Source organism: Actinomyces oris (assembly GCF_001553935.1).
GTDB classification, from domain to species: Bacteria; Actinomycetota; Actinomycetes; order Actinomycetales; family Actinomycetaceae; genus Actinomyces; species Actinomyces oris_A.
Window position 1 is genome coordinate 2,819,620 of sequence record NZ_CP014232.1, and the last position, 57,671, is coordinate 2,877,290.

Consider the following 57,671-nt stretch of genomic DNA (forward strand, 5'->3'; position numbering starts at 1 on the left):
AGCGACCAGCCCCAGTCGCCAGCTCGTCAATGGTCTGGCAGTGAGCGTGAGCAGCCACAGCCCGCAGGTGATGAGGACCAGGGTCGTCGCCGTGGTCACCTGGGCGCGCGGGGCGTGGGTGAGCGTCAACCAGAGGTAGGTGGACAGCGTAACGGTGCCCGCCATGAGCCCGGCCGGTACGCACAGGCTGAGCACCCGCCCGAGAAAGCCCTCCCGGTAGCGCTGGTTGCTGGGGGCCAGGGCCAGGACGAAGGCGGGGATCCCGATCGTCAGTGAGGAGACGACCGTGAACTGGCGGGGCAGGAACGGGTAAGCGACCGCCATGGCCGACACGACGACGGCGATGAGCGAGGCGTAGATGGTCTTGGCCAGGAACAGCGAGGCGATGCGCTCGGTGTTGGCCATGACGCGGCGCCCCTGAGCCACGACCCCGGGAAGGGCCGAGAACTCTCCCTTGAGCAGCACCAGGCGCGCCACCGCCTTGGTCGCCGGCGCTCCGTTGCCCATGGCGATGCCGAGGTCGGCGTCCTTGAGCGCCAGGGCGTCGTTGACGCCGTCCCCGGTCATCGCGACGACGTGCCCTCGGGACTTCATCGCCCGCACCAGTGCCCGTTTCTGTTCGGGCGTGACGCGTCCTAGGACACTGGCGCGCTCAACCGCGTCGGCCAGGCGCTCCAGGTCCTCCTCCGTCTCCTGCCCGCTACCCGCTCCGGCAGGCAGGGTACGTGCGTCCAGGACGACGAGCTCGCCGCCGTCGGGTGCGGTGACTCCGGCCTGACGGGCGACCGCGGTCACCGTCTCGGGGCTGTCCCCGGAGATGACCTTGGCGTCGACCCCCTGCTGGCGGAAGTAGGCCAGGGTCTCCGCGGCGTCGGGGCGGATCTCCTCGGTGAGGATCACGACCCCTGCGGCCTCAAGATCATCGGGAAGCCGCGGGTCCTCCTCCCCCGGAGCCAAGGTCCAGGGCGAGCGCGAGCGGGCCAGGGCCACGACGCGCATCCCCTGCGCGGCGATCTGACGGGCACGATCCAGCACTGACGCGTTGTATCCGGCCAGGACGATCTCGGGGGCGCCGAGCACCCAGGTTGTGCCGAAGCTGTCGCGAACCGCGGACCACTTGCGGCGCGAGGAGAAGGGCACTGACTCCACACCGGCCCTGCTGCCGGCGCCGGCTGACGACAGCGCCTCTTGAAGTCCTTGTGCACCGAGCCACTCGGAATCAGCGAGCCCGTCCCTGATGGCGTCGGCGGTGGCATTGGCCTCCCCCACCGTACTGAGAAGTGCGAGCGCCGAGAGCACCTCGGGAGGAGCCTCACCGCCGTCGGGCCCCTGGATCTCACCGAGGCGGATGCGGCCAGTGGTGATGGTGCCGGTCTTGTCCAGGCACAGGGTGTCGACCCGGGCCAGGACCTCGACGGCGGGCAGCTCCTGAACCAGGACGTTACGCCTGGCAAGGGCCAGGGAGGCGGTGGCGAAGTTGACCGAGGTCAGGAGCACCAGACCCTGGGGCACCATGCTGACCACGCCCGCGATGCCGGCGACGACCGCGTGGCGCCAGGCGCCGCTGCTCCAGGCCTCGCCGACGCTTCCGCTCAACCGCAGCTGGGACCACACCAGGACCAGAGCCACGGGCACGATGACCCAGCTGATCCAGTGCAGCACCCGGTTGGTCCCGGCCTGCAGCTCGCTGACGACGAGTGAGTACTTGCGGGCCTCCCGGGCCAGCCGGTGGGCGTAGGCGTTCCCGCCGACTGCGGTGGTGCGGAACAGCCCAGTCCCGGCCGTCACCGTGGTCCCGGACATGACCTTCGCTCCACTCACGGGGCGCACCGGCCGGGACTCGCCGGTGAGGATCGACTCATCGATCTCCAGGCCGTCGCTGGCCATAACCTCCCCGTCGGCCGGCACCTGCTGGCCGGCTGCGAGCCGTACGACGTCATCGAGAACGACCTGGCCGACGGCCACCTCGGTCTCGGCCCCATCCCTGACGACGATGGCGCGGGGAGTCTCCAGCACGGACAGACGGTCCAGGGCACGCTTGGCGCGGATCTCCGCCAGGGTTCCGGTGGCGGTGTTGAGCACAAGGACGAAACCGAACAGCGCATCCGCCCAGTGCCCCAGCGCCAGGACAAGCACCAGTGCGGCGCCGAGGATGCCGTTGAAGATCGTGAAGACATTGGCTCGCAGAATCTGCGCGGCGCTGCGGGAGGTCCGCTCGCGGTACTCGTTGGTCCGTCCGGTGCTGACGCGCTCGGCGACCTGGGCGGCGCTGAGCCCGCTGACCGAGGACTCAGGGGGATGCGTGGTGCTCACACGTCACACAGTAGTGAATCGGTCAAAGAGTGCCCCTCCTCCTGGGGGCCGAGACCTCAGGATGCCGCCTCCACGCGCCGGGCATCTGCCCGCGACTTGAGGACCGAGGCGATGACCGTGACCAGGACGGTGCTGATGATGACGCTCAGGGACACTCCGATCGACGCCTCGGGGATGGCGTGCCACTCCTGGCCCCCGTTGATGAAGGGGACCTCATTGGTGTGCAGGGCGTGAACGATGAGCTTGAAGCCGATGAAGCCAAGAATGACCGCCAGGCCGTAGTGGAGGTAGACGAGTCGGTCGAGCAGCCCGTCAATGAGGAAGTAGAGCTGGCGCAGGCCCAGCAGGGAGAAGGCGTTCGCGGAGAAGACCAGGAAGGGCTCGCTGGTCAGGGAGTAGATCGCGGGGATGGAGTCGACGGCGAACATGACATCGGCGGTACCGATGGCAATGATGCACAGCATCATGGGAGTAATCATGGTGCGCCCGGCGTGGCGGTGAATGACCTTGCCGCCCACGAAGCCGTCGGTCATGGGGATGACGCGGGCGACGAGCTTGACGAAGCCGCTGGGCCTGTACTCCTCGTCATCGTCGTCGGGCTCCTGGACGCCCTCCCGGGCCTGGGAGAAAGCGGTCCACAGGAGCCAGGCCCCGAAGAAGTAGAACACCCAGGAGAAGTTCTCGATGAGCGCGGCGCCAGCGAGGATGAAGATGAGCCGGAGAACAAGGGCGATGACGATGCCGGCGAGGAGCACCTCCTGCTGGTACTTCCGGGGCACCTTGAAGGAGGACATCATGATGACGAAGACGAAGAGGTTGTCGATGCTCAGCGCCTTCTCGGTGATGTAGCCGGCCAGGTACTCCTGGGCGAAGCCCCCGCCCCACACGAACCAGACGATGCCGCCGAAGACCAGGGCCATGCCGATATAGGCCACTGACCAGACGGCGGCCTCCTTCATGGTGGGCTCGTGGGGGGTGCGCACGTGACCGACGATGTCGATCACGATGAGGGTCAGGATGATGGCCGCCAGGCCGATCCACCCCAGGATGTGGACGTCCACGTGTTCTCCTCCGGTACGGAACTGGTACCGGAGGTCTCCTCCCGCCACGTGCACAGGCGCTCAAGGCATGTACCGCTCTGGCCGCGACGCCGGGAACGCAGGACTGATGGGTGCCCGCACCGCCGTGATGACGACGTCGCCGTTGGTTGGGAGTACTCCCCTCCGTGTATAACGCCTGAGAGTCTAACGGGATGCTTCCTCTCGACGTAGCCACGCCGAGTCACTCATGGCTGTGAGATCAGTCGGCGGCCCGCATGGCGCGCAGCTCCTTCTTGAGGTCCTGGATCTCGTCGCGCAGCCGGGCGGCGAGCTCGAAGTGGAGGTCCTCGGCGGCGGCGTGCATCTGCTGGGTGAGCTCGTTGATGAGCTCGGCGAGGTCGCCCTGTGCCGCGCCGGCGAGCTTCTCGCGCACCGTGGCCTCGGCGGCGTGCTTGCGCCGGGCCCGCACCGATGAGTCCTCGTGGCCCCGGTAGCCGCCGGCCAGAAGGTCGGCGGTGTCGACGTCCTCGCGGGCGAGCATGTCGGTGACGTCGGCGATCTTCTTGCGCAGCGGCTGGGGATCGATGCCGTGCTCGGCGTTGTAGGCCAACTGCTTGGTGCGGCGGCGCTCAGTCTCCTCGATGGCCTCAGCCATGGCCGGGGTGATGGTGTCGGCGTACATGTGGACCTCGCCGGAGACGTTGCGGGCGGCACGTCCGATGGTCTGCACCAGGGAGCGGGTCGAGCGCAGGAAGCCCTCCTTGTCCGCGTCCAGGATGGACACGAGCGAGACCTCCGGCAGGTCCAGGCCCTCACGCAGCAGGTTGATGCCCACGAGCACGTCGAAGCGCCCCAACCTCAGCTCGCGCAGGAGCTCGACGCGCCGCAGCGTGTCGACGTCGGAGTGGAGGTACTCCACGCGCACACCCCTCTCGGCGAGGTAGGTGGTCAGGTCCTCGGCCATGCGCTTGGTCAGGGTGGTCACCAGGATCCGCTCCTGGCGCTCGACGCGGGTGCGCACCTCCTCGAGCAGGTCGTCGATCTGTCCCTGCGTGGGCTTGACGACGACCTTGGGGTCCACCAGTCCCGTGGGGCGGATGATCTGCTCGACGACACCGTCGGAGCGCTGGGTCTCGTAGTCGCCCGGGGTGGCCGACAGGTAGACGGTCTGACCGACGCGGTCCTCGAACTCGGCGAAGGTCAGGGGGCGGTTGTCCAGTGCGGAGGGCAGACGGAATCCATGCTCGACCAGGGTGCGCTTGCGGGAGGCGTCCCCCTCGTGCATGGCGCCGATCTGGGGGACGGTCACGTGGGACTCGTCGATGACGAGGAGGAAATCCTCGGGGAAGTAGTCCAGGAGCGTGTTGGGCGGGGTACCGGTCTCGCGCCCGTCGATGTGCAGCGAGTAGTTCTCGATCCCCGAGCACATGCCGATCTGCTGAAGCATCTCCAGGTCGTAGGTGGTGCGCATGCGCAGGCGCTGGGCCTCCAGGAGACGGCCGTCGTGCTCGAGCTGGGCCAGACGCTCGGCGAGCTCGGCCTCAATGCCCTCGATGGCCTTCTGCATGCGTTCGGGGCCGGCCACGTAATGGGAGGCGGGGAAGACGAAGACCTGCTCGACAGTGTCGATGACGTCCCCGGTCACGGGGTGCAGCGTGGCCAGGGCCTCGATCTCGTCCCCGAAGAACTCGATGCGGATGGCGAGCTCCTCGTACATCGGGATGATCTCCACCGTGTCGCCACGCACGCGGAAGGTGCCCCGGGTGAAGTCGATGTCGTTGCGGGTGTACTGCATCGTCACGAAGCGCCGCAGGAGATCGTCCCGGTCGATCTGCTGGCCCACCTCCAGGGGCGTCATCCGGTCCACGTACTCCTGGGGGGTGCCCAGGCCGTAGATGCAGGAGACCGAGGAGACCACGACGACGTCCCGGCGGGTGAGCAGGGAGTTGGTGGCGCTGTGGCGCAGGCGCTCGACCTCGTCATTGATGGAGGAGTCCTTCTCGATGAAGGTGTCCGTCTGCGGGACGTAGGCCTCGGGCTGGTAGTAGTCGTAGTAGGAGACGAAGTACTCCACCGCGTTGTTCGGCAGCAGCTCACGGAACTCGGCGGCCATCTGGGCGGCCAGGGTCTTGTTCGGCTCCAGGATGAGGGTGGGGCGCTGGACCTGCTCGACGAGCCAGGCGGTCGTCGCGGACTTGCCGGTTCCCGTGGCGCCAAGCAGGACGATGTCCTTCTCCCCCGCCCGCAGACGCTCGGTCAGCTCGGCGATCGCCGTGGGCTGGTCCCCGCTGGGCGAGTAAGGGCTGATGACCTCGAAGGGCTTGGCTGCGCGCTGGAGCTCGGTAACGGGACGCATGTCTTCAGGCTACGCGGTCCGAACGACACCATGGACACCTCTGACCGCGCAGTCACCTCCTTCATCAGCCTGCGATCCGGCCGTCACCACACAGATACGTCTTTGTATCCGGGAAGGAACCTTTCAATCGAGTTCACCTATTACGGTGGTTCTCGCAGGACGCCGGGTCGTCCCGTTCCACGTTCATGTGGATGCTCATGGACCCCGCCTCTGCGTCCTGTCTTCATCCCCTGACTCCAAGGACCCTTCATGGCTTTCATCGTCGCCGTCTCCGCCACCATCGTCGGAGCCCTCGGCCCCGCCCGCACCACCTCTCGACGCAACAGCTGCTCGGGCTGAGTCCGCCTTCCGGCTCTACCTCTCGGTTCCGCCCCACTGTAGGAGTGAACGCAGTATCCACCGACGGGAAGGTCTCCCCTGCCGTCAGGCAGTGGCTCCCGGCTCCAGGATCCGGGTTCTCCATAGTCTGTCGACCTCGGCGCGCAGGTCCTCCAGCGCCCCGGAGTTGGACACGATGACGTCGGCAACGGCCCGACGCTCCTTGTCAGTGGCCTGCACGGCGATACGGGCCAGCGCCTCGTCACGGGTCATCCCCCGCGCAGCGAGCCGCTCCAGACGCACCTCGAGCTCGGCCTCGACGACGACGACAAGATCGAACAGGTCCTGCATCTGTCCCTCGACGAGGAGAGGAACGTCGTAGACCGCCACCTGCCCAGCCGGAACCGTGTCCATCCGAGCCCATGCCTCTGCTGCGATGAGGGGCAGGAGGAGCTCTTCCAGGCGCGCACGACGCAGGTCGTCGAAGAAGACCAGCCGCCCCAGGGCACCGCGGTCCAGGGAGCCGTCCGCAGCCAGGATCCCTTCCCCGAACTCGGCCACCACTGCCGCAAGACCGTCACTGCCCGGGCTGACGACATCGCGAGCGACCTCGTCGGCACTGGTCACGACCGCGCCGCGCTCCTTGAGCAGACAGGCCACTGTGGACTTGCCTGAGCCGATACCACCGGTGAGCCCCACGCGCAGGGCTCGGTCCTTCGGACGACGAGTGGAACGGGCTACAGGTGTGTGGCGCATGGTCCCATCATGCCGTGACCTGCCCGAGCCGGGCCAGCGTGCCGTCGATGCTGACGACACCAAACGGTACGGGCAGCGACCCCGTCTTGTCAGTCGCCCTCTGAGGCCGCCCGACCCTCAGTCCTGATCGTTGTGGTCGAACCGGGTCGCCTTCTTCCTCCCCGGCCCCGACCGTAGGGCGCGATACGCTCCTCGACCCGGGCCAACGACTCCACCGCGCCCTGCGGGGGACTCACGCACCGGGAGGCCTGCTCCGAGGCCCGCGAGATGATCTCGCGGATGATCGGCGCACGAGAGTGATCCTCCTCCACCCCGTCAACCAGGACCTCCGCCAGCGCGGAGAGGACCTGCAAGGCAACCAGAGGGTCACCGACGGCGTCGACGAGTGTCCCGCAGCGTTCTCCGGGCCGGTTCATCGGCCAGGCCCCCATCGCCTCACGGCACTGGTGCCATGCCCGGCCGCTGGAAGCGCGGTCCCCGCGAGCCTGAGCGGCGTGCGAGGCCAGAGCCAGAGCGGCGCAAGCAGTTTCCGTCCACCCCTGGCTCAGACTCAACTCCGCCGTGTCGAGATGTTCCTTCTCCGCACGTTCATTGGCACCCAGTGCCGCCAGCAGCCGGCCGAAGGCCAGACGGAGGTCGACGACCAGCTCCAAGGCGGAGTCGTCCACCACCTCGGACAGCGAGGCGCTGACCGTCTCCGCAGTTGACATGGCGCGCTGTCGCACTGACTCCATGCCATACCCCCGAGACAGCGTAAGCAGCTCACGGACCTCCTTGAGCAGGGCGCCCTGGTTGCGTAACCGGGCACGGTCAGCCGGCAGGCCGCTCGTTACCGTCCCATAGGACCGGCTGGCCAAACCTGCGGCCTCAGCGGCCATGCGCATCTCAACCCGGTACGACACGCCATTGTTGCCGTTACGGACATCGAAGCGGTGGGCGATGCCGCGCACAAAACCGGTCATGACGTCATAGGCGTGGACGACGGTATCCCAAGCCGTGAGCTCCACGTTCCCCCACGGCGTTGTCCAGCTCAGCGAGACGCCCAGTGCATGGTTTCCGTAATCAGCTCGGTTAGCCTCCCGCATGACGAGAGCCAGTCCGACAGCGGTGTTCATCAGCTGCCAGGCCGAGGCCTCGGAGACAGCCTTCATGGGGCTGTGACGGATGAGGGCGATGGCCCGTTGCCACTGGGAGGATAGTCCCAGGTACTCGAGCCTGTCCGCCAGGCTCTGTAGTGACACGACATCTGGAAGGTGGAGCCGGCTCAAGGAGGCAAAAGCGTCCTCGGCCTCGACGATGCGTTGGTGGGCCAGGTAGGGAACCAGCACCGCTCCCAACCCCCTCGCGGTCTCCACGGGATCAGCCTCGGCACGCTTCGGTGTGGCCGTGGCTGTGCTGATGACGCCGGAGTAGTCGTCGTGCATGCGAGCAGTGGCCAGCACGGCTCCGGTGTCGGCCTTGCCGAAGGAGAAGAGTCTGGCCTCACGGAGCTGCTCGAGGGCCTCGTCCCTGAGGCCGAGGACGGCTGAGAGCTCCACCTGGGCGTAGCGCAGTGGGAGCGTTGAGCGGCCGTGGGCGGCCCGAATCCCCTGACAGAAGGAGATCGCCTGCTCAAGGCTCTTCCTACTCGTGTCCGGGTCCTGGCCCAGCTGAACCAACCAGGCCCGGTCGACGGCGCAGACCGCCTCCACCACCTGGTCGGGCGCGTTCCCCGCAGCCGTGTCCTCGACGTCGTCGGTGGCGACCGCCTTCCACAGGGCCGCAGCAGCGTCGCGACTGGGGCAGACGGGGTCGACATCCTCCAGAGCGCGGGCAATGTCGCCCCAATAGCTCATATCGTCTCCAACGGTCGTCACGTACAGGTTCCGGCTTCTAGGAAGCAGGGAGCACCGGTCCCGGCCACAGCCTCGCACAGGCACGTCACCTGAGCGATGGGGAGAAGGCACCGAACGTCTGAGGGTCTCTGCCTGCGGAGCAGGCAGAGACCCTCAGATGATGTCAGAGATCAGTCCTGACCACTGAAAAGGTGCGGATGCTCAGTTACCAGTGAGCTTCTCGCGCAGAGCGGCCAGGGCCTCATCGGAGGCCAGCGTGCCGGAGGCCTCAGACGGCGCCGAGGAGTACGAGGTGCCGCCGGCGGGGGCTGCCGGAGCACCGGACTCCTGCTCCTCCTCCAGGGCCTTGGCGACCTGGGCCTTGTGGGCCTCCCAGCGGGCGTGAGCAGCTGCGTACTCGGCCTCCCATGCCTCGCGCTGGGCGTCGTAGCCCTCGAGCCACTCGTTGGTCTCCGGGTCGAAGCCCTCGGGGTACTTGTAGTTGCCCTGCTCGTCGTACTCGGCCGCCATCCCGTAGAGGCTGGGGTCGAAGTCCTCGGAGGCGGGGTCGACACCCTCGTTGGCCTGCTTCAGCGACAGGGAGATGCGACGGCGCTCCAGGTCGATGTCGATGACCTTGACGAAGACCTCGTCGCCGACCTTGGCCACCTGCTCGGGGACCTCGACGTGCCGCTGCGCCAGCTCGGAGATGTGGACCAGGCCCTCGATGCCGTCCTCGACACGGACGAAAGCACCGAAGGGGACCAGCTTGGTGACCTTGCCGGGAACGACCTGGCCGATGGCGTGGGTGCGGGCGAAGGCCTGCCACGGGTCCTCCTGGGTCGCCTTGAGCGACAGGGAGACGCGCTCGCGGTCGAAGTCGACGTCCAGGACCTCGACCGTGACCTCGTTGCCGACCTCGACGACCTCGGAGGGGTGGTCGATGTGCTTCCAGGACAGCTCGGAGACGTGGACCAGACCGTCGACGCCACCCAGGTCCACGAAGGCACCGAAGTTGACGATGGAGGACACGACACCGGAGCGGACCTGCCCCTTCTGCAGGGTCTGCAGGAAGTTGGTGCGGACCTCGGACTGGGTCTGCTCGAGCCAGGCGCGGCGGGAGAGGACCACGTTGTTGCGGTTCTTGTCCAGCTCAATGATCTTCGCCTCGAGCTCGCGGCCCACGTAGGGCTGGAGGTCGCGAACGCGACGCATCTCCACCAGGGAGGCGGGCAGGAAGCCGCGAAGGCCGATGTCCAGGATGAGACCGCCCTTGACGACCTCGATGACGGAGCCGGTGACGACGCCGTCCTCCTCCTTGATGCGCTCGATGGTGCCCCAGGCGCGCTCGTACTGCGCGCGCTTCTTGCTCAGGAGCAGACGCCCTTCCTTGTCCTCCTTCTGCAGGACGAGGGCTTCGATCTCATCGCCGACGGAGACGATCTCGTCGGGGTCGACGTCGTGTTTGATGGACAGCTCGCGAGCGAGGATGACGCCTTCGGTCTTGTAGCCGATGTCGAGGAGGACCTCATCACGGTCGACCTTGACGACAGTGCCCTCGACGATGTCGCCGTCATCGAAGTACTTGATGGTCTCGTCAACGGCGGCGAGGATCTCCTCGGTCGAACCGATGTCGTTGACGGCGACCGGGGCGGGGCTGGGCGTGGTGGTTGTCATTGAGTGGATGCTCCGAATGCGGATAGTTGGATCGGGTTGATAGGGACTGCGCGCTCCCCAGCGACGCGAATCGGCCCGGACCAATTCATCGACCTGGTTGGATCAGTCTCATAGGAGACGCCCAGGAGCGCACGAGTGAACCTTAGCAGTACGTGACGAATCCGTGACTAGACGATGCTCAAGCATTATCCCGTACGTACGTGCAATCGCTCACGTCATCTGACGACTTGATGTCAAAAGGATGACGTGCCGATCTCATTCATATATCACCGGCTTCTTCGACCGATGAGCACGGGTCCCGGAAGGGCTCTCTAGTGGGCGGCCTCACGCCAGGTGCGCCCTCGTCCGACGGCGACGTCCAGGGGGACCGAGAGCTCTGCCGCCCCGCCCATCTGCTCTTTGAGGAGGTTCTCAACCGCCTCGGCCTCTCCGGGCGCGACCTCGATGAGAAGCTCGTCGTGAATCTGCAGAAGAATGCGGCTTGCTAGTGTCCGCTCGGTCAGGGCGCTGTCGACGTCGATCATGGCTTTCTTGACGATATCGGCGGCGCTGCCCTGGATGGGAGCGTTGAGGGCGGCCCGCTCAGCCATCTCACGGCGCTGCCGGTTGTCGCTGGTCAGGTCGGGAAGGTAACGGCGCCGCCCGAACATCGTCTCGGTGTATCCGTCGCGGCGCGCCTGCTCCACCACGGACTCCAGGTAGTCGTGAACCTTCCCGAACCTGGCGAAGTAGGCGTTCCTCAGATCTGCTGCGTCGGCGTTGTCGATACCGAGCTGACGGGCCAGCCCGAAGGTCGACAGCCCGTAGGCCAGTCCATAGCTCATGGCCTTGACGTGGCTGCGCTGCTGGGCGGTGACGTCCTCAACGTCGATGCCGTGGACCAGGGCGGCTACGTAGCGGTGCAGGTCCTCCCCGCTGCGGAAGGCATCGATCAGCGCCTGGTCTGCGGACAGATGTGCCATGATGCGCATCTCGATCTGGGAGTAGTCGGCGGTCATGAGGCACTCGTAGCCCTCTCCGACGGTGAAGGCCTCGCGGATGCGCATCCCCTCCTCGTGCCGGGCCGGAATGTTCTGCAGGTTGGGGTCCGTGGAGGACAGGCGCCCTGTGGCGGCGATAGTCTGCTGGAAGGTGGTGTGGATGCGGCCATCGGGCTGGATCGCCTTGCGCAGCCCCTCCACCGTCTGCCGCAGCTTGATGGCGTCGCGGTGCTCGAGAAGGTGCTCCAGGAAGGGGTGGGAGGTCTTGGCATACAGCCCGGCCAAGGCATCGGCATCCGTGGTGTAGCCGGTCTTGGTCTTACGGGTCTTGGGCATCTTCAGCTCGTCGAATAGGACGGCCTGGAGCTGCTTGGGACTGGAGAGGTTGAGCTCTCGCCCGGCGGCGGCGTAGGCACCCTCAGCGGCGTGGGTCACGCGGGCGTCGAGCTCGGTCTGGCGGATTTGGAGCACGGCGTCATCGACGGCGATGCCGGCGTCCTCCATGACGGTCAAGGTCGCGGCCACGGGCATCTCCAGGTCGGTGAAGAGCCCCAAGGCATCACGAGCCACCATCTGCTCATCGAGCACGACCTGGAGCGGGAGCAGGGCGGCGGCCCGACCCGCACTGGCCAGGTGGGATGCGGGAACGGCCTCGGAGGTGAGGGCCTCGAGGTCGAATGCGCTCTGAGACTCACCGGAGCCGCCGTCACCCCCGGCACCGCCCTCGTTGACTGCGGCCAGATCGATGCCGAGCCAGCGCTGGGTGAGGGTGTCGACGTCGTAGCTGCGCTGTTCAGGGCGACACAGGTAGCCGGCCAGGGAGGGATCTGCGACGACGCCGTCGAGCGTGAGCCCCCGGGCGCTTAGCGCGTGCCAGCTGCCCTTGGCGTCGGCGACGAGCTTGGGGCGCTCCACGTCGGCCAGGAGCCGGGCCAGGGCGGCTTCATCCTCAGGCAGGATCTCGGTGAGGTCGACGACCACCGCCCGAGAGCCGTCGGACAGCGACACGAGTGCGGCATCGCCCTCGACGGGTCTGAGGACGCCGACAACATCGACCCCCAGGGGGCGGGTGCCGTTATCACCATCCGCCGGCAGACTGGTCTCCAACCATTCAGCCAGCTGCCCCGCGGCAAGATCGTGTCCCAGCGAGACGATCTCCAGATCGCTCAGTGCGTTCAAGGCGCCGGCTTCCTCCGCCTCGCCCGGCTCGACGTGATCGGAGGTGTCGGTGAAGCTCAGGATGCGTAGCGCCCGTTGGTGCAGGGTGCGGAACTCCAGGGCCTCGAACACGCGCGCCAGGGCGGATCGGTCGGCACCGACGAGGCGCAGGTCGGTGCGCGGGAGGACTCCGAGATCCAGGTCGGTGAGCAGGTGGTTGAGGCGGCGGTTGCGCACGACGTCGTCGAGATGGTCGCGCAGCGACTGTCCGGCCTTACCCTTGATCTGGTCCGCGTGAGCGATGACGCCGTCGAGCCCGTCGTAGAGGTTGAGCCACTTGGCGGCGGTCTTGGGGCCCACCCCCGGCACTCCGGGGAGGTTGTCGCTGGTCTCGCCGACCAGGGCGGCGAGGTGCGGGTAGCGTTCGGGCGTCACCCCGTAGCGCTCCTCCACCTCCTGAGGCGTCATGCGGCGCAGTGTTGACACGCCCTTGACTGGGTAGAGCACGGTGCACCGCTCGGTGACCGTCTGGAAGGAGTCACGGTCTCCGGAGCAGATGAGGACCTCCATGCCCTCGGCCTGTGCCGAGGTCGCCAAGGTCGCCAGAATGTCGTCGGCCTCGTAGCCCGGCGCGGTGAGCGCTGTGACGCCCATGGCCTCCAGGACCTGCTGGATGAGCTCGACCTGCCCGAGGAAGGGCTGCGGTGTCTCATCGCGGGTTCCCTTGTACTCGGCGTACTCCTCGGTGCGGAAGGTGCCTCCGGGCAGGTCGAAGGCGACCGCCACGTGGGTGGGTCGCTCGTTGTCCAGCAGCGACAGGAACATGGACACGAAGCCGTGGACGGCATTGGTGGACTGGCCGGTCGACGTCGTGAAGTTGTCGACGGGCAGCGCGTAAAAGGCGCGAAAGGCCATCGAGTGTCCGTCGATGAGAAGAAGCCGCTCGGGAACCGGGTCCGAGGGGGACTGAGGTGTTGGACTCGTCGCAGGGCTGGTCGCGGTGGTGCTCACCGTGCCAGCCTAGGCCCATGACCCATCCACAGTCCGACTCGCCCCTCTCCCCCAGCAGCGTAGTGGGCTCCAGTGACTCCGAGGCCTCTCCAGCCTCCGCCGACTCCCCCAGCTCACCGGCTGTCGTCGGACCGCTGGGCCCCGTGGGCCGCGTCACTGCGGCCTCCTACTCCGGCGCAAGCGCCTCTGCCGTGGCCTTCCCGGACCCTGCCCGGCGCCCGTACCCGGATCCGCGTCCCGCGGGCTCTGCCGTCTCCGCCTCCTCAGCACTGCACGCGGTGCTGGAGGACAGTGAGGAGGGCACGCTCATGGAGACCCTCGGGATGGAGGTGGTGACTCGCGACGCGAATCGGACCGAGGTCCGGATGCCGGTCGACGGGGCCCGACAGGTCGTCGGAATCCTGCACGGCGGTGCCACCGCCGCCATCATCGAGACGGCCGCTTCCGTGGCCGCGCGCGCGGCGGCGCCCGACGGTGCCGTCCCGGTGGGTGCGGAACTGACGGTCAGCCACTTGCGCTCCGTGTCCCGGGGCTGGGTGAAGGCCACCGCCGTTCCTCTCCACCGAGGCCGTCGTACCGTGGTCTACCAGGTGACGGTCACGGATGACGATGAGCGGACCATCGCCGTCGGGACACTGCGCAGCCTGTTCACCTGAGGCGCCGCATCGCAGAAGGCGGTCGGTGGGGGCTTAGTCCTTCTTGGCCGAACCGACCTGCTCGATGACGGCATCGGCCACCTCGCGCATGGTCAGACGCCGGTTCATGGAGGTCTTCTGCAGCCAACGGAAGGCCTCCGGCTCGCTCAGCCCCATGCGCTCCATGAGCAGCCCCTTGGCCCGGTCGACGCGCTTGCGGGTCTCGAAGCGCTCGGTGAGGTCAGAAATCTCACTCTCCAGGGAGAGAATCTCCTCATGCCGTGACATGGCGATCTCAAGTGCCGGGATGAGATCCGCCGGGGTGAAGGGCTTGACGACGTAGGCCATGGCGCCGGCGGCGCTGGCTCGTTCGACGAGCTCGGTCTGGGAGAAGGCGGTCAGCATGACGACGGCGCAGTTATGCTTCTCGAGAATCCTCTCCGCCGCGGTGATGCCGTCAGTCACCGGCATCTTGACGTCAAGAACGCACAGGTCAGGGTCATGCTCATCAGCCAGGCGGACGGCCTCCTCACCATCTGCGGCCTCCGCGACGATCTCGTAGCCGGCGTCGGTGAGAGTCTCGACGATGTCAAGGCGGATGAGGGTCTCGTCCTCGGCGACGAGCACCCGGCGGGACTTGGTGGTGCTGGACTCATTGCTCACGGCTGTGATCCTAGTATGATCTCGCTGTTAGCGCCCCCGCAAAACCGGCGGCGTGCCTCCGTAGCCCAATTGGCAGAGGCATCCGACTCAAAATCGGAGTGTTGTGGGTTCGAGTCCCACCGGAGGTACCAACAAGTCCCTACCCAGCCCCACCTCAGGACAGACCAGTCAGATGGAGAGCACCTTGAGCACGACGTGGGTCTCGCTGTACGAAGCGGCCAAGGCGGTTCAGCGTCCTCGCCACGTGTCTTCATATATCGAGGCGGGCGGTGTCGCAGCTGCAGTGGAGTCGTCCTCGGGAAGAATCTATACGGGCGTCTGCGTGGATACGGCCTGCACACTGGGAATCTGTGCCGAGCGCAACGCGATCCTCAACATGGTCACCAACGGCGAGGATGCAATCCGGCGTGTTCTGACGATCATGCGCGACGGCCGTACCGGTCCACCTTGCGGAGCATGTCGAGAAATGATGACGCAGCTGATGCCGAGCCGGTTCGGCGCTGTCGAGGTGATGATCGACTACGAAGCTGGAAAGACGATGACTCTTGCCGATCTGACTCCACAGTGGTGGCTACGGCGATGACGCTGTGACCGCACAGGTCCGACCTGCGACTCCCTCACCCCACCCCCACCGATTCATCAGCGGGAAGCAGATGCCGGAACCCGTCGCCCTGAACCGGATCGAGGGGCCTCCCGGTGATAGGTGGGAGACCCCTCGACGGATCAGAACCGGTGCTCAGACCTTGTAGTCGCCCGTCTCACCGACGGTGTGGACACGGATCGAGTTGGTCGAGCCGGGCGTGCCCGGAGGCATTCCGGCCACGATGACGACGGTGTCCCCAGGCTGGGCCAGATGCTTGTCCTGAAGGATGTCATCGACCTGGGCCACCATCTCGTCAGTGTGCTGGACCTCGGGCACCTCGTAGCACTGCACACCCCAGGAGACGGCGAGCTGGTTGCGAGTCTCACACAGCGGGGTGAAGGCAAGCAGCGGAAGCGGCGAGCGCAGACGCGACAGGCGCCGGGCGGTGTCACCTGACTGGGTGAAGGTCACCAGGTAGGTGACGTCGAGGTGCTCGCCCATCTCCGCAGCGGCGCGGGTCAGTGCCCCACCTCGCGTCTGCGGGTAGGAGCCCAGGCCGGGGATGCGCTCCCCTCCGTGCTCCTCAACGTTCTCGATGATACTGGCCATGGTGCGCACGGCCTCGATGGGGTAGGCACCCACGGAGGTCTCACCGGAGAGCATGACGGCGTCGGCGCCGTCGAGAATGGCGTTGGCGCAGTCGGAGGCCTCGGCCCGCGTGGGCCGCGGGTTCTGGATCATGGACTCCAGGACCTGGGTGGCCACGATGACCGGCTTGGCCTGGCGGCGGGCCAGCTCGATGGCCCGCTTCTGCACCAGCGGGACGGCCTCCAGGGGCATTTCCACACCGAGGTCGCCGCGGGCCACCATGATGCCGTCGAAGGTGGAGACGATGTCGAAGAGGTTCTCCACCGCCTGGGGCTTCTCAATCTTGGCGATGACCGGGATGCGCACGCCGACCTCGTCCATGATCTCGTGGACGTCCTTGATGTCATCGGCGTCGCGCACGAAGGACAGGGCGATGAGGTCAGCACCGATCTTGAGGGCCCAGCGCAGGTCCTCACGGTCCTTCTCGCTCAGGGCCGGCACGGAGACGGCAACGCCGGGCAGGTTGATGCCCTTGTTGTTGGAGACGTAGCCGGGCACCTCGACCTTGGTGACGACGTCGGTGTCGGTGACGGCCACGACGCGCACCGCGACGTTGCCGTCGTCGATGAGGAGCCGGTCACCGGGGCGGCAGTCGCCGGGAAGTCCCTTGAAGGTGGTGGAGGCGCGCTTGACGGTGCCCAGGACGTCGTCAATGGTGATGGTGAACTCGTCGCCCTTGTTGAGCATGACCTTCTGGTCGTCCACGAACCGCCCCAGGCGGATCTTGGGGCCCTGGAGGTCGACGAGGATGGCGACGGCGCGGCCGGAAGCGTCGGCGGCCTCACGGATGCGGCCGATGACCTCCTCCTGGTCCTCGGCGCGACCGTGGGAGCGGTTGATGCGCGCGACGTTCATGCCGGCGTCCACGAGCGCTTGCACCTGCTCGGGAGAGTCAGTAGCGGGTCCGAGGGTACATACGATCTTGGCTCTACGCATGGGTTCAGAATACGGGACATCGGGCCCTGTGCACGAGGAGGAATCCCGTCAGTTGTCAGGTTGCGATCATCCTCACCCGGTTGCCGTCCGCCGGCATGGCGAGCAGCTCCTCGATTCGTTCTTTACGAATCCGTCTGACCTGGGTGGGCCGACGCCGTAGCGGCGGGTTCTGCCGGTGAGGCGTCCTCAGGCAAGTCATGCTCAGCGGCGGCGTCCTCGACGGAGTCATCCTCCTCGGCAGCCGAGCGGTCCTTCCTCGTCCCGCGCCCCGGCCTGTCGATGGCGTCGCTCAGGGGGCGCCGAGAGGTGAGGGCCAGTCCAAGAGCGCCGACGAGGAAGATGACGATGGAGGTCCACACGTTCAGTCTCAGGCCGAGGACCGTCTCGGCCTCGTCGATGCGCAGCATCTCAATCCACACCCGGCCTGCGGTGTAGACCATGAGGTAGATCCATAGCAGCCTGCCGCCCGTGACGCCACTGCGGGCGAGCATCCGTCTGCCGATCCACACCAGAAGAGCCGCCCCAGCAAGGTTCCACAGGGCCTCATAGAGGAAGGTCGGATGAAACAGGGTGCCGGGTGGGTAGGTGGATCCCGCCGGCAGGTGGGCCTCGTCGATCCGTAGTCCCCAGGGCAGCGTCGTCGGGGAGCCGTAGAGCTCCTGGTTGAACCAGTTGCCCAGTCGGCCGATCGCCTGAGCGACCAGCAGGGTCGGGGCGACGGCGTCGGCCAACGGGGCTACGCGCAGGCCGCGATGGCGCAGTAGGAGCACCCCAGCCAAGACCCCGCCGGCGATGCCTCCCCAGATTCCCAGGCCCCCTTGCCATGTCAGTGGGATACGGGCCAGGTCGCCGTTGGGGCCGAAGTAGTCGTCGGGCGAGGAGATCACGTGGTAGAGACGGGCACCCACGATTCCAGCCGGCACGGCCACGATGGCGACGTCGAGGACCAGCTCCGGTCGGCCTCCCCGGGCCCGGTAGCGCCGGTCCGACCACCACACGGCCACGAAGACCCCGGTGAGGATGCACAACGCGTAGGCCCTCACCGGGATGGGGCCGAGGTACCACACGGCCGAGGACGGGCTCGGTATGCCTGCGGTCAGCGCGGCCGTGAACGGCATCGTCAGCAGTGTTGGAATCGTTGGCATCGTTGGCATCATGGCGGAAAGGGCGGCGACAGGCACTCAGAGAACCTCTCGATGGGCGGAGGGGATCAGTGCCGGGTGGGCGCCGGCGGCGACCAGCTCGGCAACGAACTGCTGGGGGTCGGTGGAGCGGATGATGGCCTCACCGACGAGGACGACATCGGCGCCGCAGCGCGCGAAGCTCATGACATCGTGCGGGCCTCTGACTCCTCCGGCGGCGATCCGCACGACCTGCGCCGGCAGAACGTCAGTGACCTGGTCGAACAGGCTGCAGTCGACGGCCAGGGTGTCGGGATCACGGGTGTCGATGGCCACGATGCAGGCCCCCGCATCGACTGCGGTCAGCGCCTCACGGCGGGTACGGACCTCGACAACGGCGCCCATCCCCAGGGAGTGCACCCTCTCGATGAGCCCTTCGAGCACGAGGGGCTCAAGGCGGGCGTCGAGCATGAGCAGATCGGCGCCGTGAGCCCGGGCCTCGTGCACCTGGTAGGGCGTGACCACCAGGTCGTTGGCGAGGACGGGAAGATCCACGGAGGCCCTGACTGCATCCAGGTCCTTGAGGGAGCCTCGCGTGGCACTCGGCCCGGTGACAACTGAGACGCAGGCGGCGCCGCCGGCGGCGTAGAAGCAGGCCAGCATCCCCGGATCCCCAACGCCACTGAGGTCGGCGAACGTGGCCGTGGAGCGCTTGACCTCGGCGATCACTGTGACCGCCCGATCATCGGTGCGCAGGCTGGACAGGGCGCTGATGGCGCCGGGAACCAGGCGGGAGGCCTCTCTCAGGCGGGCCAGGGGTACCAGCGAAGCGCGACCTTCGGCAGCCATCTTGGCCTCGGCCACCATCGCCTCGAACGAGGTCATCACACACCTCCCCGATGTTGCCTGCCGGCGCTCGGTAGAGCGCCTGTCTGTATCCATCGTGACGGCCCGAGGCCGTCTGTTGCAAATCGCCAAACCGCGCTGACCGAGGAGTGGTCAGCTGGGACGGTCTCCCACGTGCGCCCCCAGATCACCGCCGGCCAGGAAGCAGCTGCGCTCGCCGGTGTGGCAGGCGGCTCCGACCTGATCGACCTTGATCAGGAGGGCGTCGCCGTCGCAGTCCAGATGGACGGACTTGACGTACTGCGCGTGTCCGGACGTGTCCCCCTTGCGCCAGTACTCGCGCCGCGACCGCGACCAGAAGGTCACTCGTCCCTCTTCCAGGGTGCGCCGGAGCGCTTCATCGTCCATCCACCCCACCATGAGGACCTCATGTGAGTCGTACTGCTGGACGACGGCGCAGACCAGGCCGTCGGTGTTGCGCTTCAGGCGCGCAGAGATCTGGGAATCGAGAGTCACATCCGCATTATGCACATCGTGTGCTGCTCAGCCCGGAGGGCCAAGCAGAGGACCGAGGTAGACCCACATGCCTGGCAGGTTGCGTACCACCGCGAAGACGGCCAGCGCGACCCCGAAAAGGATGCCCTCCCCACCGGTGACGAGCGGTCGTCGCAGGCCTCGGGCGGATGCGAGCAACCAGCGCGCTACCAGGAGAACGGCCACCGCCTCCAGCGCAAGCGCAAAGGGGTTGTAACCCATGGCGGCCCACAGGTCGCCGTGTATGAGCTCCCGAGTCGCCCGGGTACCTCCGCACAGCGGGCACCACAGCCCGGTGGTGCGGTGAAGCGGGCAGAGGTCGGGAAGCCCCGGAGAGCTGCGGGGCAGAGTCAGAGCGCGCAGCACGATGAGGCCACCCGGCAGGGCGGACAGAACCATCAGAAGCCCCAGTCCGACCCGCATTCCGGCTCCCGCGCGCCCATCGGAGCGCTCGGGCCTCGTCGAGGCATGCGCGCAGCAGTCTTCAGGCATACAGTTCATCGAAGCATCATCACCATGAACGGAATAATGGAGACAGCACTGATGATAGCGCCAATGGCGCCTGTCGCCACTCCAGCTATCGACAGTCCCTTGTTCGAGGCACGCCCCTCATTGGCGGCACCCACACCCAGCACTCCGACGACGATCGCCGGTACACCCAAAATCAGACCGAAATAAAAGCAGTTCGCGACGATGCTCGCAATACCGAGCCCGAGCGCCCACCCACCGAGGGCGTTGGCCTCATACCGACGCGGATCGTAAGACACCCCCCAATACACAGCCTGACCATATGGCGGATACGGGCCGTAAGAAGGAGACGGATGAGGGTACTGCTGACTGTAGGGCTGCCAGTAGGCCTGGCTGTACGATTGCTGACCATCCCCCGGATAGAGGACCATCTGGCCTCCCGATGCAGCCGGGAAGGGGAGCGACTGATCGCCAAGATCATCCGCACTGTAGTAACCGTTCTGGACTGACGACATACTTGAACCGGACTGAAAGGCGACATCCAAATCAGAAGGGTAAGAGGAACCAGCAGCTCCCTGACGGTAAGGAGCTGCCTGGTAAGGATTCAATTCACTCATTATTCCTCCCCTGGGGCGGAGCGCAGCACTCAGCCTACACGAGAACACACATCACACCCTGAGAACAACCTCATCTCAACGGGGAGAACACCCCATCGGCCCGGATGGACATGCCACCCCTCTTCGCCCCGCAGCACAAGAAACCTGTGAAACCTAGGCCAAGAGCCCAGTTCCCCAACGAGCTATTCTCATCAGGACGAGGACCGAATCCGCCAGGAATATACCCTCCGGGCTGCAAATTGTATTGCCTGTCAGGACATGGACCCATGTTGCTCAGAACATCTCTCCATCTAGATGATACTCAGTAATGTTCAGCATGTTGCAGAAGCATGACAGGCGTTACTCAGCGCGCAAATCTAAACACCTTCCGACGGCCCCCAAAACAACATCGATCCCACCCCAAACCAAACCCCCAACCCGACCCCTATTCTAGCAAATAGATAAATTAGGTCAGCACGAAATCCGATACCTCAACAATGATTCCTCAGGAGAGAATGCCGACTGTCCTAGAACAATGGTTCACGCGCTCTTCTCAGACTCAGCCACACAGGCATCTTCAAGAACGGACAGTGCGCCGGAGCCTCACCCGCCGTTCAGTCTCCCCCAGCTTTCAACGGACCGGATGGCCTGCGTCGTGCAGCGCATTCTTGGCCGCAGCGATGGTCATCACTCCGTAGTGGAACACTGAGGCTGCCAGAACGGCGTCGGCACCGTGGTTGGCCGCCGTGACGAAGTCCTGCGGGGATCCGGCACCGCCGGAGGCGATGAGTGGCACCCGGACCCGCCGACGAACGGCGTCGATCATCTCAGTGTCGAATCCTTTGGTGACACCGTCGGCATCCATGGAGTTCAGGAGAATCTCACCGGCGCCGAGCTCGGCTCCTTGAACCGCCCAGGCGACTGCATCAATGCCTGTGGAGGTCCGCCCTCCGTGCGTGGTGACCTCGAAGCCGGAGGCCGTTGAGACGCCGGAAGGGCACCGACGCGCATCCACCGACAGGACGATCACCTGATTGCCAAAACGCTGCGCCACCTCCGTCAACAGTTCGGGACGGTTAATGGCCGCAGTGTTGATACCGACTTTGTCCGCCCCGGCACGCAGCAGCTGGTCCACGTCATCGACTGAGCGCACTCCCCCGCCGACGGTCAGCGGAACGAAGACCTGCTCGGCAGTACGGCGGACCACGTCCAACATGGTGGAACGGCCCTCGTGCGAGGCCGAGACATCGAGGAATGTGATCTCGTCGGCCCCTTGGGCGCCGTAGCGGGAGGCGAGCTCCACGGGGTCTCCGGCATCCTTGAGACCCTGGAAGTTGACGCCTTTGACGACACGACCGTCCTTGACGTCCAGACAGGGAATGATGCGGATGGCAACGCTCATGACTGGTCCTTGGATGTTGGGCCGGCGGAGATCTCAGGAGTGGGGCTCGACTCATTGCCTGCACGCGCCCCAGAGGCTCCGGAAGCCTGGACAGGATCCTTGGCCAGGACATCGATCACGACGACGACTGGTTCCTTGCCCTGCGCCTGCTCAGCGGGCAGCGAGAGGACCACCCGGGAGCCGACAGTGATATCAACCAGGTTCTGCGAGACTCCCACCAGCGCGTTGCTCATGTCGAGCTGCTTGGGCGGCTCCTGGTGCCCGAAGGTTGACTTCTCAAGGGGCTGTCCCGTGGCCCAGCTGACCATCGTGGTCCGAGCGATCAGACGGTCCTGGGAACCGATCTGCGGACCGGTGCCCTTGATGAGGATCTCTGTGGATACTCGAGTCGGTGCAGGGAGTCCAGCGCTGCTGACGGTGATGGAGCCATCCGGTCCTTCGGTCACGGTGGGGGCCCCTGCCGCCGGTTGCTTTGTCTCCCCTGTCGCAGTGGTGGGTAAGAGGTCGACAACGGTGATCTTCGTCGTCCGGGAGCCGTCCTCCTCCTGGGCCGGTTCGCGCAGAACGACGCGTGCGCCTTCGCGCTGGCCGGAGACCGCCGCGTTGATGTAGTCGCCCACCTCGGGACCGAGCAGGCCCTGCCAGAGCTTATACCCTGCCTCGTTACCCGTCGTGTTGCTCCCGTTGAGACCGGAGAACTGTGAGACCTGCAGGATCACAGGCGTCCCCGCGGAGACAGCGCGCCCCTGCCCGGTCTGGACGACGTCGGTCAGTACCGAGCTGGGGGCTGACAGAGAGGCGTCGCCGTTCAGCTCGACGGAGGGGGCCACCCCTGATCCGACCCGTCCGCTGACCGTCAGCAGCTGACTGAGAGGTGCGTTGCCATCCAACACGGTTGACTGAGCCGCGGTGCTGGTGCCCGCTCCGTTCCTTCCGGAGACGAGCTTGTTGACAGCCAGCGGCACCAGGATCATGGCAAGGACGACGACACCGATGAGGGCGACCGCCAGGGGCCCCCGCGGCATACGCCCCAGCGGACCGCCCAGAGTACGTTGCCGCTGCGTCGGTTCGGGCTCCTGGGTCTCGGCGACCACCTCATCCTGTCGGTACCCGGGCTCATGAGGGTGATCGCGTCGATCAGTTCGTGCGGACGGCCTGTGCGCGTTGCGACGATCATGGCTGCTACCCAGCTCCTGAGGCTGTGGCAGGGTCCGTGGCTGACGCTGTGGCTGCGGTTGCAGCTCAGTGCGCGGCGCAGGTGTGCCGGTTGTGGTTCGAGTGCCGGGGGACACAGTACCGGCAGGGCGTGTCTGCACAGTAGGTTGAGACAGTGCCGGCAGGTCCTGGGTCGCTGCCTCCTGCTGGGCCTGCTGAGCACGTTCGAGCGCACGGCGCTGACGCCGTGTCAGGGGCATGCCCGCTTCGGGGTCCAGAGGGGAGGTAGTACTCATGTTGCGTCTTCCGTCTGTCGCCTGACCAGTGCCGTGAGCCTCACCGTTCACACCCCGTTGGGAAGGTCGGTTGCCGAGTGCTCCATGCTCTCCAGGAGTGCATCGATGCGCTCGTCTACGGCACAGAAGGGATCATTCAGCGTAACAGGTGAGCAGACGCCGTCGTCGAGTCGAACCCGCACCCAGTCAACACTCACGTCACGGCGCAGGTCCTCGGCCCGGCCGACGACGGCACCACGCAGGCGCGCACGCGTGGTCGCAGGTGGGGTATCCACCGCCCGGCGGCAGGTCGCCTCGTCAACGAATCGGTGCAGGAGACCAGCGTCCTCCAGACGCTGTCGCAGTCCCTCACTGGGAGAGACGTCGTGGTAGGCCAGGGCCAGGCGGCTCACCCGGGGATCGGTCAGATCGGTGTCGTGCCGCTGGCAGTAACGGGTCAGCAGCCGCTGCTTGACCGCCCAGTCCAGCTCCGTGTCCACGATCTCGGGCTGCTGCAGGCGCAGGGCCTGGAGTCCTCGTTCCCACAGTTCCAGTGCGGCTTCGTGCAGAGCAGTGACCTCGATGCCCTGCGCAACGTGGTCACGGAGACGCCCGAGGTGCTCGGCCTGCATCTCCAACGGCGTGATGGTCCGCCCGTCAGACCGTTCCAGGAGCACCCCTCCAGTCATGTCATGGCAGGTGTCGCGAATGGCCCTCATGGGGTCGGCCAGGGCCAGGTCGCCGAGGTCTCCCCCGTGCTCCAGGTAGTCCAGGAGCAGGTCCATGGCCGCCACTTTGAGCAGGGTGGATCCCTGAGCGATGTTGGAGTCCCCGACGATGACGTGCATGCGCCGGTAGCGCTCGGCATCGGCATGCGGTTCGTCCCGGGTGTTGATAAGCGGCCTGGCACGGGTCGTGGCTGAGGAGACGGCGTCCCACATCTGGTCGGCCCGCTGGGAGAAGACATAGCCCCTGGGCCCGTCGGCGGCGGGCCGAGCGTCCCCGCCTGCGGTGATATGGCCGGCGCCGACGAGGATCTGCCGGGTCACCAGGTGGGGTACGAGAGTGCGGGCGTCGTTCCAGAAGTCTCCACGACGCCGCACGAGGTAGTTTTCGTGGCACCCGAAGCCGTTGTCCTCAGCGTCGCGGTTGTTCTTCAGCAGGTGGATCCGCCCGGGGACACCCGAGGCTGCCAGGTGCGCATTGGCCTGCTCGACGAGATCGGCCATGACGAGCTCACCGGCGCGGTCCTGAGCGAGCACGTCCTCGAGGCGGTCGCACTCGGCGGTGGCGAACTCGGGGTGGGAGCCCACGTCCAGGTAGAGGCGAGCGCCCCCGCGAGTGAAGACGTTCGAGGAGCGAGAGCGCTGGACCACGGGTTCGAAGAGCTCACGAGCAGCGTGGTCGGCGTCCATGGGAGGAGGGCCGTCGGTGGTGGGGGCGCAGGTGATGCCGTACTCGGTCTCCACCCCGATGATGCGCCGCGCCAAGGGCCGTGAGCTGCTCATGCTCACTGGCCGCCCTTCTGGACGAAGCCCTGGACGAAGGCCGCGGCATTGGTCTCGATGACCGAGTCGATCTCGTCGAGGATGCTGTCAACGTCACTGGCCTGCTCGGCCGACGCGGATCTACCGGTGCTGATGGCCTGGTCGGCGTCGGCTGCAGTGGTCTCGACGCCGGTGCGACGGACCTGCCCATGGGACTGACTGGCGTGCTGCGGCGTCATGTGTTGCTCCTTCACTCGTCCTGCCCAGCTGCTCACCGCTGGTGAGTGCACTGTGAGGCTCAGTGTCTCTCAGGATCTGCCCGGCGACCAATTTCCTCCAGGATGGTCGCCGTCTCATCAGAGCCGACGACCACGTCGTCTGGCAGGCGCAGACGCGCCAGAGCGGGGGCACCCGGCACGTCGAGGAGCAGGCAGGTCCAGGAGGCTCCCACGACCTGCCGGTGACGGCGGATGGCGGTTCCCCGGATAGCGGCGCGCGTGCCCTCGGGGGGCGTGTCGACCGCGTTTTGGATCTCCGCGTCGGTGACCAACCGGTGGATCCTGCCGGCGGCGTCGAGTTTGTCGACGACGGATCGTCCCGGTCGCAGGTCGGCCCACTGGATGTCGAGAGCGGCCAGACGGGGGTCGTCCCAGCCGGTTCCCGACCTGCGGCGCAGTCCCTCGCAGAGCTCGTACTTGGCAACCCATTCCACCATCTGAGCAGCAGGGCCGGATCCGTCATGGCGCCACTGCTCCAGGGCGTCGAGGACCTGCCTCCACAGAGCCAGGGCGCGATGAGCCCGGGTGTCCTCGACACGGGTGACAGTGGGGCTGACGGCATCGAGGAAGGCGCGTTGAATCGCCAGGGCGGTCAAGGCCCCGGCCTGGGTTCGCAGCTCGTGAGACAGGGTGGGGTCGTGGGAGAGGGCCCAGTGCTCCTCGACAGGATCGCCGATGATGGCCAGGTCCTTGACGCGGGCCAGAGCCTCCTTGAACGGGCCGGAGCCCTCGGTGCACGCCTGCTCCAGGAACCAGACAAGCAGGTCGGTGGTGGCGACCTTGAGGTAGATGGGAACGTCGAAGCGGTTGGCGTCACCGTTGATGACGTGAAGCCTGCGCCAGCGGGCATTGTCGGCGTGCGGTTCGTCGCGGGTGTTGATGATGGGGCGGTTGAACGTGGTCTGCAGGCCGATCTCGGACTCGACGTAGTCGGCGCGCTGGCTGACCTGGAATCCGGGGTGCTCACTGCGCTGCCCGATCCCGACCCGGCCGGCACCGGCGATGACGGGCCTGGTGACGAGGAAGGGGGTCAGGACCGCGGCCAGCTCCTCGAAGGGCACATCGCGCCGCACGAGGTAGTTCTCGTGGGAGCCGTAGGCCGCACCCTTGCCATCCACGTTGTTCTTGTACAGGACGATCTCCACCGGTGTCCCATCCCGATCGCCCTCGTCACCCAGGGCCGTCATGGCGCGCCGGGCGACCACCTCACCGGCGCGGTCCCAGATCAGGGCGTCGCGGGGTGTGAGGACCTCGGGTGAGGAGTACTCGGGGTGGGCGTGGTCGACGTAGAAGCGGGCGCCGTTGACCAGGACCGCAGTCGTGGCCCGGGGCAGGGCTGCCTCGGCGGCACTGGGGCGAGCGCGCGACCCCCAGGGGGCCGGCGGAGGGTCTGCCGTCTCCCCCGCATCGGCCGACGGTGCATCGCCCGAGGGCGCAGGGCGGGCGGGGTCGTCAGTGAGCTGGCTGGGGTGGGCGGCGGAGCGCCGGAGCCTGCCGCCGCGCAGGTCGGCCAGGGGATCCTCTCCCTCGTAGTCCCACCGCACGGTGGGCACGCCGGAGCCTGCGCAGTAGGCCTCCACCACGCGGGTGGACAGGACCACGGGGTTGGCGTAGGCGTCGCCCGGGCGCAGGACCCCGAACTCGGTCTCCAGGCCGACGGGTCGCGTCACCGGACCGGGCTGAAAGCCGACATCGTTCATGTGCTCTCCTTGCCGAGTCTGCGCACGCTGAGGATCTGCGAGGTGCGGGTGCCGATGAGCCGGGCCCAGCCCTCGGGGGTGGTGGCGCCGGTGATCTCCTCGTTCTGCCGTGCCTCGGTCGCGACGGCCGAGCGGAGCCTGGCTGCGCTCAGACCGCCCTGTCCCCCGGCGAGCTCGTCCTTGATGGAGGCGGTCTTGGCGCGCGAGACGATGGCGGCCAGCATGGCGCCGCTGGTGAGGTCGGCCAGGTGAAGGACGCGGGTGGAGGTGCCACCGGCCGCGTGGGCCTCGGTGATCTCCAGGACGGCGGTGGCCTCGTTGCGGGCGTAAAGGGCATCGATGACGACCCGTCGCAAGGAGGCGGCAGTGGCCTCACGGTCTCCCCCATGGGCCGCGAGCTCGCCCGGGGCCAGGGGCAGGTCGGCGATGAGGTGCCGGGCGAGGATCTCCTCGGCAGCGGCCGCATCGGGCCGGTTGATGCGGATCTTCACGTCCAGGCGCCCGGGGCGCAGGATGGCGGGGTCGATCATGTCCTCGCGATTGGAGGCCCCGATGATGACGACGTTGCGCAGGGACTCCACGCCGTCGATCTCCGCCAGGACCTGGGGCACGATCATGGTCTCGACGTCGGAGGACACGCCGGTGCCACGGGTGCGGAAGAGGGCCTCCATCTCATCGAAGAAGATGACCACCGGCCGGTCCTCGGCGGCGGCCTTACGGGCCTGGTCGAAGATGGCACGGATCTGGCGCTCGGTCTCGCCGACGAACTTGCTCAGCAGCTCAGGACCCTTGATGTTGAGGAACGCGGGCGGGCGTCCTGTGATGCCCGAGGCGCTGGGCGAATCAGCCAGGGAGGTGGCCACGGCCTTGGCGATGAGGGTCTTGCCGCAGCCGGGCGGGCCGTAGAGCAGCAGTCCCTTGGGGGCGCGCAGGCCGTAGGCGTGGAACAGCTCGGGGTGGGTGAAGGGCAGCTCGAGGGCATCGCGGATCTGCTCGATCTGCGGGCCCAGGCCGCCGATGTCCGCCCAGGAGACATCGGGTGTCTCGGCCACGACCAGCTGCTCGACGCTGGTGCGCTCAATGAGAGCCGTGGCGACGTCGGCGCGCAGGTCGGCGGCTAGGGTGTCACCGGGTTTGAGCCCCTCACCGGTCCCGGCGATGCGGCCAAGAGCCGAGGACAGGGTGAGGATTCGGGCGCTTCCCCCGCCGGTGGTCACCAGGACGCGGGCGTCATCGAGCCTCTCCTCGAGGGTGACGGCCTCACCGGTGCGGGGCTCAGGGAGGGTGGCGACGACGAGCATCTGGTCATTGACAGCCACGAGCCGCCCGACCTGCAACTCGGTGTCATCGACGCCGGGGTGGACGTGCAGGAGCATCTGTCGGCCAGAAAGGCTCACGGCGACCTCGCGGGGCTGGGTGGCGTCGGCGGCATCGACAGCATCGACAGCATCGACAGCATCGACGGTGTCACCTGCGGCGCCCCTCGTGCGGGGCGGGCCAGTGAGCAGTCCCAGGGTGACCGGGGGGTGAGTGACGGCATCGAGCTGTTGGCCGAGCTCGGCGATGCGCTCGCGGGCGGTACCCAGAGCGGTCACCAGGCGCTCGTTCTTGGCCGCCAGGCTGACGGCCTGAGCGCGGGCCTCACGCAGCTGGTGGCTGGTGAAGTCCTTGGCGGGCATCCCCAGTGGCTGGGGCGTGCCGGCGTCGGCTGCAGTCGTCTCAGACATGGTCAGCGCCGTCCTGGCTGTCATCTGCGCTCCCGCTGAGAACGGGGGTGGCGTCGGTGGGCTGCTTGGCCCGGCAGTCTCGCAGAACGCGGCGGACCTTCTTGTCAGTACTGGTGCGCTCCTTAACGTCATCGGGCAGCCAGTAGCCGCCCTCGTCGTAGGCGCCGCGGGCGGGCGGGCGCTTGCGGGTCAAGGGCCGGGAGCCTGCGGCCAGGCGACGGGCGGTCAGCAGGAAGCCGGTGTGCGCCACCATGCGGTGGTCGGGGCGCACGGCGAGCCCGTCGACGTTCCAGGTGCGCACCATGGACTCCCAGGACTCGGGCTCGGTGAACAGGCCGCTGTGACGCAGGGCCTCCACGGTGCGGGAGAGCTGGGTGACGGTGGCCACGTAGGCCAGGAAGAGCCCGCCCGGGGCCAGAGCATGGGAGGCGGCCTCAACGTTCTCCCAGGGGGCAAGCATGTCCAAGACCACCCGGTCGATGCTGCCGGGTTCCACCCGGGCGGCGACGACGTCAGCGAAGTCCCCGGTGCGCAGCTCCCAGGCGGGATGGTGGCGACCGAACCAGGCGTCGACGTTGGAGGCGGCGATCTGGGCGAAGTCCTCACGGCGCTCGATGGACAGCAGGTGGCCGCCCTCCCCGATGGCGGAGAGCAGGTTCATGGTCAGTGCACCGGAGCCGACGCCGGCCTCCAGGACGCGGGCGCCGGGGAAGATGTCCCCCATGGCGATGACCTGACCGGAGTCCTTGGGGTAGACCACCTGGGCGCCTCGCGGCATGGACAGGACGTAGTCGGCCAGGAGCGGGCGCAGCAGGAGCAGCTCGTGACCGGTGTCGGTCTCGATGACGCTGCCCTCGTCCATGCCAACGACGTCTCGGTGGTGGAAGGAGCCGCGCACGGACTGGAAGTAGCCGTGGGGGTCGAGCATGAAGGTGTTCTTGCGGCCCTTGGTGTCGGTGACCTGGATGCGTTCGCCGTAGCGGAAAGGGCCCCGGCGACCGGCCTGCCCTAGGATCTCCTGGGGGGCGGGGCGCTGGGAGGACTCCGTGGGTGAGTTCACCGTGTGCTCAGTCTGCTCGCTCATCAGGGCGAGTGTAGGACCGGTGCGCGACCTCAGTGCGTCATCACGACACTCGCCTCGGAGGTGTACGGGAGGAAAGTGAGCGTCTCTTGGAGATAGAGCTCAATCGACTCGGCATCGTGTGAGAGATATCCGATGGAGAGGTCCTGGCCGAGGTGCAGCTCGTAGTCGCCGCCCCGCGTGCTCAGCAGGACAGCGCCCTGGATGGCGGGGGCCCACAGGACCTCACCGTCCAGGAGACGATCGATGTGCTTGCGGATGGGGTAACCGTCATCGGTGGTCTCCGCGACGGCGGTCCACAGCTCGGCGGAGAGCAGGAGGGCGTAGGGGCCTTCGACTCCGGCGAGGCGGAGCTCCTTGAGGGCAGCGGCAACAGCGTCGGGAAGATCCTTCGGCTGCGGGAGCGATACGGCTGGGTTGGAGCTTGAAGGGACCAGCCCCTCAATGCCCGCGCTCGTCAGCCCGTCGAAGACAATGCCGTCCTCGGCCCTGGCGATCTGAGCAACGGCGTCCTTCACGGGCTGCCAGTCGGAGTCCTGGGCTCCGCGGTCGACGGCGTCGACGGCCTCGCGGCTGACCCGGAAGGGAACCCTCAGCTCGACGATCTGGCGGACCTGACGCTGGTGCGCCTGAACACCTTCGAAGGGGGTGTCCACGCGTACCTGGTGACCGGTGCGTACTGCCGCGAGATCCTCTCCGTCGGGTCCAACCACGTCGACGACGCGTCGTCCAGCGATCCAGCGGATGAAGGTGCGCCGCGCCTCTTGGTCGATCTCACCCCAGGCAGCCTCGGAGATGGGGGCCAGCTGTCGATGCAGATTGTTCATACTCGGCCTTTCAGGTTTCCGATCCCAAGGGATCCGTCGGACGGTACGGGAGTGGAATCCGCACCATTGCTGTGGTCATCTGGTGTCTGGTCACGCGGCGCCTCAGAGGATGCGTTGAACCCGAGGTCCTTGGCGGCGCTCAGCTCAGTGGCGGGCTGGGTCGGGTCCTGCGGTCCCGCCTCAGGTCGGACAGAAGGCTTCGCGTGCTGGTCGGCGTCGTCGAGGAAGGCGGCCGGCGGAGCGAAGAAGAGACATCCTGTCAGAGGCGTGGAGAAATCAAGGATGCGGTCGTAGTTGCCCTCGGGCTCCCCCAGGAACATACGCCGGAGCATGAGCTCAGTGACGCGTGGGTCTGCTGCGTAGCTCATGAAGAACGTGCCCTGCTCCCCAGAGGCCTCACCGAAGGCCAGATTGTCACGCACGATCTGGAGCTCGTTACCGTCGGCGTCCTCAATGGTGTTCATGGTGACGTGGCTGTTGGTGGGCTGCTCATCATCGGGGAGCTGGGTGTCATCGAGCTTGGTGCGACCGATGACGCGTTCCTGCTCCTCGACACTCAATGAGTCCCAAGCGGTGAGGTTGTGGACGTACTTCTGCTCAATGATGTAGCTGCCGCCCGCCCACGCGCCCTCGTTGATGAGCGCCGCGGCAACGGCCGCCTGCCCCCGCGGACTCTCAGTGCCGTCGACGAAGCCCAGAGGGTCCCGATTATCGAGGTAGCGGAAGGCGTGAACCTCATCGTAGGTACTGACCGCAGGGCCCAGTCGGCGCATGATCTGGCGCGCCAACTCGAAGCACATGTCGAGAGTTGAGGCGCGCAGGTGGAAGAACAGGTCTCCCGGCGTCGAGGGGGCACTGTGCTTTCCTCCCTGAAGTGCCTCAAAATCGTGCAGGTACTCAGGACGAGGTACGTCGAAGAGACGATCCCACATGCCTGCCCCAATACCGACGACGCAGCTGAGCATCGTCTCGGGGTAACGGAAACCAACGGCCCGGGTCAGCCCGGACACAGCAGTCAGCAGATCGATGACGACGGACTCGCCCCCGCTGCGTACTGTCACCGTGAGGAAGATCGATGCCTTGGCCGGCGAGGCCAGAATCTCTTGAGAGAGGTCCTGGGGGCTGACGTCGCTCATGGTTTCACCTTCGATGATGACGTTGGTACCGATGCTCGGAGGCATTTCATCCTCTGTAAAGGTTAGCACTTTCAGTGGTGTCGGAGCCGGTGGGCATCATGTTCCGGTGACCTGGTCGGGCGGCTTGGTCGTCGTGGTCACCTCAGTTACCGCTGCCTCTCAGCGCGCGCCGGTGGGGACCGCACCGGCCAGGCTCCCGGCCTCCACGAGCACCAGCCAGCGGGAGACCTCCCGGGCTCGTTTCATGGCGTCGGCGGCCTCCTGGCCGGTCAGGTCGGTGGTCACCGCCGCGGCCGGCAGCACCGTGCAGATCTGCCTGGCGCTCACCCCGAGCGTAGGGGTTGAGCTTGCTGCGTCCGACAGCCCGAGCTCCTTGAGGGCGGCCGCATCGATCGTGCCCACCAGCTCGGGCCCGTCAGTGACGAGGACGAGTGCGGCTCCTTGCGCCAGCGCTTCACGCACCTGGGACACAGGCGTGTCGGGTCCGACGACGTGCACGGGCCTGGCCAGCTCGCGCAGGTCCAGCTTCGAGGCGGCCCTGGCTCCTCCCCCGAGCTCGAGGACCTGCCAGCTGGAGGCCACGATCGACCAACCCACCATGAGAACCAGGATGAGGTTGAAGGCGTCGGGCTGGCGACCGTCAAGCACGAGTGGGCGCAGGATCCACCACCACACGACACCGCCGACCACCGCCAGCCCGCCCCAGCCGGCCACTTTGAGACCGAGTCTCCGGTTGCCGGTCACCTGGACCACGAGCGCGGCCAGTGCGTAGCCGCCGTCGAGGGGAAGACCCGGCAGGGCGTTGAAAATGGCCAGGGCCAGGTTGACCAGGGTCACGGCCCATATGGTGAAGGCGACGGGAACCGGCAGACTGACGGAGTTCTGCACCCACGTTCCGATGCCCCAGATGAGCAGGTTGGTGGCCGGTCCTGACAGGGAGGTGACCAGGTCCTTCCACGCGGTCCACTCGCGTGCCGGCCCGAAGGAGGTGCGCCCGCCCCACAGGTAGAGCTCGTAACGGGTGGGTCGCCTGCCCATGAGAGTTCCGAACAGCCCGTGGGCCAGCTCGTGCAGGAGCACCGAGGCCCCAACACCCAGGACCGTGGAGACCACCACCAGCAGCACCGTTGTGGTGCCGAAACCGCCCAGGGCCGAGGAGACCAGCGGGTACCAACTGCCGGCGATGAGCAGGCCGAGCAGGAGAGAGGTCGGCGAGATGACGACGGGGGCACCGCCGACGCGGGCGATCACCCACTCGCCGGTCGATGTGGAGGCAGGCATGGGCGCGAGCCTAACGCCGTCGGCAGCCGGGAGCCGCATCCACTCGGCGGCCACAGCCGCGGATGTCTCTCCCCGCGGGTGCGGCCTGTGGAGGAAGGCCGCGCCCTCCGGCCAGATCCGACGCCGCGTCACCTCCTCGCGGTAGCGTCGTCCCCATGCCCCACGAGCCGCTCACCGCATCCAGCTCATCGCCTCAGACCGGCGTCAGGCCCACCGGTCCGGGTGCCAGTGGCCGTCCGGGAGCGGGCGCGGGCGGCGGACGCCGCGCGGCCCTGTCCCCCTCTCGGGCCAAGGACTTCATGCAGTGCCCGCTCATGTTCCGTCTGCGCACGGTCGACCGCCTTCCCGAGCCCGGTTCGCTGGCGACGCACAAGGGCACCGTGGTCCACGGCGTACTGGAGCGTCTCTACGATCTTCCGGCCTCGGAACGCCTCCCACAGGCGGCCCTCGAGCTCCTGCCCAGCCAGTGGGCCTCCCACCGCGAGAAGAACCCGGAGGTCATGGACCTGTTCGAGGACGCCGACCACGTGGAGACCTGGCTGGAGGAGGCCCGCGGACTCATTCGCACCTACTTCACCCTGGAGAACCCCCAGCGCCTGGAGCCGGCCGAGCGCGAGCTCTTCGTCCAGACTGAGACCGGAGACGGCCTGCTCCTGCGAGGCTTCGTGGACCGTCTGGACGTGGCACCCGACGGCGCCATGAGAGTGGTCGACTACAAGACCGGGCGCAGCCCCGGCACGCGTTTCATGGAGGAGGCGCTGTTCCAGATGCGCTTCTACGCGCTGGTGCTGTGGCGCCTGCGCGGGCGGGCGCCGGCCCGTCTCCAGCTGGTCTATCTCAAGGACGGACGGGTCCTGACTCACGATCCTCGCCTGGCCGAGCTGGAACGCACCGAGACGCGCCTGGCGCACCTGTGGGACGAGGTCGAGGACTGCGCTCGCAACGGCTCCTTCCATCCCCGCCGCTCCCGGCTGTGCGACTGGTGCGCCTTCCAGGCCCAGTGCCCGCTCTTCGGCGGCACCACACCGCAGGTGCCCGATGACGGGATCGCCCGCCTCCTGACCGCACGCCGCACCGCTGCCTGATCTCGGCCATTGTTCAGGAATTGCCACGGCCAGAGGCCGTCGATTACAGTCCATGACGGCTGACAACCGTCGCCACGCACTTCCCAGATCCCCATGGAGAAGCACATGAACGTCGTCCAGGCCCACGCAGCCCGCACCGCCTCGCGCGGAGCCGGCATGTGTATGCGCTGCCTGGTTCGGGCGTTCTGAGGCGGTCTCAGACAGATCGTTCTCCCCGGCTCCCGGCGCCCCTGAGACGGCGCCCCATCAGCCACGTCCAGCCAGGCCTCCACCTCACTCCCCCACCGGATGACGTGGCCTGTCTCTGTCTTTCCACCTGTGCTGCGTCACCGGTCCCCACACAGGCTGCTTGCACCTGACAGCAGCAGCCGGACAAGGACTGCACCGTGCCGTCACCCACCATCCTCACTGGGCTCATCGTTGGAGCCGTCCTCGGTTTCATCCTCCAACGGGGCCGTTTCTGCATCACCGGCGCCTTCCGGGACCTGTGGGTCTCCCGCTCCTGGCGCTGGTTCACAGCCTTCCTGCTGGCCATCGCCGTTCAGGCGGTCGGAGTCGCCGTCCTGACCTCAGCAGGCTCCATCACCCCTGAGATCCCCAAGCTGTCGGTGGTTGCCACCGTTGTCGGCTCCTTCCTGTTCGGAGTCGGGATCGTCCTGGCCGGCGGCTGCGCCACCGGGACCTACTACCGCGCCGGCGAGGGCCTGGTCGGTTCCTGGTTCGCGCTCGTGGCCTATGCCACCACGGCGGCCGCGTCGAAGACGGGACTCCTGTCGGGGGTGACGAGCTGGGTCAAAGGACTGTGGGTCACCAACCTGACCACCATCCCGGCCACCATCGGCCTGCCGAACTGGGGCGGCGTCGTCATCCTGGCCGCCGTCACCGGGCTCGTTGTGCACCGCTTCATCGTTCTGGAGCGCAGCCGTCCCGCTCAGATCCAGCTGCCCGCCCAGCGCACGGGCCTGGCTCACCTGCTGCTGGAGAAGCAGTGGAACCCTCTGGCCACCGGATTCCTCGTGGGCGTCGTCGCCGTCATCGCCTGGCCCACATCCTGGGCCTCGGGGCGCCCAGACGGGCTGGGGATCACGACGCCGTCGTCGAACCTGGTGAACCTCATCGTCACCGGGGACGTCGAGCGACTTGACTGGGGCGTGCTCCTGGTCCTGGGCATCCTGCTCGGCTCCTACCTCGCTGCCAAGGCCTCTGGCGAGTTCCGCGTCCGCGTGCCCAGCGCCCAGGTCATCCAGCGCTCCATCGCCGGCGGTGTCCTCATGGGGATCGGCGCCGCCTGGGCCAGTGGCTGCTCCATCGGCAACGCCCTGGTACAGACCTCACTCCTGTCCTGGCAGGGCTGGATCGCACTGGTCTTCCAGGTGCTGGGGGTCGGGGTGGCCGCCTGGTTCCTCCTCATCCGTCCCCGGCAGCGTCGTCGCGCCGAGCGGGCGGGCTCACGCGTGCCCGCCACCGTCTGAGGCCTCGCCAGAACCCCCGCAACCATCTCGCTGCCCCAACCGCCCCCGAACCCTCATCACATCACTTCAAGGAGTCACTCATGCGCACTGTTCTGGAGACCACCGGTCAGGTCTGCCCCTTCCCCGTCATCGAGGCCGAAGAGGCCATGGAGGAGCTCAGCGTCGGCGACGAGCTCGTCATCGGCTTCGACTGCACCCAGGGGACTCAGACACTGCCGGCTTGGGCCGCCGACAACGGCTACACCGTCACCGAGTTCGAGCGCACCGGCGACGCGGCCTGGACCATCACCGTACGCAAGTAGGTCGAGCCGCTACGGTTAGGCCTATGGAGCACAGGAGACTCGGCCGGACCGGCCTGCGTGTGTCCTCCGTGGGCCTGGGCACGATGACCTGGGGCCGGGACACCGATGAGCTCGAGGCCAAGGAACAGCTCGACATCTTCCTCGATGCCGGGGGCACGCTCGTGGACACCGCCGCCTCCTACGGCGAGGGCGTCAGCGAGGAGGTGATCGGCATGCTCCTGCGCGAGCACGTGGATCGCCAGGACCTCGTCCTGGTCTCCAAGGCCGGTGTGCGCACCTGGCGAACCGGGGAGCGGTCCTCGGTGGCTGACGCCTCCCGCGGCTCGCTGCTGGACACGCTCGACACCAGCCTGGCCCGCCTGGGCACCGATCACCTGGACCTCCTGCTGGTCCAGGTGCCCGATCCCAGCACCTCCCTGGAGGAGACGGCCCACGCGCTGAGCCTGGCCGTCTCCTCCGGGCGCACCCGGTACGTGGGCATTGCCAACCACCCCGCCTGGGCTTCGGTGCGCATGCATGACCTGCTCAGCGAGTGCGGCCGGGGTCCGGGGCTGGCGGCCGTCGAGGTGGAGCACTCACTGCTCTCCCGAGGTATCGAGCGCGAACTGCGGCCCGCCTCGCAGGCCCTGGGCTTCGGCATCCTCGGCTACGCCCCCCTGGGTCGGGGCGTGCTCACCGGCAAGTACCGGGCGACGATTCCACCGGACTCACGGGCCGCCTCCCCGCACCTGCGCTCCTACGTGTCCCCCTACCTGGGCGAGGCGCACCGGGGTGTGGTTGAGGCCGTGGCCACTGCCGCCTCGGGCCTGGACCGTAAGCCGGCCGAGGTCGCGCTCGCCTGGGCCCGCGATGCCCCCGGGATCGCCTCAACCATTGTGGGTGCCCGCACTCCGGCTCAGCTCCAGGGCGTGCTGTCGGCAGACGACCTGGAGCTTCCGGTCCAGATCCGACACGCCTTGGACGAGGTCACCTCCGTCCAGCTCGGTTACCCCGAGCGCTTCTAAAGCTCCCGGCGCTGCTGTGAAGCGGCCCCTGGCGAGTATCAGCCCCAGACGAGGGCGATGCGCCTGCCGTCGATCTCATGGACCGGTACATCCATACCGAAGACCTCACTCAGACACTCCCGGGTCATGGTCTCCTCGGGGGTTCCTTGAAGGACGACTCGGCCCTGACGCATGGCGACGATCCGGTCCGACCATGCGGCAGCCATATTGATGTCATGCATGACAACCACGACCGTGCGCTCGAGCTCGTGGGCGGCAGCGCGTAGACGACGCATCATGGCCACCGAGTGGACCATGTCCAGGTTGTTGAGGGGCTCGTCCAGGAGCATATAGGGAGTCTCCTGGGCCAGCACCATGGCGACAAAGGCCCGCTGGCGTTGCCCACCGGACATCTCGTCGAGGTAGCGGTCGGCCAACTCGGTCAGGTCCATCCACTCCAGGGCATGGTCGACGATCGTCTCATCGTGCTCGGTGGGACGTCCCCGGTTGTGCGGATACCGGCCGAATCCCACGAGGTCACGCACAGTCAGTCGCACGGCGAGATGGTTGTCCTGCTTGAGGACGGACAGAACGGTGGCGAGCTGGCGTCCCGGGGCGGTGGCGACGTTCAGGCCACCGACTTCCACCGTGCCGGCGTCGGCTCCCAGAAGTCTTGCCATCACGGACAACAGCGTGGACTTACCGGCCCCGTTGGCACCAACCAGCCCGATGACTCCGCCGGCCGGCAGGTCGAGGTCGACGTCGGAGAGCACCTGACGCTCACCGTAGGACTTGGTAAGGCTACGAACTGCGATCACGAACGTCTCCTGGAGCTGATGATGAGGGCGATGAGGGTGAGCCCGCCGAGGAACTCGATGATGACGGACAGGACGTTGTCGGCGTCCAGGACATGGGCCAGCACTGTCTGCCCGGTCACGAGGACGAGCATGGCGACAAGTGCCGCCATGGGCACGGTGACCACATGGCGGTTGGTACCGGCAGCCCAATAGGCCAGGTGGGCGACGAGGAGCCCCAGGAACATGATCGGCCCGACCAGGGCCGTGGACACGGATACCAGCACGGCCACCATGACCATCACACGCTGGCTGATACGACGGTGATCGACTCCGAGTGCGGTGGCGATATCGGGCCCGAGAGCCACGACATCAAGCGCCCTCAGGTCCCGGATCGCCAGTATCGACACGGTGGTGGTCAGGACCAGCGAGAGCACGAGCAGATCGGGGTTGATCGATCCGAAGGAGGCGAAGAGCCGGTCCTGAAGGATGAGGAAGTCGTTGGGATCCAGGAGCCGCTGGATGAAGGTGATCCCTGAGCGCAGGAAGGTTCCCAGCACGATGCCCAGTAGCACCAACGTGGTCACCGAGCGCCTGGCACCGAGCACGGCCCCCATGAGCGCCACGGACACACCGATCATCACCAGAAGTGTCAGGACGAAAGCCCCCAGGTCCGGCAGCGAGGAGAGTCCCGCCGCCCCCAGCACGAGAAGAAGAACCACCTGCAGCAGGGCGTAGAGCGCATCCAGACCGAGCACGGAGGGTGTGAGGATCCGGTTGCCGGTAACCGTCTGGAACATGACGGTGGAGACGCCGCTGGCCCATCCCACACACAGCATCGCCCCGAGGGAGGGCAACCGGTAGGGCAGGACCAGAAGCGGGTCGAAGGCGTTGATGACCAGGAAGACGCCGCTGGCCACCAGCACCAGGAGCAGAACAACCACCAGGCGGAGGACAGAACGCCGGTTCTCCCGGCGACGACGTCTGGAGAGCGCGTCAACCACGTTCCACTCCTCGCAGGATGAGCACGGTGAAGACGCCGGCGCCAACGACCCCCATGATGACGGACAGCGGAACCTCGTAGGGGTAGCGGACCACGCGTCCGACGACGTCGCACCCCAGCGTCAGAACAGCACCACCGACGGCAATGACCGGAAGACTCCGACGCAGATTGTCCCCCATGAGCCGGGAGACGATGTTGGGTACCACGAGCCCGAGGAACGGCAGGCTCCCGACCACGACGACGCTGACCGCCGTCATGACGGCTGCGGCCATGATCGTGAGGTTGATGGTGCGGTGATAGCTCAGCCCGAGCCCGGTGGCCGTCTCCGCCCCAAGGCTCGCCACAGTGAGGCGGTCGGCGGCGAGATAGAGCAGCAGGACGATGAGCGCCACCAGCCAGAGCAGCTCATAGCGGCCGGCCAGCACCCGGGACAGGTCGCCGGCCGTCCAGGAACCTAGTGACTGCAGCAAGTCGTAGCGCCAGGCCACGAAGGTGGTACCCGCTCCGACCACGCCACCGAGCATGAGGCCGATCAGGGGGACCGTGACGTCATCGGACGTGCGCCGGTGGGGCAGCAGTCGCAGGAGCCACAGGAAGACTGCCGAGCCCGCTACCGCGCATGCCGAGGCCACCAGCATCTTCGCCAGAACACTGGTGCCCGGTGCGAAGAGAGCCACAAGCAGCAGCCCGACGACGGCGAACTGAGTCGTGCCTGCCGTGGTCGGGGACACGAAACGGTTGCGCACACTCATCTGCATGACGGCGCCCGCCACAGCGATGCCCGAACCGGCGAGGACGGCCGCCAGGGTGCGCGGCACTCTCGAGACCATGAAGAGGCGCATGGAGCGGCCCTGCGAACCGGTGCGAACCAGATCCACCGGATCGAAGTCTGCCACTCCGATACACACCGACACGAGTCCCAGGACGAGCAGAAGCAGAAGGCCACCGACCAGGAGCGACAGGCCCGACCGTCGTGGCCTGTGTTCCCAGGCCGCAACGGGGTTCCTGGGGCTCATGCGGACAAATCGCCCTTGATCTCCTTGGCCATGCGCAGACTGACTCCGAATCCGGCGCCCAGGAGGTACCAGTCGGGGCCGTCAAGGTAGTAGACCTTGTTGTTCTTCCAGGCATTGGTGGCGGTGACCAGCTCGTTGTCGAGAATCTCCTTGGCCGAGGAGCCCTCTTGCTCGATGGTGGCGTCGCGGTCCAGGACGAAGAGGACATCAGGGTTGGCCTGCCCGATGAACTCGAAGGAGACGGCCTCGCCGTGGGTCGCCGCCTCGATGTTCTCAACAGCGGGGGTGACACCGAACTCGTCAAAGATGACGTCAAAGCGGGAGCCCTTGCCGAAGGCACTCACTTTGCCGCCGGTGGTGAGAAGGCACAGGCCCTTGCCGGCGTTCTTGGCCACCGTGGCCACCTGAGCGGCAGCATCGGTGAACTCCTTGACCTTGGCCTGCGCCGCGCTCTTCTTTCCGAAGATCGAGCCGAGGATCGTGGAGTGGCTGGTGAGGATCTCCGTCATCGACGCGGAGGGCTCGTTCTTCTTGCCCTTGTCCCCGTTACCGCCCTGGCCACCCTGATCGGGGCTCGCGGCCGCCGTCGCACTCGCACCCTGCGGCTTGACAGTCATGTCAATGGTGGTGAACTTGCTTGAGAAGTCCTCATAGGACTTGGCGGTCCGGTTCGCCACGATCACCAGGTCCGGCCCGACCTCGGCGATGGCCTCCTGCTTGGGCTCCTTAAGGCCGCCCATATCCTTGTACTTATCGTCCTGGAACTGGGACAGGGACTTGGGCAGGTTGCCACCGGTCTTGGGGATGCCGACGACGAGGTCGGCCAGGCCCAGTGCGGCCATGGAGTCCAGGACACCGTAGTCGAGAACGACAACGCGCTGGGGCGCCGCCTTGATCGTGGTCTCCCCTTGGGCATGCTTCACGGTGACCGGGTACGTCACCGCCTCCACGCTCGATCCGGCAGAGGCGGCGCCGGTCCCGGTGCCTGACGAGCTCGAGGACTTCGAACCACAGGCGGACAGAGCCAGCAGACCGGCTGTGGCCGCGGTCGTGGAGAGCAGCTGACGGCGGGACGGAGACATGGGCATCAGGATTCCTATCTTCGTGGGCGACAACCGAGTACGGGTCACAGGCACACAACTACTAAGGGAAGGCTTACCTACGGTATTTAACCGTATCATACCCAGGACAAAGCGGTGGGGCCCACGCAGTTCGCGTGGGCCCCACCGCCGAGAGATGTGCTGAGGAACGTCGTCCGTCCAGCCAGGGACCTCAGTCAGTCCTCGTCGTCGTAGTCCTCATCATCGTCATCATCGCTGTCGTCGTAGTCGTCGTCATCCTCGTCGTACTCGCCGTCGTCGTAGTCCTCATCATCGTCATCGTCGTCCTCATCGTCGCCATCTGAGTCGAAGGCCTCGAAGGGGAGCTCGATGCCGTATGCGGTGAACAGCGAGTCGTCGTAGGTGAAGAAGGCGTCCTGGAGGGCGTTCTCGGCCGCGACCACGGCCGGGGAGAGCTCGTCACCGGTCGCGGCAGCATCCAGGTGCGCCTCGAAGGCGGCAATGAGTCGGTTGAGTGCGGACCGCGGATCGTTCGTCATGTGGGACACACTACCGGCTATCCCCCGCGCAGCGCACAGGCGAACGGCGTTGCCCGGCCACGTCGACCCGATCAGGCCTCCGACTCGACTCCCAGCTCCTGACGGATGAAGCCCAGGAAGAGGTCCTCTCCCTTGATCTTGCTGGTCTCTTCGGGGCCGACGACGACGCGCACACCGTCGCGCAGGATCTGGGAGGCACCGCCGTCGGGCCCCAGGGGCAGGATGATCCGCTCGGTTCCGGGCGTGTAGGTCGCGGAGGGCTCGCGGCCCGCGATCATGTCGGCGATGTTGCTGGCGACCACTCGGGCATGGGCGCGGGCGGCGTCGGCGCGCTTGGACTCGCGCACGTCGGTGATGTCTCCGATGGCCCAGACACCGGGGTGGTCCACCACGCGCAGGTACTCGTCGACGCGGATCGTGCCGTCGTAGTGGCGCACCTCGTCATAGTCCTCGCTGAGGAATCCGGTGGCGGCCGCCGAGCCGTAGGCACGGAACCACATGTCGGCCTCGAGCTGGCGCCCGCCCTGGGTGGTGACCCGGAAGGGCGAGAGCACGCCGACGTCGACCGGGGGCAGGAAGCTGAGGGAGTCACCGGTGAGGATCTCCACTCCGCGCTGGGTGAGCTGGTCGGCGATGGCCTCACGAATCTCCGGCTTGTAGTCACCGGCGGGCAGAATCCTGTCGGCGGCCTCCAGCATGGTCACCTTGACCTGCGGGAAGGCCGAGGTGATCTCACCGGCCAGCTCGATGCCGACGGCGCCGGCGCCCAAGATGAGCACTCGCGAGGACTGCTCGAGGTTGGCGTGAACGCGCTCGATACGGGCCTTGGCGATGACGGAGGAGGACTCCATGTGCTTGGCGGGGAAGGGGTAGGCGGTCCCGGTGGCCAGCACCAGGTAGTCGGCCTCGATCTGCCCGTGACCGGAGACCTCGACGGTGGTGCCTCGCACGGTCAGCGCCGTTCCGTGAACGACGCGCCCGTTGGTGAGGAGTTTGTCGTAGGGCAGGAAGATCTTCTCCGCCCAGTCACGGTCGACCGCAGCGCGCAGCGCCGCGGCGTGGCTGACGAAGGTGTCCTTCTGCTCCACGAGGGTGACCTCGGCGACGTCGTCGAGGGCCTTGGCGGCGGTGATGCCACCGTATCCACCGCCGACGATGGTGACGCGAGCCATATTGTGTTCCTTCCGGTGATGAGAGGGTGAAGAAGCGAACTGCGCCCGTCAGGCAAGTCCGCGACGTTGAAGAAGAGGCAGGATGCCGGGTTCACGCCCAGTGAAGGCCCGATAGGAGACCAGGGGGTCTCGACAGTCGCCGCGGGAGAGGAACTCGCGACGGAAGATCTCTCCGGCCCGACGATTCAGGCCGAGATCGCCGTCGATCGCGCCGTCAGTGGTGAACCACTCGATGGCATCGGCGTCCATGACCTCGCTCCAGATGTAGGCGTAGTAGGCGGCGCTGTAGCCCCCGGCGAAGACGTGGGAGAAGTAGATGGAGCGGTAGCGGGGAGGCACGAGCGCGTCATCGACTCCGGCCTGGGCCAGGGCCCGGTGCTCGAAGTCCTCCACCTCGGCAACGTCTCCGGGAACCTCGTCGGGGGCCAGAGTGTGCCAGGCCTGGTCGAGCAGAGCGGCCCCCAAGTACTCGGTGGTGGCGTAGCCCTGGCCGAAGGTGCCCTGGCCGCGCAGCTGCTCGGCGAGGTCGGAGGGCATGGGCTCGCCGGTGTCCACGTGGCGCGCGTAGGAGGACAGCACCTCGGGGTGAAGCGCCCACTTCTCGTTGACCTGGCTGGGGAACTCGACGACGTCGCGGGGCACGGCCGTTCCGGAGGCCGAGGGGTAGCGGGCCTGGGAGAACAGGGCATGCAGAGCGTGCCCGAACTCGTGGAAGCACGTAACGACCTCATCCCAGGTCAGCAGGACCCGGCCGGAGGTGGGCTGCTCGATATTGCAACAGTTGATGACGACCGGCTTGCGGCCGGTGAGCGTTGAGCCGGTGACGAGGCTGTCCATCCAGGCGCCGCCGGACTTGCCCGCCCGGGCGTAGTAGTCGCCGACGAACAGACCCAGGACCGGCGCCTGGGCGTCCTCACCGTCGCGCACCTCCCAGACCTTCACGCCCGGGGCGTACATGTGCTCGGCCAGGTCCTCGCGCTCGTGGAAGGTGATGCCGTAGAGGCGGTTGGCGGCGTAGAAGACCCCCTTGGTGACCACGCTCCACAGCTCCAGGTAGGGGGCCAGCACCTCGTCGTCGACGCCGAAGCGCTCCTTGCGCTCAGCGGCCTCGTAGAGGGGCCAGTCGGCGGGCCCGAAGGTCTCACCGGCCTGGGTCTGCGGATCCAGGTCCATGCGGGCGGCGTAGACCTGAGCGTCAGCGCGGGCGTTGTCCATGGCCGGCGTAGTGAGCCGGGCGAGCAGCTCTGAGACCGCCTCGGTGGTGCGGGCGGCCGACTCCGCGGCCACGAGGGCGGCGTGGTGCGGGAAGCCCAGGAGGACGGCCCGTTCGGCGCGCAGCCGGGCGAGTTCCAGAACGATGCCGCGGGTGTCGCCGAAGGCGCCCTGCTCCCCCAGCCCTCGACTCATGGACGTCTTCAGCAGGGCGAGCCTGGCGCCGTGGGGCCGGGTGGTGGCCAGGGCCGGCGGCACCGTGACGTTGGTGACACCGGCCGCGTGCATGGCCTCGGTGACCAGGACGGAGAAACGCATCTTGAGCGCGTTGACGCGGGCGTTGATCTCCTTGAGCGCCTGCGTGTCCGCTTGGTCCAGGCCGACGCCGTTGCGTTCGAACTCCTCGACGGTCAGGCGGATGAGGCGGGCGGCCTCAGCATCGATGACGGTGCCGTCGGCGTCGCGCGCGGCCTGCCCCTCAGGGGCTTGGGACACGAGCTCGTCGAGCGCCTTGAAACGTCGGTAGAGACGAGAGTCGAGGTGATAGGCGTCGGAGTGGGCCGCCAACTCGGGGGCCAGGGCCTCCTCGAGCTCGTCGAGGTCCGGGCAGTCGGTGGCGGAGGTCAGAGCGTCCAGCACCGTCAGCGCCCGCTCCAGCAGCTCTCCGGATCGCTCCAACGCCTCGACGGTGTTGGCGATCGTGGGTGCGTCCTCGTTGGAGGCGATCGCCTCCCACTCCTGGCGCTCGGCAGCCATCCCGGCGCGGATGGCCGGTTCGATGTCGGCGTGGTCCACGGCTGTGAAGCCGGGCAGGCCGAGATCGAGCGGCCATGGCTTGGCGAAGACGTTCGACTCCGGGAGGTCGGTGCCGTCGGTGGTCTCGCTCATGGGCCCATCGTGCCATGAGCCCAGGGCATCTCAAGCACAACCTGCAGACATTCGTGGGTCATTGGTCCTTATCGGAGGGCTTGAAGAGCTTCTCATCGGGCGGGTTTCCCGCCGCTAAAGACACAATGAGCTCGGCGATGTCGGGCTCATCGGGATTGCGGCTACGGCTGTCGACAGCGCGGTTCGCCCACCATCCGTCCACGGCCAGCAGCGCCACGCGCTGCATCGCGGTGAGCTCGTCCACCTCGCCGATCCACTCGTCGCGCAGCACGTCCCAGGCCTTCTTGATCGTCTCGGCCTGCGACGTCGTCGAGAGCATGAAGCTGACCTCTCCGGGGAGGATCTCGCCGTCGAGGACGGAGCGCGTCAGGGCCTCGATGCGCTCGGTGCGGCTCGCCTCGTCTAGTGGCTTGCCCAGTGCCTCCAGCGCCTCGGCTCGCCACCGCTCCTGGAAGGCCGCAGCGATGCCCTCCAGGAGCTCGGTCTTAGTGCGGAAGTGGTATATGACTCCACCTCGGGTCAGTCCGACGTGCTCGGCCAGGGCGTCGAAGGTGAGGGCATCGAAGCCGTCTCGGTGGGCGAGCTCGAGCGCCCCAGTGATGATGCAGTCCCGTTTCGAGGTTCTCATACGGTCTCCTCACTCGCCTCGCTCGTGGCCGGAACATGGCGTGCGGCCATGACGCCCGCGCCCAGGAGGATGACGGCGGCGATCACGGCCGTGGCCTGCATGGCGCAGGTGAACGCCTCCCGGGCCTGGACCATCAGCCCGACCTGCCCGGGGTCGCTCGGGTCGATGGCACCAGCCAGGGTGGCCAGGGACTGCTCGGCGGCCTCGGCCACCCGCTGCGGAAGACTGGAGGGGGCGGGCCCGAGCAGCAGCCGGTAGCCGACGTCCTGAATCGTGCCGAGCACCGCGATCCCCAGGGCGACGCCCAGCTCGAGACCGGTCTCGGAGATGGCCGAGGCCGCTCCTGCCCGGTCCGCCGGCACCGCCCCCAGGACCGCTCCGGTGGAGACCGTGGAGGCCAGGCCGATGCCTGCGCCGATGACGAGCAGACCGATGCCGATGACCATGATCCCGCCGTAGGACTCCCCCAGCGCGACCACGACCAGCCCCACTGCGGCCACCAGCAGGCCGATTCCGAGCGCCCGGCCGTTGCCCAGCCGGCGCACCACCACGGCGACGGCCGCGACCACAACGATGGAGGCCAGTGACGCGGGCAGCTCAGTCAAGCCGGCTCGGAGTGTGGAGTAGCCCCGGACGAGCTGGAGGTACTGGGAGAAGAAGTACAGCAGGCCGGCCAACGCGAAGATCGCCAGGACGCTCGTCGCGATCGCCCAGGTGAATGCCGGCCGCCGGAAGAGCTCGACGTCGATCAACGGCGTGGCCAGCGTGCGCTGACGCCTGATGAACAGCCAGCCGGTGGCCAAGCCGCCGACCAGTGCTGCGATCGCAACGACGGTGAGGCCATCGTGCGCGAAGGACTTGACGGCGTAGGTGATCGGCACGATGGCCAGGACCGACAGGACCACTGAGGCCAGGTCCACCGGGGCTCCCTGAGCGTTCTTGGACTCCGGCAGGAGCCACAGGCCCGAGACGATGACCGCCGCCATGACCGGGACGTTGATGAGGAAGACGCTGCCCCACCAGAAGTGCTCGAGCAGGACTCCGCCCACCAGGGGCCCTAGGACGGTGCCACCGGAGCTGCCGGCGGACCAGATCGCAATGGCGGTGGTGCGGTGGCGGGCGTCGGGGAAGATGTTACGGATGAGGGAGAGGGTGGAGGGCATGATCGTGGCGCCGCCGACGCCCAGAAGGGCTCGGGCGGCGATAAGGGCTCCCGCGCTGGGAGCGAAGGCCGCCATGATGCTGGCCGTTCCGAAGCCGAGCGTCCCAATGAGCAGGAGGCGTCGCCGACCGATACGGTCGGCGACATTGCCCATGGTGACCAGCAGACCCGCCAGGGTGAAGGAGTAGATGTCACCGATCCACAGCAACTGGCTGGCCGTTGGGCTCAGGTCCGCACTCAGCGAGGGGATGGCCAGAGCCAGCACCGTGGAGTCGATGGCCAGCAGGGTCACGGCCAGGGTCAGGACGGCCAGGGCCGCCCAGGCGCGAAGTCCAGGAGTACGAGTCACGACCAGAACCATACTATACACACAGTATAGTTATGGCCGCGTCGCAGGGCTCCTCTCAGCGCAGGCGGCGACGGCGCAGCACAGCCTCCACATTCGGAGGGAAGTAGTCCGGCCCCTTGAGGACCTTGCCGTCCTCGCGGTAGACCGGCTTGCCGTCGGCACCCAGCTTGGACATGTTGGAACGCTGCACCTCGGCGAGCACGGCCGCCAGGTCGATCCCGGTCTCCAAGGCCATGCCGTAGATGACGTAGATGAGGTCCGCCAGGGCGTCGGCAGCCTCGACGGTGTCGCGAGCGCCGTCGTCGGCGGCCACGGCGCGGAGGTAGCTCGACTCGAGCTCGGCGCGTGCGGCCTGCCCGTAGACGGCGCCGACGAGCTCGGAGAACTCCTCGGCGATGAGACTCATGCGCATGTCGAGGCTCTCTCGCTCGAGGTTGGCGCCGTCGGTCTGGACGGGAAGTCCGTAGACGTGGTGGAAGCGGCGCACCAGGGCCTCGGGATCGTCGCCCTCCCTCTCTCCGACGCCGTCGTGAGCCACCAGGGGAAGGACACCGTCTGAGTCAACGGGGCCATCCCAGGGGGCGCGCGGCTCACGCGGGTCGTCGGGCAGCAGGGTGGCGATCCAGCCGTCATGGAGCCGACCGTCGTTGGGCAGGAAGCGGCGCACTCGCCCTTCCCGCTGGAAGCCGAGGGACCAGGCGACCTTCCAGGAGGCCCAGTTGGGCACGGAGCCGTGGCTCGTCTCATGGATGTCGCAGCGCCATCTCAGCGCGGACAGGCTTAGGGGGCCGTTCGGGTCGAAGGCCATATCGATGAGGGCGGCGACGGCTCGAGTCATGGTTCCGCGCCCACGCGCCGCAGCAGCGAGCCAGTAACCGACCTCGCCGGTCCGAGCGCCCTCAGGGCCACTCAGGGTGATGCCGAGCATGCCCACCAGGTGCGCAGAGGCACCGGCGTCGGCCTCGCGGATCGCCCAGGTGAGCTCGCGCCCCTCGCTCCAGCCCTTGGCCACGACCTGCTCGACGAAGAACTCGGCGTCGCTACGTTGGTAGTTGCGAGGGACGAAGGTCCACTGCTGAATGTCCGCATCCTGGCAAATCTCGGTGATGCAGTCGAGGTCGTCACCGGTCGGGACCGACAGGACGAGTGCGGGCAGGTCGCCGTGAGCAGCAACGGTCATCTCAAAGGAGTCCATGGAGGCCGATGCTAACGCCTCTACCTCGCCCCACTCGTGATGATCCGCTCGAATTCCTCTCCCAGGTCATTTCATGGGCCTATGCTCGAGGATGATGTCCCCTAACGAGAAGAGCCTGAGTGACTACCGCCCCCACGCCTGAGAGCCGACGCCATGGTCCCGCCATCCCCCACTGGATGCTGCCCTCGGTGCGAGTACGCAGACGCGGCGATGTCATCACGGTCGAGCAGCGGGTCCCGGCCCGTGTGGAGAGTATTCAGACACGCAGCAGTTACGACTCACCTCGTCGCGGCTACGTGAAGCACCATGACATTCCGAGCTTCGAGTCCGGCCTGGGATCCCCGACCGGCCTTGCCCTCGTCAAGGAGCGTCTGACTGTTCCGGCCAGTGCGGCGAGTGAGCAGCAGGTTCGTCAAGCCGTCGACCACGCCATCGCCGCCTACAACCCGGGCACGGCGGCGCTGACCGTTCAGCTCAGCCGAGATGCGCTGCTGCGACTGCTGCAGACTGTCTTCTTACTGGGAATAGCGGGATTCGGTCTGTACTTTATCGTCATCCCCTCCTTTCAAAGTACCTCAAGCGCGCCTCCAGGAGGTCCTTTCGCCGGTTTCCAAAACCTCTTGGTAGCCTTCTCCGGTATTTTGATCCTCATAGCGGTCGCCCTCGCAGTCGTCTGCGCTCGTACCGCATGGGCCCTGCGCACTCCGAGGTTCGTGGCAGAGGAGCAGTGGGGGCTGTTGCGTCAGACCCTGACCCAGCTAGCAGGCCAGGAGCCCGGCTCGTCGCGCCCCCTGGACATTGAGGCGGGTCTGCGCCGTGATCTCATCACTCACCCCAACGGAGAGTCCCTCGCGCGAGGAGTCACCCGTGACGGGCGCATAGGTCCCCCGTGGCCGGATGCCTATGACGTCGCCAAGCGCGTCAGACAGGGCCGGCGCGCCCTGGTCGGCATGACCGTCTTCGCCTCAGTCTTCCTGAGCGTGGGGGTTCTGATCTTCCTGCTGTTGATAGCCACCGGGCAGCTCACGCTCATTCCCTTGCTCTTCGGCGTCAGCATTTTCGGTGCGATCGTGTCCCACATCTCCAAGCGGTGTGACCGTCTCCTCGTGTCTTATCCCAGCACGATGCCAGGAGGAGAAGAGCCCCAGGAGCTCAGCTGGGCGGATATCGACACCGCCTCCTTGCCCGCGTGGTGCGATGCGCGCCGGCGCGAGCGCTACTGGAACCTTGTTGCGATCGTGTTCCTGGTTGAGTTCGTTGTGGCTGTCCTTGCCATATTCGCTTCTGTGATGCTGAATCAGACTGCGTTCTCGGCCGGCTCCTCCCCGCAGGATGCTCGCACCCACGCGCTGATATGGAACTCGGTCCTTGCGCTGGTTGTCATCGCTGCGGCACTCGCCACCGTTGTGATCGGCAGGCACTGGATTCAGAAGAAGGACAGCGAGCTGCGCCATCAAGCAGGACTGCTCTGAGCTCAGCCCCGCCGCTGACTCGCCACAGGCCTGCGGCGCAGGACCGGCCAACAGGAGACCATGATGAGGCCTCCCAGTAGGCCGTAGGCCAGAGCCACCCACAGCCCGTGATCGTCACCGAGCCGGCCGACAACGGGTGGCGCCAGGAGGCCCGCCAGGCGGGCCAACCAGGACACGATGGTCAGTCCCAGCCCGGGAGGAAGCCCTTCAACATCGTCAGCGGCGGAGTAGGTCACGGGAACGGCGACGGCGCACCCAGCCCCGGAGATCGCCATCCCCAGCAGCGTCCCGGGAACGGAGGAGAGCAGGAGGGCGATGCTCATTCCGAAGGTGACCAGTGCTCCACCCCAGGCGATCACGGCTCGTTGACCGACAGCATCAATGATGCGGTCACCCACCAGGCGCCCCACGATCATCGTTCCTTGGAGGGCCACCAACCCCAGCCCGACGTGACCGGCACCGGCGCCCTGTTCGGACAGGAGCAGGGAGGACCAGTTCATGGCCACGTCTTCGGGGAACATCGAGGCCGCGCATAGTAGCCCGACGACGAGGAGCACGAGGATCGTGACTGGTCCGACTCGACGAGACGATGTCGCCGGCCTCACCTGGGGGGCGTTGTCGAACTCCTTGATCTCATCGGGCTCGCGATCAGCGCGGTCATGGCCGGGTAGGAACCAGCCTGCGAGCAGGGGGCCTGTCGAGAGGACGAGCAGCACCACTGCCGTCAGGACCATGTGGGTTCCCACCCCCACTCCGGCTCCAGCCAAGGCCTGCCCCATGGCGGCTCCCAGAACCGCCCCCAGTGACCATGAGGCATGGAAGCTCGTCACGATGGAGGCGCCCCAACGGCGCTGGACCCGCAGCCCGTGTGCGTTCTGCGCGACATCGACAATGGAGTCCGTCCCGCCCACAACCAGCAGGCAGATCGCCAGGACGAGCCACGAACGGGCCAACCCAGCTCCCAGGAGAGCCAGGGCCACCACGAGCATGCCCAGGCTGGCCACCTTGGCCGAGGTCAGGCGGGAGATAAGCCAAGACGCGGCCAGCCCCGCCACGAGAGCACCAACGCTGGCTGCAGCCACCGCCTGCCCGAAGGCGCTCCTGCTCAGCCCCAACCCCTCCACGATCTCCGGGAAACGCGGCACCAGATTGGCGAATCCCAGGCCATTGGCCAGGAACACCAGGCTGACCCCGGCGCGCGCACGGAGCAGATCAGGACTGCGCCTCACATCAGAAGGACTGCTCGGTGAGGTGACGGAGTGCATGAAGGCCAAGTCTACTGAAGCCTAGCGGGACGGACGCCTGTGGCCCGGCATAGGGAGTGCTCCCCACCGCAGAGGGGAGGAACCGAGATGACGAGCCCTCCCCTCTGCCCTTAGGCTGTGACTCGTACGCCGACCTGACACCAGAAAGCGCATCAGCCCGGGTGCTCTCAGCCATGGCAGCACCCGTCACTCCCTGCCCCGTCTTACATGGAGGATTCATGTCCTACGGAACCGGCCCCGCACCCTACGGCGGCCAGGCACCATACAGCGACCAACCGGCCTACGGCGGCCAGGCTCCCTACCCGGGCGGCCCTGCCCCCTACGGCGCACCCAACCAGTTCGGGGCTATGTCATTAGCCCCCGACGTCGCCCCGCTGCCTGGTGCAAGCTTCGGCGAGGCCGTCAAGCGCTACTTCCAGCGCTACGCCCAGTTCCGAGGCTATGCATCTCAGTCCGAGTTCTGGTGGCCATTCCTCATATTCCAGATGCTCATCCCCATTGGCCTCTATATTCTGGCAGTGGCAATCAGCGCTTCGGCAGCGATTTCGGGCGCCGACGAGCTGCCTTCTGCGGTGGTCGCGATCTTTGGCCTGCTCATGCTCTACGTTGCCGCGATCATTATTCCGTCGCTCGCAGTGATGGTCCGTCGCCTCCATGACACCGGACAGTCAGGACTGTTCCTGCTTTTCTACTTCGTTGGACTGGGCATCGTGCCGCTCATCATGTGCTGCATGCCTCCCCGCCCCGACCTCTACCGTCCTGAGTGGAGCTGAGCGAGGCTCCCTGAGAGACAACGGATCCCCGGAACCCTCTGGTTCCGGGGATCATCTGTTGGTGGTGTCCGAGGGGGACTTGAACCCCCACGCCCGTTTAATAAGGCACTAGCACCTCAAGCTAGCGCGTCTACCTATTCCGCCACTCGGACTTGTGTTGTCTTCTCCGCCTTTCAGCGGCTTGGCCGGGACCTCGCCCCGGCGACGCAGAGAAACTTAGCATGACGGCCACCGAGGCCACCAAGCCACGTTCAAGTGCTTCCCATCACACTGCGGTGCTCTCGACACTCAAGGTCACCTGCATGGACCAGCTCGCCCCGGGCTCGATGGTGGGTGCGTGCTCTCGCACCGCCCCACTCTCGACGCACACCATGGCAGGGAACTCGTCGTTAGCCATGTCCGGCAGTGGGGTACTGTGAGTGGACCAGGGGTTCCACACGATCGTCGAGGGCGCGTTGCGCTTATCGATGCCGATGGTGCGTTGGTGTCCAGGATCAGTGACCGTGATCGGCTCGGCGGAGTCATAGATGCGGTCCACGGGGCCACTGATCGTCACATCGCCTTCCTGGACGTGGTAGGCCTCCTGGGGGCTGCGAGCCAGGTTGTCACTGTAACGGGCGCCTGCGAGCCCGCTGATGCGGCTGGCGGTGACGTCGTGGACTGAGAGATAGGTGTGTGCGGCCGCCTCCACCGTGCGGGGCTCGGTCCCCTCGTTGCGCAGGCTGAGTCCCAGGCGCAGCGTCTCACCAACCTCAACCTCGTAGAGCGCTGTCAGTCGATCGCGACTGACGCTGAGAAGAGCGCGGACCCCGCCGCCGTCGGTGGTGGTGACCGTTCGCAGTCTCCAGGGAGCGATGCGCGCCCATCCGTGCTTCGGTACGGCGTCGCCGTTGATGCCGACGCCGAATTCCGGCAGGCACAGGGGGATTCCTCCACGAATGGCGGTAGCGCCGTCGAAGACCGCCTGCCGGGAAGTGAAGATGACCTCCGAACCTCCGCGCGGCACCCAGGAGGTCACGGTGGCGCCGTGGAGGTAGATCTCTGCCGCTCCGGCCGGGGCGTCGATGAGAAGCCTCTGTTGCCCTCCCCGCCCTGGCCCTAACGCGGCGGCGCGGGGCAGACGCAGCTGGTTCGTCACGGCGGGGTGCGTCGGATTGCCGACATTCGGGGCGGTCATGGGGCCACGCTAGTAGGCTGGGCGTGTTTCGTCAGCCCGTTATCCAGCGAAGGACTGATCGTTCACCCCATGGCAACACACAGCTCTCCGTCACAAAAGCCGACTCAGGACACGTCGGCCGAGGTTCCCGAGTCCTCCGAGAGCCCCGACTCCCACCAGGCGGCGCAGGAACGCGAATCGGAGAAGAGGTCCACCCGAGAGATGCTCAGCAGCAGTGGCCTGCTGAGTCGGCTCAAGAGCGCACGTACGGCGCTGGACCGGGGGATCGACTGGGCGGAGAGGCGCCGGCAGGCGGACCGTGACTACCAGCTGCACTGGGAGTCGGCCCCGGAGGAGGAGGCCAGGCCGGTCTCTCCCCCGGTGTCCACCACACATGTGCGCGTGGCCCCCTCGGTCTCCTTCCCCGAGACGGTCACGACCCGTTCCTCGGTCATGGACTCCCTACCCTCCTGGCTGGTGCGGGGCGGGATGGGGGCCTGGCTGGGACTGGGCATCATCATCGTCATCGGCCTTGTCTTCTATGCCACTTCGCAGGTGATCCCAGTCTTCATCGGCCTGTTCATGGCACTGGTGTTCACCTCGATCCTCCAGCCGATGGTCAACCTCTTCGCCAGGATCATGCCCCGATACCCGGCGACCTTCCTGGCACTGCTCACCACCATCGGTGCGATCGCCGGACTGGTCACGTACGTGGTCGCCTCGGTCACCAGCCAGTGGAGCTCCTTGGCATCCCAATTCGGCGATGGTCTCAACACGATCATGGACTTCCTGGAGAAGGGGCCGCTGCACCTGACGCAGCAGCAGATCTATCACCAGCTCCAGCTCTGGCTGCGCCAGGGGCAGCACTATCTGCAGTCCAACGCCCCGTCCCTGGCCTCGGAGGTGCTCTCCAACGCCAGTGCGGTCGTCGATGTGCTCACGGTCTTGGCCCTGGCGCTGTTCGTCACGATCTTCTTCCTGGCCTCCGGGGGCCGGATGTGGCGCTGGTTCCTCAACGAGCTGCCCGCCACGATGCGGGAGTCAACCCACCGGGCCGCGGGTGCCGGCTGGTACACCTTCGCCGGGTACGCCCGTGGCACTGTGCTGGTGGCGCTCACCGACGCCATCATGGCCGGGATATTCCTCCAGCTGGCGGGGATCCCGTTGGCGGCTCCCCTGGCAGTGCTCGTGTTCATCGGCGCCTTCATTCCGATCATCGGCGCACCTCTGGCGATGCTCGTGGCCATGGTGGTGGCCCTGGCCTCCGGCGGCTTCGTCACCATGATCGTTGTCGGCGTGGGAGTAGCCGGGATCGGCCAGATCGAGGGTCACATACTCCAGCCCCTCATCATGGGTCGCCAGGTCTCTTTGCACCCTGTGGTGGTCATTATCGGTGTCGCCCTGGGGACCTACGCCGCCGGCCTGCTCGGTGCGATCGTCGCAGTCCCGCTGATCAGTGTGCTCTGGTCCGTCTACTCCGAGCTGCACACCAAGGACGCCCCGGTCACGGGCGAGCTGCCCGCCTACTCCTCGCGCAAGGAGTGAGGGGCCCGCTCTCAGCACCAGTCCCGGCTGCCGGTACCCGGAACACCTGGAAGGACCTGGAGGCGATCAGCCATGAGTGCAACGACTCCGTCACCCTTCTCCACGGTGCCGCGCACGATAAGAGCGACGGCGCGTCTGCCGATGCTGCGGTAGCGGCGCCACATTCCGGCTCTGCAGGCGACGTTGAGCAGACCGGTCTCATCCTCCAGGTTGAGGAAGATCATGCCGGAAGCCGTGTGGGGGCGCTGTCGGTGGGTGACGACGCCGGCGACGCGCACCCGGCTCCCATGCTCCTGATCCGCCAGGTCGGCTGCACTGAGCACGCCGTCGTCGGCCAATATGGGGCGCAGCAGCTTCAAGGGCGAGCCCTGCGTGGACACTCCGGTCAGGCTCAGGTCGGCTGCCTGGCGCTCACGGTCGGTCATGATCGGCAGGGTCGGGGCCTGGGCGCCGACAGCGGTTCCCGGTAGCGTGGGCTGATACCACGCGCCCTGCCCCCGGCGAGAGGCGCCACGACGTCGGCCGTGCTCATCGGAGAGGACTCCGGCAGCCCACAGGGCCTGACGGCGTTCCACCCCTAGGCTGTCCAGGGCTCCTGAGACGGCCAGCGACTCAAGGCGGGAGCGGCTCAGACTCACGCGTCGCGCAAGATCCGCCAGGTCCTGGTAGGGGCCGTGAGCACGGCGCTCGGTGACGATAGCCTGCGCGGACCGCTCCCCCAGCCCCTTGATCGGGGCCAGGCCCAGGCGTACTGCGAGGTCGTCGTGGACGTCCAGGGAGGACGGGGCAGCGGGATGGGGCCTCAGCGGCTCCCACTGGTCTGAGTGGCCTGCCTCCTGGTGGTCCTCCCGCTGCTCGACGGTGGCCTGCGCCAGTGAGCGGTTGATGTCTGCGGGTAGGACGCGCACACCGTGGCGGCGAGCGTCGGCGACCAGGGACTGCGGGGACCAGAAGCCCATGGGCTGGGCGGCCAGGACCCCGGCGTAGAAGTCCTCGGGCTTGCGCGCCTTGAGCCAGGCCGAGGCGTAGACCAGGTAGGCGAAGGAGAAGGCGTGGGACTCGGGGAAGCCGAACTCGGCGAACGACCTCAGCTTGCTGTAGATCGTCTCCGCAGTGGGCGCGTCGATGCCCCGGGACCTCATTCCGGCTATGAGTTTGTCACGGAGGGCGTCCATGCGCTCGATGGATCGTTTGGCCCCCATGGCCTGACGCAGGCTGTCTGCCTCGGCGGGGCTGAACCCCGCGGCGTCGACGGCGATCTGCATGAGCTGCTCCTGGAAGAGCGGCACCCCCAGGGTCTTAGTCAGGGCGGGTTTGAGGGAGCCATGCAGGTAGGTGACCTCCTCGCGCCCCAGCCTGCGGCGGATGTAGGGGTTGACGGCGTCGCCCTGGATGGGGCCGGGACGGATGAGGGCGACCTCGACGACGATGTCGTAGAAGGTCTGGGGGCGCAGTCGGGGCAGGGTGGCCATCTGGGCACGCGACTCGACCTGGAAGACCCCGACCGTGTCCGCGGCCGTGAGCAGCCGGTAGACGGCCGGGTCCTCCTCGGGCAGGGTGTGCAGTCCCCAGGGACGGCCGGACTGGGAGGTGCGCAGTTCTCCTTCCGTCACGGTCTCGGGAACGGTCTGTCCCCGCTGCGCCAGTGTGGTGAAGGCCAGACGCAGGGCGGTGAGCGCTCCCAGGCCCAGGAGGTCGAACTTGACCAGCCCGGCCTCGGCACAGTCGTCCTTGTCCCACTGGAGGACCGAGCGGTTGTCCATGGCGGCCCAGCGCACCGGGCAGACCTCGGTGACGGGGCGGCCGCACAGGACCATGCCTCCGGGGTGGACCCCCAGGTGGCGGGGCAGCCGCAGCAGCTTCTCCGCGATGTCGAGGACCGGCTCAGGGACCTCGTCGCTCTGCCCGGTCAGTCCTCCGGGGCGCACTGAGGCCCATCGATCCATCTGCTTGGCCCATGCGTCCTGCACGCCGGCGGGGTGGCCGAGGGCTCGGGCAGCGTCACGGACTGCGGATCGGGGGCGGTAGGAGATGACGTTGGCGACCTGGGCGGCACGTTCTCTGCCGTATCGGGAGTAGACGTGTTGGATGACCTCCTCGCGGCGGCAGGCCTCGATATCGAGGTCGATGTCCGGGTAGCCGGCTCGCCCCGGGGACAGGAAGCGCTCGAAGAGCATCTGGTGCCTGACGGCGTCGACGGCTGTGATGCCCAGGGCGTAGCAGACTGCAGAGTTGGCCGCCGAGCCTCTCCCCTGGCACAGGATTCCCGACTGTGCGCAGAACTCGACGATGGCGTGCACGATGAGGAAGTAGCCGGGGAATCCCAGGGACTCGATGACCTCGAGCTCGTGGTTGAGCACCTCCCAGGCTCGGGGGTGCTCCTGCGGGGTGCCGTAGTGGCGGGTGGCGCCTTGGCGGGTGAGCTCACGCAACCAGCTGGCAGGTGTGTGGCCCTCCGGGACATCGGCGTCGGGGAGGTCGGGGGCGATGAGGGACAGGTCGAAGGCGAGGTCTGCGGCGAGGTCGGCAGCCAGGTCGACGGCGTCGGGGCGGCGTCGGTGCAGCAGCGCCATGTCCTGGGCTCCTCGCAGCCAGCGGCCGATGGCGGGCAGGTGACCGCGGGCGCCTTCCAGATCGGTGACCAGGCGGGTTGCGGTGAGCACGTCGGCGAGGCGGGCGTCGGTGGGGCGGGCGCAGCGCACTGCACCGGTGGCCACGAGGGGCAGCCGGTGGGTGTGGGCCAGCCGGGTCAGGGCATCGGTGAGGGCGGCATCGGTGGGGCCTCCGTCCAGGGTGAGCTCAACGGCCAGGCCGATTGCGGCATCTCCTTCAACCTGCCGGTGAGCGGTGGTCGTGGGGCAGGCAGCGAGAGGACGGCCTCGGTCAGGCGCGGCGAAGAGCTCGGTCAGGTGTCCCAGGCAGGCGTCTGCCGCCTTCAGGTCCCAAGTATCAGGGCGACGTGGATCGCCCAGCGCCCGACGCAGGGGGCCGTTGGCGGTTCCGGTGAGGACGAGGCAGCTTCCCGACGCTGCCTCGGTCTGGTCGGTGGGGTCGGAGCGGAGAGCCGAGGCTAGCGCGGTCAGGTCGTGGGCTGGTTCTTGACGGTGCCCTGCGTCCAGGTTGTGCTGGGAGATGGCGGACACCAGGCGGCGGTAGCCGACGGGGTTGCGAGCCAGGACGGGCAGATGGGAGCCGTCGGCCAGGGTGAGCTCAGTGCCGTGAATGGTGGGTAGGCCGTAGGCGCGGCCTGCTTGGGCATGCTTGACGATGCCGGGGACGCCGTCGTGATCGGTCAGGGCGAGGGCCTCCAGGCCGAGCTCGACGGCGGCAGAGGCCAGGTCGTCGGGCTCGTTGGCCCCGTCGAGGAAGGAGTAGGTGGAGTGGGCGTGGAGCTCGGCATAGCGGTGTCGTCTGGTCATGTCTGTCCGTGGCACCTGATGGTTCAGAAGGGTGGGGCTTGGTCGATGAGGGGTGCGAGTTGGAGGGTGTGGGCGGCTTTGGGGTAGGGGGTGGGTTCGTAGTCTCCGGGTTTCTGGCCGGGTTGGGGGCCGCGGGTTGTGAGGCGGGGGCTGGTGCTGCCGTTGGTGTTGGTGCCGGGACCGGTGTGGTTGTGGGCCTGGTTGTCGAGTGCTCTGTCAAGGGCCCGGTTGAGGCGGTTGAGGATGTCGTGGCTGATCTGCTTGCTCAGGTCGGCTGGTACGACGGTGCCGGGGACGTGGTGCTGGTGGGGGCCGGTCTTGCGGGGCAGGCGGGTGATGGTGCCGTTGGGGTGGCGCTGGTAGACGGTCTTGTCGGGG

At 67.1% G+C, this 57,671-nt stretch carries 47 protein-coding genes and 2 tRNA genes (2 of these 49 only partly in view); 10 read left to right on the forward strand and 39 right to left on the reverse strand.

Annotation, left to right across the window (positions count from 1 at the left end):
• From AXE84_RS11365 to polA, 7 genes are all read right to left on the reverse strand, one after another.
• Positions 1-2,313, reverse strand: the 5' portion of a protein-coding gene (locus tag AXE84_RS11365; protein WP_060957950.1) for an HAD-IC family P-type ATPase. It extends 177 nt beyond the left edge of the window; 2,313 of the gene's 2,490 nt are visible here — the first part of the coding sequence; its start codon is at positions 2,311-2,313; the stop codon falls past the left edge of the window.
• Between the two features lie 56 nt (positions 2,314-2,369).
• A complete protein-coding gene (locus tag AXE84_RS11370) occupies positions 2,370-3,374 on the reverse strand; it encodes a TerC family protein (RefSeq protein ID WP_060957951.1) in 1,005 nt (334 codons plus the stop codon).
• Between the two features lie 238 nt (positions 3,375-3,612).
• Positions 3,613-5,709, reverse strand: a complete 2,097-nt coding sequence (gene uvrB, locus AXE84_RS11375) for an excinuclease ABC subunit UvrB (RefSeq protein ID WP_009406334.1) — start codon at positions 5,707-5,709, stop codon at positions 3,613-3,615.
• A gap of 423 nt (positions 5,710-6,132) precedes the next feature.
• On the reverse strand, positions 6,133-6,783 hold the full coding sequence (coaE, locus tag AXE84_RS11380) for a dephospho-CoA kinase (RefSeq protein ID WP_236750060.1): 651 nt from the start codon (positions 6,781-6,783) through the stop codon (positions 6,133-6,135).
• A gap of 89 nt (positions 6,784-6,872) precedes the next feature.
• Positions 6,873-8,618 carry a hypothetical protein gene (locus AXE84_RS11385; protein WP_060957953.1) on the reverse strand — a complete coding sequence of 582 codons (1,746 nt, stop codon included), beginning with the start codon at positions 8,616-8,618 and terminating at the stop codon, positions 6,873-6,875.
• A 201-nt stretch (positions 8,619-8,819) separates the two neighbouring features.
• Complete coding sequence (gene rpsA, locus AXE84_RS11390; protein ID WP_004564961.1) at positions 8,820-10,274, reverse strand: 30S ribosomal protein S1; 1,455 nt, start codon at positions 10,272-10,274, stop codon at positions 8,820-8,822.
• A gap of 311 nt (positions 10,275-10,585) precedes the next feature.
• Complete coding sequence (gene polA, locus AXE84_RS11395; protein WP_060957954.1) at positions 10,586-13,423, reverse strand: DNA polymerase I; 2,838 nt, start codon at positions 13,421-13,423, stop codon at positions 10,586-10,588.
• Positions 13,424-13,440: 17 nt separating this feature from the next.
• On the opposite strand from polA, the gene AXE84_RS11400 reads away from it, so the two are divergent.
• A complete protein-coding gene (locus AXE84_RS11400) occupies positions 13,441-14,079 on the forward strand; it encodes a PaaI family thioesterase (protein WP_236750061.1) in 639 nt (212 codons plus the stop codon).
• 33 nt (positions 14,080-14,112) lie between these two features.
• Here AXE84_RS11400 and AXE84_RS11405 read toward each other — a convergent pair whose 3' ends face one another.
• On the reverse strand, positions 14,113-14,721 hold the full coding sequence (locus AXE84_RS11405; protein WP_009405613.1) for an ANTAR domain-containing response regulator: 609 nt from the start codon (positions 14,719-14,721) through the stop codon (positions 14,113-14,115).
• A 54-nt stretch (positions 14,722-14,775) separates the two neighbouring features.
• On the opposite strand from AXE84_RS11405, the gene AXE84_RS11410 reads away from it, so the two are divergent.
• Positions 14,776-14,852: transfer RNA gene (locus tag AXE84_RS11410), tRNA-Leu, on the forward strand.
• Between the two features lie 53 nt (positions 14,853-14,905).
• Complete coding sequence (locus tag AXE84_RS11415) at positions 14,906-15,304, forward strand: cytidine deaminase family protein (protein ID WP_167542054.1); 399 nt, start codon at positions 14,906-14,908, stop codon at positions 15,302-15,304.
• 153 nt (positions 15,305-15,457) lie between these two features.
• Here the strand turns inward: AXE84_RS11415 and pyk are convergent, their stop codons facing one another.
• From pyk to AXE84_RS11495, 16 genes are all read right to left on the reverse strand, one after another.
• Positions 15,458-16,888, reverse strand: a complete 1,431-nt coding sequence (gene pyk / locus AXE84_RS11420) for a pyruvate kinase (RefSeq protein ID WP_060957956.1) — start codon at positions 16,886-16,888, stop codon at positions 15,458-15,460.
• A 122-nt stretch (positions 16,889-17,010) separates the two neighbouring features.
• Positions 17,011-18,006: a prolipoprotein diacylglyceryl transferase gene (lgt, locus tag AXE84_RS11425; protein ID WP_060957957.1), complete on the reverse strand. Its 996-nt coding sequence runs from the start codon at positions 18,004-18,006 to the stop codon at positions 17,011-17,013.
• Positions 18,007-18,069: 63 nt separating this feature from the next.
• Positions 18,070-18,894, reverse strand: coding sequence for an indole-3-glycerol phosphate synthase TrpC (locus AXE84_RS11430; RefSeq protein ID WP_010615152.1), 825 nt, complete (start codon positions 18,892-18,894; stop codon positions 18,070-18,072).
• 114 nt (positions 18,895-19,008) lie between these two features.
• On the reverse strand, positions 19,009-19,371 hold the full coding sequence (gene hisI / locus AXE84_RS11435) for a phosphoribosyl-AMP cyclohydrolase (RefSeq protein ID WP_176713498.1): 363 nt from the start codon (positions 19,369-19,371) through the stop codon (positions 19,009-19,011).
• 27 nt (positions 19,372-19,398) lie between these two features.
• On the reverse strand, positions 19,399-19,788 hold the full coding sequence (locus AXE84_RS11440) for a DUF2752 domain-containing protein (RefSeq protein WP_060958266.1): 390 nt from the start codon (positions 19,786-19,788) through the stop codon (positions 19,399-19,401).
• Between the two features lie 98 nt (positions 19,789-19,886).
• Complete coding sequence (locus AXE84_RS11445; RefSeq protein WP_236750062.1) at positions 19,887-20,474, reverse strand: DUF4190 domain-containing protein; 588 nt, start codon at positions 20,472-20,474, stop codon at positions 19,887-19,889.
• A 610-nt stretch (positions 20,475-21,084) separates the two neighbouring features.
• On the reverse strand, positions 21,085-21,855 hold the full coding sequence (hisF, locus tag AXE84_RS11450) for an imidazole glycerol phosphate synthase subunit HisF (protein ID WP_010615148.1): 771 nt from the start codon (positions 21,853-21,855) through the stop codon (positions 21,085-21,087).
• Entirely contained in the window at positions 21,852-22,949 is a 1,098-nt protein-coding gene (locus AXE84_RS11455) for a hypothetical protein (protein WP_236750063.1), read from the reverse strand. The genes hisF and AXE84_RS11455 overlap by 4 nt, the downstream gene beginning before the upstream one ends.
• Before the next feature lie 404 nt (positions 22,950-23,353).
• Positions 23,354-24,793 (reverse strand): Pup--protein ligase, encoded by a 1,440-nt coding sequence (pafA, locus tag AXE84_RS11460; protein WP_150116274.1) that lies wholly within the window; start codon positions 24,791-24,793, stop codon positions 23,354-23,356.
• Between the two features lie 2 nt (positions 24,794-24,795).
• Positions 24,796-25,011, reverse strand: a complete 216-nt coding sequence (locus AXE84_RS11465; protein ID WP_060957961.1) for a ubiquitin-like protein Pup — start codon at positions 25,009-25,011, stop codon at positions 24,796-24,798.
• Between the two features lie 59 nt (positions 25,012-25,070).
• Entirely contained in the window at positions 25,071-26,750 is a 1,680-nt protein-coding gene (locus tag AXE84_RS11470) for a proteasome accessory factor PafA2 family protein (protein WP_060957962.1), read from the reverse strand.
• Positions 26,747-28,477 (reverse strand): proteasome ATPase, encoded by a 1,731-nt coding sequence (gene arc, locus AXE84_RS11475; protein WP_060957963.1) that lies wholly within the window; start codon positions 28,475-28,477, stop codon positions 26,747-26,749. The genes AXE84_RS11470 and arc overlap by 4 nt, the downstream gene beginning before the upstream one ends.
• Positions 28,470-29,561 carry a tRNA (adenine-N1)-methyltransferase gene (locus AXE84_RS11480; RefSeq protein WP_060957964.1) on the reverse strand — a complete coding sequence of 364 codons (1,092 nt, stop codon included), beginning with the start codon at positions 29,559-29,561 and terminating at the stop codon, positions 28,470-28,472. The genes arc and AXE84_RS11480 overlap by 8 nt, the downstream gene beginning before the upstream one ends.
• A 29-nt stretch (positions 29,562-29,590) precedes the next feature.
• A complete protein-coding gene (locus AXE84_RS11485; RefSeq protein WP_060957965.1) occupies positions 29,591-30,385 on the reverse strand; it encodes a family 1 encapsulin nanocompartment shell protein in 795 nt (264 codons plus the stop codon).
• Positions 30,382-31,521 carry a Dyp-type peroxidase gene (locus AXE84_RS11490; RefSeq protein ID WP_060958268.1) on the reverse strand — a complete coding sequence of 380 codons (1,140 nt, stop codon included), beginning with the start codon at positions 31,519-31,521 and terminating at the stop codon, positions 30,382-30,384. The genes AXE84_RS11485 and AXE84_RS11490 overlap by 4 nt, the downstream gene beginning before the upstream one ends.
• Before the next feature lie 159 nt (positions 31,522-31,680).
• Positions 31,681-32,802 carry a CBS domain-containing protein gene (locus tag AXE84_RS11495; protein WP_060958270.1) on the reverse strand — a complete coding sequence of 374 codons (1,122 nt, stop codon included), beginning with the start codon at positions 32,800-32,802 and terminating at the stop codon, positions 31,681-31,683.
• 155 nt (positions 32,803-32,957) lie between these two features.
• Between AXE84_RS11495 and AXE84_RS11500 the strand changes: the two genes are divergently transcribed.
• From AXE84_RS11500 to AXE84_RS11515, 4 genes are all read left to right on the forward strand, one after another.
• On the forward strand, positions 32,958-33,887 hold the full coding sequence (locus AXE84_RS11500; protein WP_236750064.1) for a RecB family exonuclease: 930 nt from the start codon (positions 32,958-32,960) through the stop codon (positions 33,885-33,887).
• A 386-nt stretch (positions 33,888-34,273) separates the two neighbouring features.
• The gene (locus AXE84_RS11505; RefSeq protein ID WP_060957966.1) at positions 34,274-35,359 is read left to right on the forward strand and encodes a YeeE/YedE family protein; all 1,086 of its coding nucleotides are present in this window, start codon (positions 34,274-34,276) and stop codon (positions 35,357-35,359) included.
• Positions 35,360-35,439: 80 nt separating this feature from the next.
• Positions 35,440-35,661 carry a sulfurtransferase TusA family protein gene (locus tag AXE84_RS11510; RefSeq protein WP_010615135.1) on the forward strand — a complete coding sequence of 74 codons (222 nt, stop codon included), beginning with the start codon at positions 35,440-35,442 and terminating at the stop codon, positions 35,659-35,661.
• 23 nt (positions 35,662-35,684) lie between these two features.
• The gene (locus AXE84_RS11515) at positions 35,685-36,665 is read left to right on the forward strand and encodes an aldo/keto reductase (RefSeq protein WP_060957967.1); all 981 of its coding nucleotides are present in this window, start codon (positions 35,685-35,687) and stop codon (positions 36,663-36,665) included.
• Positions 36,666-36,703: 38 nt separating this feature from the next.
• On the opposite strand, the gene AXE84_RS11520 is transcribed toward AXE84_RS11515, so the two are convergent.
• The 10 genes from AXE84_RS11520 to AXE84_RS11565 form a co-directional block, all read right to left on the reverse strand.
• Positions 36,704-37,462 carry an ABC transporter ATP-binding protein gene (locus AXE84_RS11520; protein WP_060957968.1) on the reverse strand — a complete coding sequence of 253 codons (759 nt, stop codon included), beginning with the start codon at positions 37,460-37,462 and terminating at the stop codon, positions 36,704-36,706.
• On the reverse strand, positions 37,459-38,442 hold the full coding sequence (locus tag AXE84_RS11525) for an iron chelate uptake ABC transporter family permease subunit (protein ID WP_150116275.1): 984 nt from the start codon (positions 38,440-38,442) through the stop codon (positions 37,459-37,461). The genes AXE84_RS11520 and AXE84_RS11525 overlap by 4 nt, the downstream gene beginning before the upstream one ends.
• Entirely contained in the window at positions 38,435-39,457 is a 1,023-nt protein-coding gene (locus AXE84_RS11530) for an ABC transporter permease (RefSeq protein WP_081093166.1), read from the reverse strand. Before AXE84_RS11530 ends, AXE84_RS11525 begins: the two co-directional genes overlap by 8 nt.
• The gene (locus AXE84_RS11535) at positions 39,454-40,545 is read right to left on the reverse strand and encodes a siderophore ABC transporter substrate-binding protein (RefSeq protein WP_060957970.1); all 1,092 of its coding nucleotides are present in this window, start codon (positions 40,543-40,545) and stop codon (positions 39,454-39,456) included. The genes AXE84_RS11530 and AXE84_RS11535 overlap by 4 nt, the downstream gene beginning before the upstream one ends.
• A 188-nt stretch (positions 40,546-40,733) precedes the next feature.
• Entirely contained in the window at positions 40,734-41,057 is a 324-nt protein-coding gene (locus AXE84_RS11540; protein WP_010615133.1) for a hypothetical protein, read from the reverse strand.
• A gap of 71 nt (positions 41,058-41,128) precedes the next feature.
• A complete protein-coding gene (locus AXE84_RS11545; RefSeq protein ID WP_010615132.1) occupies positions 41,129-42,229 on the reverse strand; it encodes an NAD(P)/FAD-dependent oxidoreductase in 1,101 nt (366 codons plus the stop codon).
• Positions 42,230-42,277: 48 nt separating this feature from the next.
• Positions 42,278-44,329, reverse strand: a complete 2,052-nt coding sequence (locus AXE84_RS11550) for a M3 family metallopeptidase (protein WP_060957971.1) — start codon at positions 44,327-44,329, stop codon at positions 42,278-42,280.
• Between the two features lie 58 nt (positions 44,330-44,387).
• Positions 44,388-44,957 carry a TetR/AcrR family transcriptional regulator gene (locus tag AXE84_RS11555; protein ID WP_060957972.1) on the reverse strand — a complete coding sequence of 190 codons (570 nt, stop codon included), beginning with the start codon at positions 44,955-44,957 and terminating at the stop codon, positions 44,388-44,390.
• On the reverse strand, positions 44,954-46,480 hold the full coding sequence (locus AXE84_RS11560) for an MFS transporter (protein WP_060957973.1): 1,527 nt from the start codon (positions 46,478-46,480) through the stop codon (positions 44,954-44,956). The genes AXE84_RS11555 and AXE84_RS11560 overlap by 4 nt, the downstream gene beginning before the upstream one ends.
• A gap of 43 nt (positions 46,481-46,523) precedes the next feature.
• Positions 46,524-47,663 (reverse strand): bifunctional GNAT family N-acetyltransferase/nucleoside triphosphate pyrophosphohydrolase family protein, encoded by a 1,140-nt coding sequence (locus AXE84_RS11565; protein ID WP_060957974.1) that lies wholly within the window; start codon positions 47,661-47,663, stop codon positions 46,524-46,526.
• A 119-nt stretch (positions 47,664-47,782) separates the two neighbouring features.
• Between AXE84_RS11565 and AXE84_RS11570 the strand changes: the two genes are divergently transcribed.
• Positions 47,783-49,135, forward strand: a complete 1,353-nt coding sequence (locus tag AXE84_RS11570; RefSeq protein WP_060957975.1) for a hypothetical protein — start codon at positions 47,783-47,785, stop codon at positions 49,133-49,135.
• A 2-nt stretch (positions 49,136-49,137) separates the two neighbouring features.
• Here the strand turns inward: AXE84_RS11570 and AXE84_RS11575 are convergent, their stop codons facing one another.
• Positions 49,138-50,400, reverse strand: a complete 1,263-nt coding sequence (locus AXE84_RS11575) for an MFS transporter (protein ID WP_060957976.1) — start codon at positions 50,398-50,400, stop codon at positions 49,138-49,140.
• Between the two features lie 218 nt (positions 50,401-50,618).
• On the opposite strand from AXE84_RS11575, the gene AXE84_RS11580 reads away from it, so the two are divergent.
• Positions 50,619-51,173 (forward strand): DUF805 domain-containing protein, encoded by a 555-nt coding sequence (locus AXE84_RS11580; protein WP_060957977.1) that lies wholly within the window; start codon positions 50,619-50,621, stop codon positions 51,171-51,173.
• A gap of 62 nt (positions 51,174-51,235) precedes the next feature.
• Here the strand turns inward: AXE84_RS11580 and AXE84_RS11585 are convergent.
• Together AXE84_RS11585 and AXE84_RS11590 are read right to left on the reverse strand one after the other, a co-directional pair.
• A tRNA-Leu gene (locus AXE84_RS11585) sits at positions 51,236-51,325 on the reverse strand.
• A gap of 113 nt (positions 51,326-51,438) precedes the next feature.
• Positions 51,439-52,350: a D-hexose-6-phosphate mutarotase gene (locus tag AXE84_RS11590; protein ID WP_060957978.1), complete on the reverse strand. Its 912-nt coding sequence runs from the start codon at positions 52,348-52,350 to the stop codon at positions 51,439-51,441.
• A 69-nt stretch (positions 52,351-52,419) separates the two neighbouring features.
• On the opposite strand from AXE84_RS11590, the gene AXE84_RS11595 reads away from it, so the two are divergent.
• On the forward strand, positions 52,420-53,874 hold the full coding sequence (locus tag AXE84_RS11595) for an AI-2E family transporter (protein WP_060957979.1): 1,455 nt from the start codon (positions 52,420-52,422) through the stop codon (positions 53,872-53,874).
• Positions 53,875-53,885: 11 nt separating this feature from the next.
• Here AXE84_RS11595 and AXE84_RS11600 read toward each other — a convergent pair whose 3' ends face one another.
• Positions 53,886-57,293 (reverse strand): error-prone DNA polymerase, encoded by a 3,408-nt coding sequence (locus AXE84_RS11600; protein ID WP_060957980.1) that lies wholly within the window; start codon positions 57,291-57,293, stop codon positions 53,886-53,888.
• Between the two features lie 23 nt (positions 57,294-57,316).
• A protein-coding gene (locus AXE84_RS11605) for an HNH endonuclease signature motif containing protein (protein WP_060957981.1) crosses the window boundary here: on the reverse strand, positions 57,317-57,671 show its 3' portion. The gene runs 2,261 nt beyond the window's last position; only the last 355 of its 2,616 coding nucleotides appear in the window; the start codon falls outside the window, past its right edge — the gene reads right to left on this strand; it ends in the stop codon at positions 57,317-57,319.

Coding starts and splice junctions, on each gene's coding strand:
- AXE84_RS11555 (WP_060957972.1), bottom strand. CDS start 44,957: ATGAGAACCTCGAAACGGGACTGCATCATCACTGGGGCGCTCGAGCTC.
- pafA (WP_150116274.1), bottom strand. CDS start 24,793: ATGAGCAGCTCACGGCCCTTGGCGCGGCGCATCATCGGGGTGGAGACC.
- AXE84_RS11485 (WP_060957965.1), bottom strand. CDS start 30,385: ATGAACAATCTGCATCGACAGCTGGCCCCCATCTCCGAGGCTGCCTGG.
- AXE84_RS11565 (WP_060957974.1), bottom strand. CDS start 47,663: ATGGACTCCTTTGAGATGACCGTTGCTGCTCACGGCGACCTGCCCGCA.
- arc (WP_060957963.1), bottom strand. CDS start 28,477: ATGTCTGAGACGACTGCAGCCGACGCCGGCACGCCCCAGCCACTGGGG.
- AXE84_RS11500 (WP_236750064.1), top strand. CDS start 32,958: ATGCCCCACGAGCCGCTCACCGCATCCAGCTCATCGCCTCAGACCGGC.
- AXE84_RS11515 (WP_060957967.1), top strand. CDS start 35,685: ATGGAGCACAGGAGACTCGGCCGGACCGGCCTGCGTGTGTCCTCCGTG.
- AXE84_RS11465 (WP_060957961.1), bottom strand. CDS start 25,011: ATGACGCCGCAGCACGCCAGTCAGTCCCATGGGCAGGTCCGTCGCACC.
- AXE84_RS11440 (WP_060958266.1), bottom strand. CDS start 19,788: ATGGTTCTGTCCGCCCTGCCGGGTGGCCTCATCGTGCTGCGCGCTCTG.
- AXE84_RS11400 (WP_236750061.1), top strand. CDS start 13,441: ATGACCCATCCACAGTCCGACTCGCCCCTCTCCCCCAGCAGCGTAGTG.
- AXE84_RS11575 (WP_060957976.1), bottom strand. CDS start 50,400: ATGCACTCCGTCACCTCACCGAGCAGTCCTTCTGATGTGAGGCGCAGT.
- AXE84_RS11490 (WP_060958268.1), bottom strand. CDS start 31,521: ATGAGCGACGTCAGCCCCCAGGACCTCTCTCAAGAGATTCTGGCCTCG.
- lgt (WP_060957957.1), bottom strand. CDS start 18,006: ATGCCGTTCACGGCCGCGCTGACCGCAGGCATACCGAGCCCGTCCTCG.
- AXE84_RS11495 (WP_060958270.1), bottom strand. CDS start 32,802: ATGCCTGCCTCCACATCGACCGGCGAGTGGGTGATCGCCCGCGTCGGC.
- AXE84_RS11540 (WP_010615133.1), bottom strand. CDS start 41,057: ATGACGAACGATCCGCGGTCCGCACTCAACCGACTCATTGCCGCCTTC.
- AXE84_RS11590 (WP_060957978.1), bottom strand. CDS start 52,350: ATGACCGCCCCGAATGTCGGCAATCCGACGCACCCCGCCGTGACGAAC.
- AXE84_RS11445 (WP_236750062.1), bottom strand. CDS start 20,474: ATGAGTGAATTGAATCCTTACCAGGCAGCTCCTTACCGTCAGGGAGCT.
- coaE (WP_236750060.1), bottom strand. CDS start 6,783: ATGCGCCACACACCTGTAGCCCGTTCCACTCGTCGTCCGAAGGACCGA.
- AXE84_RS11530 (WP_081093166.1), bottom strand. CDS start 39,457: ATGAGCCCCAGGAACCCCGTTGCGGCCTGGGAACACAGGCCACGACGG.
- uvrB (WP_009406334.1), bottom strand. CDS start 5,709: ATGCGTCCCGTTACCGAGCTCCAGCGCGCAGCCAAGCCCTTCGAGGTC.
- AXE84_RS11535 (WP_060957970.1), bottom strand. CDS start 40,545: ATGCCCATGTCTCCGTCCCGCCGTCAGCTGCTCTCCACGACCGCGGCC.
- AXE84_RS11480 (WP_060957964.1), bottom strand. CDS start 29,561: ATGAGCGAGCAGACTGAGCACACGGTGAACTCACCCACGGAGTCCTCC.
- AXE84_RS11560 (WP_060957973.1), bottom strand. CDS start 46,480: ATGGTTCTGGTCGTGACTCGTACTCCTGGACTTCGCGCCTGGGCGGCC.
- AXE84_RS11595 (WP_060957979.1), top strand. CDS start 52,420: ATGGCAACACACAGCTCTCCGTCACAAAAGCCGACTCAGGACACGTCG.
- AXE84_RS11545 (WP_010615132.1), bottom strand. CDS start 42,229: ATGGCTCGCGTCACCATCGTCGGCGGTGGATACGGTGGCATCACCGCC.
- AXE84_RS11600 (WP_060957980.1), bottom strand. CDS start 57,293: ATGACCAGACGACACCGCTATGCCGAGCTCCACGCCCACTCCACCTAC.
- AXE84_RS11385 (WP_060957953.1), bottom strand. CDS start 8,618: ATGAGCTATTGGGGCGACATTGCCCGCGCTCTGGAGGATGTCGACCCC.
- pyk (WP_060957956.1), bottom strand. CDS start 16,888: ATGCGTAGAGCCAAGATCGTATGTACCCTCGGACCCGCTACTGACTCT.
- AXE84_RS11550 (WP_060957971.1), bottom strand. CDS start 44,329: ATGAGCGAGACCACCGACGGCACCGACCTCCCGGAGTCGAACGTCTTC.
- AXE84_RS11580 (WP_060957977.1), top strand. CDS start 50,619: ATGTCCTACGGAACCGGCCCCGCACCCTACGGCGGCCAGGCACCATAC.
- rpsA (WP_004564961.1), bottom strand. CDS start 10,274: ATGACAACCACCACGCCCAGCCCCGCCCCGGTCGCCGTCAACGACATC.
- hisF (WP_010615148.1), bottom strand. CDS start 21,855: ATGAGCGTTGCCATCCGCATCATTCCCTGTCTGGACGTCAAGGACGGT.
- AXE84_RS11470 (WP_060957962.1), bottom strand. CDS start 26,750: ATGAACGATGTCGGCTTTCAGCCCGGTCCGGTGACGCGACCCGTCGGC.
- AXE84_RS11430 (WP_010615152.1), bottom strand. CDS start 18,894: ATGACCTCGTTCGAGGCGATGGTGGCCGAGGCCAAGATGGCTGCCGAA.
- AXE84_RS11510 (WP_010615135.1), top strand. CDS start 35,440: ATGCGCACTGTTCTGGAGACCACCGGTCAGGTCTGCCCCTTCCCCGTC.